This window comes from Candidatus Culexmicrobium sp. (assembly GCF_058356305.1).
On the sequence record NZ_JBTVBB010000021.1, the window covers coordinates 1 to 43076 of the forward strand.

The window sequence follows — 43076 nt, forward strand, 5'->3', positions numbered from 1 at the left end:
ATCAATTAAACTACCATTGACCCTAACTGGCCCATTATTCGTTCAGACAAAGCTTCAATTAAAAGATAAACTTGAAGTTCTCCCAAAATTATATTCAGCTCATGGAAATGGAAAAAACATAAATGTTAAACAACAAGCTCCTCCATGGGCGTGGCTAGTTTGGAGCGAAGAACACACAATGCGAGTAACCACTTTAAAAGTGGTTACAGATGCACATAGTAAAGCACAAGTTGGATATAAGGTAAAAATAGATGAGCAAGTAGCCTTTAAATGTACATATTCTGTTACAAGGAAAATTGATGATGAAATAATTGTTAAATGGAGTATAGGAGCAGAAATAAGTTGGGAAACAGCAAAAATTGGAAAGTCTTTAATAATGGATGTCAATCCTAATAGTATCGGTTACATATCCTTTAAGGCAATAGTACATTATGAATGTTGGGAATACGATGAACCAGCTGATGGAGATGAATACTTTAGAGAACACAGAGTATATATAACTTACTACTGGCCAGAGACACTAGACACAATTAAAGGAACAGATGAAATAACTGGAAGCCAAGAATTTCTTGAATCAGCTCCTGGACAAGGATGGGATCAAGTTGCAACAATAATATACCTTCACTCTGACATAAGCTATAGTTTTGCAATTCCTGTGGGAACATTTGTTAAAGTGTTATTGGCTTGGGCTGGTTTCCCCGCGGCACTGAAAGTACCAATAGACGTAGACCTCGTGTTAAAGCATACAACTGCTATTAATGCTCATGCTGAAATCTATGTTGAACAGGGATATGCTGTTGATGTATATCGTATTGAGGTTTGGCGTACCTTAAACGCCTATTATCATATTCCAGCGTGGGCATTAATACTAAAAACCAGTTAAGTTCCATTTTTATTTTTCTGTTTGGTAATTTGCTATAATGAAGGATATTATTGGAGTGAATAGGAAGATTATTGATATATATAACAGTGCTTTAGATCTTGTTTCATTACCTTTACTAGTAGTTTGGCTTGAGTTAGAATTGTCGTTGTGTCATATCTTGTTGCGTTTTGGAAGGTTATATAGTAAATATCACTTGAAGAGGGTTCAAAATAGAAATCTCAACTTGATATGGGATTAAGTTTATTCCGGACCAGTGGTGAACAGAGTAGTATTATTCCTAGCGATGAGCGAATTAAATTTTCCCTATGTTTATTTCATGGAAAATATTAGGTGAGATTTCCTTTCTACTTAAAAGTCTATTCTTCATTTTCATGTTGAAGGTAACCCCATTTGTTGTTAAGTGAAAAAGGTTAATGCTTTTATTTCTTTATGTTTTAACTTGCCTTTTATTTCATTTTTTGTTATGTTCTTAAATCTTTCTAGGATGTTGATTGCTTCATTGCATATTTTTATTTTGTTTTTCCATGAATTGTTTCTTATCTTCTTTGGATTGAACATGATTTTCATTTCTTCTTTTAGATTTTCTCTAACTTTCTTTAGATAGTTTATTGCATCGTCTATATTGCCACTTGAGAAGTTTAATGCGTTTATAGCCTTGTCGTAGGCTTCTATTATTTCTCTGGTTTTTCGCTCTCTTTCCTTGCGGGTTTGGTAGTACTTTTCTAAGTTGATTAGGCTTAAATCTCTCATTACCTTGAGTTTGAAGATTAAGTGTTTTCTCAGATCTTCTTTTATTGTATGTCTGATTAGCATGATTAATCTATTTTCTTTATTTCTTGCTTTTTAGATTAATGTTTCTCTGTTGCTAGTCTTAGGGCGTTTAGTATTACCATGAAGGATAATCCCATGTCTCCTATTGCTACTGCAACCCATAATCCTACTAGGCCAAGTATGGCTAGTAGCGCTATTGTTGCCCTTACTCCTATTGAGCTCAGAGTTTATAATCTCTACAATATTGAGAAGATCATGAATGGTCTTAAATACAGATATGTAAAGTTCAAGGCTTTAACTCCTGAGATTGGTGAACATATAATTAAAATTGGTGTTAAGGACAGCCTTGAATTTATACCAGTCATTATGAAGAGGCTTATATCAAATAATGTTAAAATTAAGAGTCTTAAGGTTAGGCAAGCTAATCTGGAGGATGCATACTTATATTATATAAGTTCTGGTGATATTCATGTTGATTAATTTAAAGCGTCTTAAAATTATTCTAAAGTGTATAAGAGTCATCTATTCATCTGAAATTTCAGCAATGAGTGTTTGGTGGGCTTGGAATCTACCCTTTCACATATTTCAAATTTTGTTTAGCCTTGCATTATTTTATTATTTTGGTCAAGCAATGGGTGGTTCAAATTTACTCTATGGTAGAGATTTCATGGCATTTATAATTTCAGGGTTAATGGTTAATACCTATCTAGATACAGCATTAGATAATTGGTATAGTAATCTTTCCTCACTACATTATGGTAAATTTGCTACTGGTGGAGTCAGTTTATCCATGAGAGATTACTTATATTTAGCTGGTATATCCCCATTCATTTACTTGTTTGCAAAGGTTAGTTGGAGCTTCATAATGGCAACTACAATTTTTATGTCATACTTGTTTTTGGGGGTTATGATTTTCGATCTGAAATTTTCATCATCAGTTAATCTCGGATTAATTGTGCTTCTATTAGTGTTGGGGATTTTAGCATGTAGTGGATTGGGATTAATTTCTGCTTCCATGTATTGGATTGCAAGCGCATATAGGGGAGTTGAGCCAATAAGGTTTTTTATAAGATTGCTTGTACCTCTAGCTGCTGGAATCTATATACCAAGAGCTATACTTCCAAGCTGGATTGTTAAGATTAGTGATCTTTTGCCTCAAACCTATGTTATAGATGGCATTAGGAAAATTTTGTTTGGTGAGTATGTATCTTATCAAATTGTATGGTATGCTTTAATCTTGGTTGTTCAATCAATAGTATTAGTACCAGTTGGGATTGTTGCTTTAAAGTTTGCTCTTGAATTAGAGAGGAAGAGGGGAACTATATATTAAATTTCAAGGTTTCTAAATATCTCGCTTATACTTTCCTCCTTAACAATTTCTCCTTTATCTATTAGCACATATTTAGAGGCAAGTTTGGTTATGGTTAATACGTCATGTGTTGCAATTATTATGCATTTATCATTTAACCTCTCATTAATATATTCTATAAGTTTCCTCCGCATTTTTAAGTCTAGATTTGCTGTTGGTTCGTCTAGTAATAGTATTTCTGGTTCTAAGATTAATGCTCTGGCTAGGGATATTAACTGTTTTTCTCCTGCTGAGAATCCTCTCTTCTTATTTGCTATTTTCTCTATTCCAAGTTTTCTCATAATCTCCAAACTTTTATTATAAGCTTCTTTTTTGGAATATCCGTGTAGGGTTAAGGCATAGGCTATGTTGTCTATGGCGGTTCTCCTAAGGATTATTGGTTTTTCGTGCACATACACTATTTTTCTATGCAACTGCTTTCTTATTTGTTCATTTGCCCTCCAGTAGTCTATATTGCCTATTAAGACTTCTCCTTTAACTGGCTTATATATGCAGGCAATTAATTTTAGGAGTGTTGTTTTACCTGATCCATTGGGCCCTATTATACCTACGGCTTCATTTAAGTTTGCTTTTAATGAAATCCCCTTTATGACATAGTTTTTTCCGTTATAGGTAAACCATACGTCTCTTAATTCAATCAAAATATATCCACCTCAGAAATCTTAGTGTTAATGAAAGGGCAGTTGAAATTAATAGTAAAATTAAGCCCAATTGAATGGCTAACTCAAATTCACCCTTACTTATCTCAAGTGCAATTGATGTTGTAAGTACTCTTGTATATCCTCTAATGTTGCCTCCAATCATTAGTGCGACACCTAACTCTCCTATTGCCCTGGAGAAACAGATGATTAAGCTTGAAATTATTCCTGGAATTGATTCATTTATAACTAGTTTGAATACTTCTCCTTCTGTTCCACCTAGTGCTATGGTTAGTTCCCAGCAGTCTTTAAATGTTGACTCAAATGTCTTTTTCAGTATTGATATGGCTAGTGGTGATATGAGAATTGATTGTCCCAAGATTATAGCTTGAGGGGAGTATAGTAGTTTGAGGAATCCAAGTGGACCTTGATTGTTAAAAATCAAGTATAATGCTAGGCCAATTAGAACAGTTGGGAAGCCTACGATGGAGTCTATAATTGAGGAGGCAGTTTCACTTATCTTCGATTTATAGGCGGTTAAAATGAGGGCTATTGGAATTGACCATGATAGGGAGAGAATTGTTGCTGAGAGTGATATTATAAGTGATCTAATGGAAATTTCTAATACTTCTTGAAGCAAGATTTATCCTCCTGCAAGCTTCCTCCATAATGTTTTTAATTCTTCTATTCTACCTTTAGATGGACAGAATAGGGGCTTTCCAAACTCCTCAATTCCAAAGGTTGATATTATTTCTTGCCCATCATTCGATGTTAGAAAGATGCCAAATTTTTCTGCAATATTATATGAAATTTGTGGATATTTCTCCTTGCTTACTATGTAGAAGCTATAAATGTTTATTAATTCTTCTGATTCTGATACTAATACTTCTAGATTTGGAAGTCTACCTTTCATTTTTAATTTCATGTATGTAGAGATATCGGTTAGACAATATGCCCTTCTTTCATTTGCTATTAATAGTGTTTGTGACATTCCTGCTCCCGCTTCAAGATACCAGTTCTTTCCCTTAGGATTTAATTTGGCTTTGCTCCATAAGCTAAGTTCCTTTATGTGGGTTCCTGAATTGTCTCCTCTACTGACAAATAAGGCTTCACCCCCCTCTCCACTTTCGAATATTTTCTTAAATGCTTCTGTTGCATTTAGTTTGCTTATTCTGGCTGGATCTTCCTTTGGTCCAACTATTATGAAGTAGTTGTATGCTATAATTCTCCATTCAACTAGTATGCCTTCATTTACATATTTAATTTCAAGTGATGGTGCATGGACAGCTACTGCATCAACATCTCCATTAGCTGCCAACTTTAATGCCTGTCCACTTCCCACAGCTATAAATTGAACGTCAATGTTTGGATTCATCTTTTCAAATTTATCTGCTAAGGCGTCAAGTAAACCTGTCTCATAGAGACTTGTTGTGGTTGCTATTCTTAAAATCTGTTTTTCTGCTGATTGGAAATAATAATGGTATGTTATAATGGTGATGGTAACTGCTAATGCAATTATTATGGCTGCATAATGCTTTGTATTCAATTCATTCACCGTTATCAGATAATGGATAACGAATATTAAGAATTTATCGCTTAAAGGCAAATAAAAGGAAGAATGGATGGGGATTAAAGTCTTAATATACGCTTTATATTCTCGTATAAGATGAGTTTTTCAATTTCCTCATTAAGTCCTGTTAACTCAATTGTCTTTAGCTCTAATTCTGGATAGCCAAAGGGTACTTCTGTGGTGAAGACCACCCGCTTTGGATCGAAGATTTCAGGTAAGATTTTTAGGAATCTATCAACTCCCTTATGAGCTCCCATAAGTGGATGAGTTCCAAATACAAGATTTCTTAATTTCTCAGCCATAGGTGATTTTGAAGCTAAACTTACACCTAGTGGAGTATGCTTAGTTATAATGGTGACGTTTGGAAATGTTAATGCTAGAAATACAATTGCTTCTGGTGGGCAAAATTGTGAATTTGCTGTTCGAATGTATACTGGGATTTCAAGTTTCTCCGCTAATTCCATGAATGGCTTGACTACTGGAGAAATTGCACTATAAGAATCGTTTTGTGGGTCTAGCTTAACTGCTTTAAATCCCCAGTTTTCAACCGCAATCTTCATTCTTTCTAACTCTTTCTCTTTAAACCATGGATTAGCTTTGTACATTCCAATTAATCTGTCTGGATACTTCCTAACCGCCTCATAGACCTTTTCGTTTGCTGCTTGATAGCATGGTCCAGGTGGAGGAGCAGTCACAACTGCCATGTCAATTCCATTCTTATCCATTCTTTCAATTAAATCTTCAGCATCAAACCTCTTTTTCCAATAAATACTTTCACCAACATATGCATGGGCATCGATAATCATCGTTTTTCACCTCATTTTCCTAACTTCATCCAGAATTCTCTTAATATTCCTCCCTAAAATTAACTCTTTATCTCTCTTTGAAATGTCTGCTAACTCTACTTTCATCGTATCTAATTCAATTGATCCCTGTGGATAATCTGAGGCGTAGACTACTTTTTCTGCTCCAGCTATTTCTACTGCCTTCTCAATTACATGTACACCTTGGCAGAAGGACGTATCAACAAATACGTTTTCAAACCACTTTGCAACTAGAATCGCATCCATATAGTAGATTTTCCCTAGATGCCCTATTATTATTGGAACTTCTGGAAAGTGGTCAGCTACGTCTCCAATTAATGTTGGATGCGAAAAGTCTGCTTCACCTGAATGAAATAGAACTATTCCCCCTAGCTCCTTCACTTTCTCCATTATTGGAAATACTAGTTTTTTACTATTGGCTGGGAAAGCTTCATTTCTAGGGTGAAACTTTATCCCCCAAAATCCTTTCTTAAGCCATTTTTCAGCTCTTTCAACAGCCCTTCTTCTGAAGTGAGGGTTTATTCTAGCCAACCCATAGAAGCGGTCTGGATATTTACGCATTACTTCTAGAATGAAGGCGTTTGCTTCGTCATATGTTCTATCATAAGATATGGATGCGTATGGTGGTGTTGTAACCATGGCATCCATGCCAATTTCATCCATTATCATAATACGCTCTTCAGGTGTGTTTGGTGGAAGACCCTTACCCTTCATTCCAAAATGTGTGTGAGCGTCAATATAGACCATCATATCACCTAAAAGATTTATTATAACTTACCTATTAGGTCAAGTTAATAAATATCATGCATGAATGTTTTGTTAAAACTGTTTTATTTGACCGAGTTAAATGTTTTTATATTTTTAAGGATAGTTGTTATTGGTGTTTCTTATGAAGCTATTCACTGTAGGTCCAGTTGCATGCTATCCAGAGGTTCTTGAGGAAATGAAGCATCAAATGTTTAGTCATAGGAGTGAAGAGTACAAGAGATTGCATAGAGAAACTGTTGAGCTTTTAAAGAATTTTTTGGAAACTGAAAATGAAGTCTTTCTATTTCCAAGTTCAGGTACAGGTGTTATGGAGGCGTCAGTTAGAAATTGTGTAGAAAGAAAAATGCTATGTTGTGTTAACGGTAGTTTTGGTGAACGATTCGTTCAAGTAGCAGTTGCTAATGGGAAGAAAGTTGAAGTGCTTAGAGCTCCACTGGGAGAACCGATTATGCCTGACATGTTAGATGAAATGCTTTCAAGGTATCCTGAGGTAGAGGCAGTAGCTATAACACATAATGAAACAAGTGTTGGATTAATAAATCCTCTAGAGAAACTTGCTGAAGTTGTTAAAAGTCATGGTAAACTCTTGTTTGTTGATGCAGTGAGCTCAATGGGTGGAGTGGAAATAAAAGTTGATAAATGGGGGATAGATGTATGTTTTTCTAGTTCACAAAAATGTTTTGGTGTTCCTCCTGGACTTGCAGTAGGTAGTGTGAGTCGAGAAGCTTTAAAGAAATCTGAAACTGTAAGAAATAAGGGATGGTATTTCGACTTCAAATTATATGAAAAATACCAGAAAAATGATGGTACACCAACTACTCCACCAATACCTCAAATATTTGGATTAAATAAAATTTTAAAGTTGATCGACGAGTGGGGTGGAAAGTATAAGTACTTTGAATTATATCGTGAAAGGAATAGAAGAATTAGACTTGGGGTCGAAAGGCTTGGATTAACTTTATTCCCCAAGAAAGGCTATGAAAGCCCTACAGTTTCCTGTATAAATGCTCCAGCAGGTGTTAGTGGTATTGAAATTTATGAAAGAATGAGAGAGAAGGGATTTGAATTAGCAAAAGGTTACGGAAAAGTGAAAGAGACTACTTTCAGGATAGGTAATATGGGTTACATTGAATTTAGAGATATAGACTCGATGTTGAAGGCCCTGGAGGAAGTGTTAGACGAAATAAAAGAGAGGTATTAATGAATAGTGAAAATTGTTCATCTCCCCTTGAATTTTGGTTCTCTTTTTTCAAAGAATGCTTGAATACCTTCGTTTTTATCCTCAGTTGTGAAGCAACTGCTAAATGCTTCAACTTCTAAGAATATTCCTGCTTCTAAACTTACCTCAAAGCTTTTGTTGATTAATTGTTTTACTGATGACACTGCTAAAGGGGCATTTTTTGCAATTTTTAATGCTATTTCTTCAGCTGTCTTATCTAACTCTTCTGGCGGAACAACCTTATTTATCATTCCTAGCTTTAATGCTTCATCAGCAGTGATTACGTTGCCTGTCAATAATAGCTCTTTAGCTTTCTTTTCTCCAATTATTCTTGGTAATCGCTGTGTTGCTCCCCATCCAGGTATTATGCCCAATGTTACTTCAGGATTTCCAAACCTAGCATTTTCAGAGGCTATAATGATGTCACATGCTAATGCAAGTTCGCATCCTCCTCCAAGTGCATATCCGTTTACAACTGCAATGAACGGTTTAGATGATGAAGTTATCGCATTCATTACCTTGTGTCCAAACATAGATATCTCCTTGGATTCATGGAGTCCATACTTGGCAAATTCTTTTAAATTTGCTCCTGCGCTAAATGCTCTATCACCTGATCCTCTTATAATTGCAACTCTTATTAAGTTATTTTTGCTAATGTGGTCTACTATGATGAAAAGCTCTTTTAATGCTTCAGAATCAAGTATATTTAGTGGAGGATTATTTATGATAATCTTTGCAATTCCTTTTTCTACATCTTCTTCATAAATTATTTTCTTAAACTCCATAGTCTCACTTTCCATATTCATAAAATCCCTTCTTCGTTTTTCTTCCAAGTAGTCCTGCTCTAACCATTTTTCTCAGTAATGGGCACGGCCTATATTTGGGGTCGCCAAGTTCTTTGTAGAGAGTTTCCATTATCGCTAATACTACATCTAATCCAATAAAGTCTGCCAACTCTAATGGTCCCATAGGGTGATTTAGCCCTAATTTACAGGCAGTATCGATATCCCTTGGGGATGCGACTCCTTCCATTACAAGATAAATTGCCTCATTAATGAACGGTATTATTAATCTGTTAACAATGAAACCTGGTGCCTCTTTGACTTCAACTGGTGTTTTATTTAATTTTCTAGCTAATTCATAAGTTAATTGAAATGTCTCATCTGATGTTCTTACTCCTCTTACAATTTCAACTAGTTTCATTACAGGTGCAGGATTAAAGAAGTGCATACCAATAACTTTTTCCGGCCTATTAGTTGCCATTGAAATTTCAGTTATACTTAGCGAGGAAGTATTGGATGCTAGAATTGTGTGAGGAGGAGCATAGATGTCCAAATCCTTAAATACACTCTTTTTCACATTTAAATTCTCAAATACTGCTTCAACAATAAAATCTACATCCTCAACTGCTTCTTTGATGTTGGTAGTAGCTTTTATTCTACTCAATATGTTTTGAGCTTCATTCTCTGAAATTTTACCTTTCTCAACAGCTCTCAAAATATATTTTCTGATAGTTGCTATTGCATCGTCTAAAATTTCCTTTTTTATGTCACATAAATTTACTTGATATTTTGCTTGAGCGAAGACTTGTGCTATTCCTCTACCCATAACTCCTGCACCAATAACTGCAACTTTCTTTATATCTTCAACTTTCATTTTTTCACCAAAAGAATTTTGATACAATAATGCTTTAAACTTTATGAGAAACAAATACTTAGAGACTTAATTTTTAATAATGTTTTATTAAAGCCTTCAAGCCACTTCCTTTTATCTTATTCGTCATTTATCGAATAAACAAATTTTATTTATAACAATTGATTATATAGTTTAAAAGACTTTTGACTTATTTTTAAACGAGTATTTAAAAATGATTTTTAGACGCTTAAAGACTAGCTCTAACAATGGATTATTTAATTAAGATTTCAAAGATTAAAGACACCTTATTACATGAATTTTATTATTTCGTTGTTTAACGATTTAAATAGATGTCTCAATTGTTTTGTGCTCCTGTATACATTTCAAAGTACTCCTTTTTCCTTAAAGTTTCTGGTGTCATGTAGAGTAAAGGAAGTCTAATTAAAAGATCTATTATTAATGCTGCAATAAACGGTGTTTGTGGTCCAAGATAAGTCCACATATATCCTCCTATAATTGAGCTGGGAATTCTAGCTAAGCCCGATAAGAATCCCTTAATTCCTGACCATCTTCCTCTCTCTTCTTCAGGTACTAGTTCCATTGCAATTGTCTGCCATAATGATATGCCTGAAAAGAATATTCCTCTTAATGCCCATGCTACTATTAAGAAGTAGGGGTTTGGAGCGAATATGAATAGCAATAATGAAAGATAGAGGGTTGGCCTTATCATTATGAGTGTTTTTATTCTTCCGATTTTGTCACCTAGTCTTCCTATAGGTATTGATGAGAAAAATGAAATTGCATTTAGTACTGTACCCATTATGCCTAATATCCATGGTGAAGCACCTTTATATTCAACTGCATAAATCATGACGTATGGCATGGTAATTCCCCAGACATATCCGCCGAGAGCTTCTATAATAACCCATCTTTGAAGCCATTGTCTATTGCGAAGTATGTTGATCATGGCTTTGAAGTCTTCTCTAAGATTAAATCTCCTACCACTGCCACGAATATCTTTTAAGAATATTAGGGTGATAGGGGCTAGCGTCGCTAAACCTAGAAATTGAATCATAAATAATGGTCGTATTCCCTCAGAGGATATTCCTCCAAACTTTTCGACAATAAATGCAGCTATCATCGGTGCAATTAACGATGATATTATCGAAACTGTGTTAATTACTCCAAATCCAGTCGCTCTAGTTGTTCTTCTAAGCGAATTTGCAATATAAACTACCTCTACTATGCTGCCAATATTCCAGGTAAGCGTTGTAAATATAACAGCTAAAGCTAGTATCTGCCAATCCCACGCAAAGAAATAGAATAATGGCGCGATAATTTCAATAACCATAGCTATCATTAAAGCCTTTTTAAGGCTTTTAATATCTGCAATGAAACCGAGAAGGGGTGAAATTATTGTTGAAGCAATATTTCCAAGACTTCTAAGATAACCTATACCAATCTCCCTTACTCCTAGCGTCTTCATGTAGAGTGAAGTGTATTGCATTGGAACGCTGTTGAATAGTGCTGAATATCCCCTTCTAAATAGAAGTACTATAAAGTTTCTGCTCTGCTTATTAAAGAATTCTTTGACACCCTTTAACATTTACATTTGCACCTTTTATAGACTCTTAGTTAAGGATTAGACTAGATATTGAAAACTTTAATTTAAAATTTATGATTCATCTTACTCTAGTTCCTGGAGGTACTTCTTCATCAACTCTCAGCCAGAAGGGTTTTCCTTGATAATCAGCTGCTAAAAGCATACCTTCAGATTTTATACCTGCAATTATTTTTGGCTCAAGATTAACTATCGCTATGAATAATTTGTTTTCAAAATATTCAGGTGAATATATATCCCCTCCACCGACAATCATAGTTCTAGTTTCATTTCCACCAATATCAACAATAGCCTTCAAAATTCTACTTCTACCCGGTATCCTTTCACATTTTAAAACCTTAACGACTCGAATATCCATTTTCATAAATTCACTGAAACTAATATACCTCATTATAACAACTCCATCAGATTAAGGTCTAATCTTTTTCAACTTAAATTTTGTCCAGTGAAATAAATAAATAGTTTATTTTAGTAATGCTCCTTAAGAAAATATCCTTATTGAAGGATGAACAAATTGATACTGTTCAAAACTCCAGTAATATCTATATTTTTGATTAAGCTTACTCTAATGGCTGATTGCTGTCAACTTTAGCTACTTGAAGATAATATTCTTACTAATTTTCGGGGAGTAATTATGTCAGTGTCCATAATGTCTTCTTCAATTTCAGTTAATGTAAAAATTGCTGTTTTTTTGGCTCCTATTTTTTCTCCTCTCTCTTTTATACTTAAGATGTCATTTTTATTTGGCGGACTGGATTTCACCTCAATTGCCATGATTGCTCTCTTCTTTCTATCTAAAAGTACGACGTCTATATCTCCTTCTTCTTTTGGAAGAATTGTATAAGCTCTAATCAGATTCTTAGCTTCAGCTAAGGCTTCACCGATGAAGAATTGTAGTTCAATGCCATATGCTGATCTGATGGTCTCTAATAGGCTTATAGGTTTTTTCGACGTATGCTCAGTCATCCCTGTTTTTTCTCCAATCTTTATTGCAATATTCATTATATGAGATCTTAATTTTAAGTAGATTCTAGTTCTGCTCTTGTAGAGTGGTATTTTCTCTATTAACCCCATTTTACTTAATCTATCAATGTATGCTGAAGCATATTCTAAGCGTGGTTGATCAATTATTCCTTTTTGATAAAGATCTCTTGCAATTTCTTCTAATTTCCAGCTTCCACTTGCTATTGAGTATAGAGTTGCCTCGTATGTTTTTGTTAGAAGTCTTTCTTCATCATGAAATATTTCTCCAATTAGGCTGGCTGACGCCTCAATTATTAATGGTAGTAATCTCACTATTTCACTTTCTAATGTCTTCTCCAAGTTGATGTGAGGTATTATCCATGGATCTCTAACTATTACACTCCATTCAACAGCTCTTCTCGCATTTAATCCTATGGATACAAGTGATCTAATTACATCACTAGGCTTGATTAAATCTATTTTTATTGGCATTAACAATCCTAGTAGAGGACTTCTCTTTGAGAAAACTTTATTGGCTATGCTTAGACTACTTCCCGCTAATATTAACTTACCATTTGGATGATATCCTGATAGAATATCCCAGAAGTATTCTGGAAGTCTTTGAAACTCATCTATTATGGTAATGTTACCGCTTCTTAAGGAGCTTTCAATTATGGATGGTAACTTTCTCAGGCTAATAATTTTGATTCCCTTCTTCCTCTTGTTAATTACGGCATTTAATCCTCTCGAAATAGTGATATAAAGGTCCCAGGAGATAAAGTTTCTGAGCATAAATGTTTTTCCAGTTTTTCTTCTACCATAAACTAAAATCCATCCTGGATGTTGTTCAATTACTTTAGCTTCACTTCTCCTTATGACTATGTTTTTTATACTCATGGGTATATACCCGTGAGTATATACCCATGAGTATATTTATCTTTTGTGCAAAATTATACAAAGGATGATGTATCAAGTACGCTGAAGGTTAACTTTCACATTTTTTTCCTTTCTTTAATCAAAATTTTTCTTTCAATTATTTTTTGTTCTTTCATATATCTTTGAAGTCTCCTTAGAAAATGATCATATGAAATTTTAATACCTTTATCAGTAACTAGCCATCGCCAAATAGACTTCTTCGTCCATCCTCGCTCCAATCTTCTGATAATTTCTCTGAACGGGAGCTTTATTGGTGGTCTACCTTTAGTCTTACCCATTTTCCATGCAGCTAACTGTCTCTCTCTTATTCTTCTCCTCTCAAACTCAGCAACCCAAGAAAGAATGCTTAGAATAAGCTTTCTAATATTTGAGTCTAATGTTTGAAGCCACTCCTCCTTTACGCTTATAACTTTTATCCCGTTCTTCTCTAATTCTAGTATCGTGTTAACTGTATCAAGCATAGTTCTCCCAACCCTATCAATCGCAAATACAAGTATTGTTTCAGGCTTAACTGAATTCAATTCCTTTAAGAGAAGGCTGGCTTGGGGTCTGAGCCTAAATGGTTTAGCTCCACTCTCACCTTTATCAACATACCACTTAATTATCTGTAAGCCTTTCCTTTCAGCAAATCTCAATATTTCTTCTTTCTGAACGTCTTCATCTTGTTCTCGAGTTGAAACTCTTATGTAAGCTACAGCAGACAAAATTAGTCACCACTAATGTCTATGAAATATTGACATTTAAGCATTTTTATCTGTTAATTGATTAAAGACCACTTCTAAGACTAACTAAATTATACTAAAATAAACCTATATATACTAGACTGAAGAAACATTAAGGTATGGGTGGACATGTTATTGAGGATCGCGATGAAGAAGTCTTAAAAGCATGCGAAATTTACAAGCAAGGTATAGGGTGGCTAATTGTCTACCTTGAACAAAATATCTTGTTTGTAAAAAAGAGAACTGATGCATTTCTAGTAAATCCAGATAAACTGTTGGAGGTAGCCTACTATTGAGCGAAGGCATTAGTTTTGGAATAAAAATTGCAGAAGAAATCATTAATGAATTCAATGGGGTCTTCATATCTAGAAGAGATGGCTTTGTAATAATTAAAATCCCAATACAGGACGAAACCGTTATTATGTGGATACGTCATTCCCCAATCACATATAATGCTCTAAAATTTTTCGACAAAATAATTAGCAAACATGCATACGATAAAACAATATTACTGAGTCTAGCCATAACAGCTGATTACGTAAAATTCAGTGATTTAAAAAAGAGATTCAATAAAATATACAGATCTATCGAGGAGTTCAGAAGGGATGTGCGATAGAGCTTCCTAAAAGAAAATTTCAAATAACATTGAAATCAACTATTTAACCAGCCTCCAATACAACTTTCCTCTCCTCATTATTCTAACAACTTTTTTTCTGTTTTCTAAATATCTTAATCCTGCCACTACTTGGGGTATCTTTAAGTTTGTCTCTTCAACAATTGCAGTGATGGTTAGACCTTTCCTACTCTTTTTTAAGGCCTTTTGAATTAATATAACATTTAACTTGTTTCTCCATTTCTTACTTACATCATAGTACTTTAAGGCTTCAATTAATTGCTCTTCTCTAACTCCTAAAATATATTTCTTAATACCTGCTAGAGTTGCCAGTTTTTTAATTTTACCTTGACGTTTGAGGGTCAGTAAACACCACTTAATTGTTTTTAATGGAAATTCATATTTTAGGGAGTCTAATATTTCATCTTCAGTTAATGGACGGACATTTAATACTTCTATAATTTTGCTTTTACATGCCTTGACTAAGTTTTTTGAGGCTTTTTTCTCTTTTATAGGTATTTCTTCATTTAATTTCTCTATATCAATTTCACCTAGGATTACGTGATTTAACTGGTTAATGTTATTATATCTTAATATTACAACCCCGTATCTCGATGCTAATTGTATATATTTGAAGGGTAATTCGTTTATTGGAGTTGCTATTATTACCGTTATTGGATGAGTCCTCATAATGTCCTGTCCGATAAACATTACCCTGAAGAAGTCATTTAGATTTTTTAGGATTATTATGGCTGCAGCATAGTCGGGAATATAGAAGTCTATTGTCCATTTAGCTGATGCATTAATTTCGAAGTTTTCCCTGAAATTATATTTTCGTCGTTTAAGAATTGTTCTAATCTTTGAGGTTATAGATTTCAAGCTGATCTCCATAACGTATTACATAATTTTGAGTTAATATAATTTATGATTTATTCTCATTTTTTCATGATACGTATTTAGTAGAAAAAGACTAATATTTCCTAGTAGGAAATGTCAAATACCATCAGAAGTGAAGACAAACAATTTTATAGAGTGTTTAGCCGCCTCCGGCTGGAGGAAAGATACATATTTCATCTCCATTTTTAACCTTTGCTTCCAATCCACCTAAAAATTCTACATTCAAACCGTTAAGAAGAATTTTAAATGTTTTCTTAATATCACCATCTTCAGATATTTCCTCCAATAAACCATCAATCTTAGAAAGTACATTTCTCAGAGTACTGAGATTACAGTCAAGTATGACTTCAGTTTTTTTACCAAATTTTTCTCTTAAAGTCGCAAAAAATTCAATTGCGACTTTCATGGTCATACGTTTATATCACCTCAACTATAATAAAAAAGAGTTTAGCTTGGAAGTAGGCCTTCACTTTCAAGTTTATCTGCAAACTCTTTTAAGCCTAGTTCTTCTAGTTTGCTTCTAGTTGGTCTACCGTCAATCCATCCCCTAATACGGTAATATTCATCTAGCATTTCATCTAGCTTTACCACGTAACCCTTCGCTGGGCCCTCAGGCATAGGTTCTTTTAGAAGTCTTGTAGGTAGAGTATCATACTTTCTTCCATCTCCGAAGGCTAATATATTGAAGACCCTCTCTGCATTCCATATTCTTTCACCAATTTTAATTAGTTCTTCTAGTGTTAGATTCCATCCAGTTGCTCCGTTGATTAGATCGACCCAGTCCTCAATCCACGTTGCAAATGTATTAAATTTGCATAGGACTAAACTGTCTATAATGGCAAATCCATCCTGGAATGTTTTTAGCAATTGTGCTTTACCTTTAGTTGTGAAACGATCTACTAATTCTGGTACACCAAGAACTTCAGGTGCAATCATGTATGCCCTTAAGTGGCATCCTCCTCTATTTGAAGTTGCATAGCCTAACCCATGTCCTTGAACTCCTCTAGGGTCATATGCTGGAAGCTCTTGTCCTCGCACTACCATTGCTAATTCAGGTGCACCATATTTTTCAGCTAAAATCTTTGAACCTTCAGCTAAATCATCACCAATTCCTGAACGATAAGCAGTCCTCCAGGTTAATTCAACTATAGCTTCCCCATTTCCCCACTTTGGCTCCAATCCTCTAAGCTTCTCTGCAGGTATCTTCCCTTTTTCATAGAGCTCCATTAGTGTGCCTATTACATGGCCCATTGATATAGTGTCTAAGCCAAGCTCATTGCATAGATAGTTGGCTTTACAAATTGCAGCTAGATCATCTGTTCCAGTTTGTGCTCCAAAAGCCCATACAGTTTCATACTCTGGTCCATCGCCCTCACCAATATAGGGTCCTTTAACTGGGACACGTGTATATCTTCCACATGCAATAATACAGCCCCAACATGCCACTCTCTTAGTTAGTACTGTTTCAGCTATTGTTTCTCCACTGTACTTATCTGCAGTTGGATGAACACCAGTTTGAAAGTTTCGTGTAGGGAAAATTCCATGCTTGTTAATGACATTTACTAAAACTGCAGTTCCATACTTAGTTAGTGCTTCACCTGTAACTGGACTCTTTTTAATTTTATCTGTATTTACTCGGACAGCTTCTCTAAATTTAGCTTCATCAGCTATTGTTGGCCTCATAGTACCCCGAACAGCCACAGCCTTGAGCTTTTTACTTCCCATGACTGCACCATGGCCGCCTCTTCCAGCAGCTCTACCTTTATCATTTATTAGACAGGCTATCTTTACTAAGTTTTCTCCAGCTGGGCCAATGCACATTACCTTAATGTTTTTGTCACCTAGCTCCTCAATTATTGTATCGGTCGTTGTATGCGTATCTTTACCCCATAGATGCTTTGCATCTCTTAATTCAGCCTTTCCATCATGAATCCACAAGTAAACTGGTTTTTCCGATGCACCTTCAATTATTATAGCGTCATAACCAGCAAATTTCAGTTCAGGACCCCACCTACCACCTGAATGGGAGTCATGAATAGTATTAGTAAGAGGAGCCTTAGTAACTGAGCACCATCTACCACTTTCGGGAACAGCAGTACCAGTTAGAGGGCCTGTTAAAAATATCAACTTGTTCTCTGGACTTAATGGATTAACCTTTGGATCAACTTCCTTCAACATTAAGTACACGCCTAGACCTCTACCACCAAGCCATTTTCTAAGCACTTCTTCAGGAATTGTTTCATCTCTTAATTTCTGGTCAGACAGATTTACTCTTAGAATCCTCCCCATATATCCTCCTAGAGGCATAAAAATCAACCTCTCACTTATAATTATAATAGAATGATAAACTAAACTTTTTCGATTAAATAGAAACAATAATTTAACACATTGCTGAAATACATATATTACAATTACTCGGAGACAAAGTTATGCTCAGCAATGAACAATATAGCAGTCCTGAAAAAATATATATTGAAGTTACCAACAAATGCAATCTCCATTGTGAAACATGTTTCAGGCAAGGACAATTTAAAAATTCTTTTAACAGTAAAATGAGCATAAAGCTGTTTAACAAAATTATAAGTGAAGCTTATAAATGCGATGTAAAAAGTATTTTAATTGGTGGATGGGGAGAACCATTAACTTATAAGAAAATAGTTAGCTTAATAAAAACAACCAAAGAACATGGCTTCACACTTGAAATAAATACCAATGGAACATTAATCCACAAATTTATTGGTGATATCATCAAATACGATTTAGACAAAATCATAATTTCAATTGACGCTGCATCAGAAGAAATTTATAGAAAAGTAAGAGGAAAACACTTTCACTTAGTAATTAAGAATTTAGAAAAAATAAAAGAATTAAAAAAGAGAGAGGAACTAAAAAGCCGGAAATTTGGTTTTCATATACTTTAAGTACGATTAACATTTTAGATGCAAGAAACGTAATTAAATTAGCTTCAAAATTAGATGTCAGGGGAGTTATATTTTCAAACATAATTCCAATATTAAAGAAACATCAAACTAGATGCATATACTCAAACGAAAAAGAAGCCAAGAGAAGTAAAAATTTAAAAGCAGAATTGGCAAGATTAAGCCTACTTAATCAAGTGGCAATTATGCTTCCTTTCTTTGATTCAAAAACTGAGAGAAGTTGCCCCTTCATAGAAAGAAAAGCATTATGTATCACTTATAATGGAGAGGTAACACCATACTATAACTTTCTACATAACTATCAATGTTACATATATGGAAGAAAAAAGAATATTAAACAAATATCCTACGGAAACATTATAAGACAGAGCCTACTTGAAATATGGAATAACCCAAAATATGTGAAATTTAAACAAACAGTAAAAATCTTTCAATACCCATCATGTACAGATTGTGATTACCACCATGAATGCACCTACAGTGAAACAGATGAATATGACTGTGGGGGAACAGTCCAACCTGTGCAGACTGTCTTTATTCAAGAAAAATAGTTTTATGTCCTTAAAATCTAATACGTTAATTGACGACCATAAATAAATTGAGACATATTATAAATCAAACATTAATGTTAATGCCTTAGTAAACTGTTACTCATTTATTCAAATTTTAAATCGAATATTTTAATTCTAATTTAGTTGTATGATTAAAATTTTTCTACAACTAAAATATAAGTGTTTACATCAAGATTTCAATCATAAAAATATTTCAAATTGATTTAGACAGATAAAATTCGAAAAGAGCTAAGCGAATCTAACGATATTTTTATCACTTTATTAAATCTTTTTCTAAATATTTGTTAAAAATATTTGATGAAAAATTATGGAAATGATTTTCACGTTGATTGACGATATTTATATAGCGTAGAATTGAATTAGTATAACTGTCAATGCTATGATATAAGTGAGGATAGTAGGTAGGGCTCCAATTTTCATCCACTGCTTTAACGTTATTCTTACCTTCCTTTTTTCTAAGAAGCCTAACGCTATTATGTTTGCAGCAGAGGCTAAGGGTGTTAGATTTCCAGCATAACAACCTGATATGAGCACTATCCACCAAAGAGGATATATTTCTACTCCTTTATCCGCTAAGCTCAAAATTATCGGTATGAAGGTTGCGACTGTTGGTACATTATCTAAAAAAGCAGATAGCATGAAAACTGAACTTGAAATTATAGCTAAAAGGAGTGTTATTTCACCACCAGTGAAGCTGATTATCAGCTCAGCAATTTTTTCAGTGACTCCCGTATATTTTAAGGCGCCTGTTTGTCCAAATAGGAAGGCAATAAACAATAGAGACCACCAGTCAACTTCAGTGCTAATTATTTCCTTTCCTTCCTCTCGATATAGGTATAGGCTTGCAGCTGCTCCTAAAAATGCTATTCCGACAAGCATTGTCTCGCCTTTTAAGTGAAGGAATTTTTCAATAACCGTATGGAATGCTATTGTAAGTACAGTTGCCGAAAATGTAATTGTTGCTGCAAAAAAATTCTTGATATTTTCAACTGTAGCCCAAATATCGACTGGTTTTATCTCCCTCTCCTTTATTATTTTATTCATCTTACTATTCATTTCTTCAATCTCATGACGATAAATTTTAGAAAAGAAAATTAATATGAAAATGGTGCTCAAAATTGCAGATGGCATAGACCATCTAATAAATTCTTCAAATCCCAAGTTAGCAGCTAAAGCTAAAATTAAGCCTACTGGATTACCTAGTGCTGTGGCACTACTTCCAATGTTAGTTGCTAAAATTGCAGAAATTAAAGGTAAAGTTGGATCTAATTTGAAATAGTCGCAAAACTCCATTATCATTGTTGCTATAAGAACAATAGAAGTTACTGATCCCATTAATGAGGCCAGAATCGTTGAGGTTAAAATAAAAAATACAATTAATCTTTGAAAACTAAAATTAGACCACTTTAACAGCAAGATTGTCAGCCATCTAAAGAAGCCTGCTCTTTTTAATGGTACAACAACAATTGTCATAGCAAATAAGAATAAAATTATGTCAAATTCTGAAGATTCAATCAAGGTGTCTATATCTATAACACCTAATATTAAGAGAGCTGTAACACTTATAAGTGCAATAAGAAGCTTATACCGCCAGTAAAGAAATGTACCTAAAACAGAAATTGTAAATGCTGAAATGGCTATCAATTGTATTTGACTAAATCCTAAATTGTAGGATATAATTATTGAAAACATAGGTGTAAGGAGAAGAGTTACCAATCGACTTTCATCGATTATTACTTCTTTTATAGTCGCTAGTACTTTCTTTGTACTGTTACCTTGCATCTTAAAACCTCCTTAAATAATCGTCAAAGAAAATAATTTATAGGGACTTTTAAATTCTTCTTCTTTGAAAACACTGATCTTATAGGAGTGTTAGTAAAATTGGACATTACAAAAATAAAAGAAATTGGAAAAATATTAGTACAAGAAGTTATGAGACCAGTACATGGAGGAATTATAGATAGCGGGACACCTATCGTAAAGGTATTGGAGTTAATGGCTAGTGAGCCAAAAAGAAGAACCTTTTACGTGGTTGAGGAAGGAAAATTAGTTGGCATTATAACTCCGAGAATGATACTCGAATTTATAGCTCTAAAGCTTGGAAAAATGGATGTATTAAGAAAGGACCATGAAAGTATTGGACTTAGATTTATAATTGGAACTACAGCTCATGATTATGTCGGGAAAATTGTTGCTTGTCATCCTGATGACACATTAGCTGAAGTAACAAAGAAAATGGTTGAAAATTTAATGGATGAAATTCCAGTTATAAGCGAGGATGGAAAATTACTGGGCGAGCTGAGTTTTATTGACATCTTAATACTTGCACTGTATAAATTGAAAACATAGTTTTACGATAACTGTCGAATAAGATCATTTTATCATAAATCATAATTATTTATTTTTCAAATAAAATGATGGTAGAAACGAATTTTCTAAAATAAAAAATTAGACAACTCATTTAAGCATTTAAAGCACAGTAAAGGCTTTACAGTCCATCATCGTAAGGTTTATATTCATTAAACATCATGATGATATCATTGAATATAATTAATGATGTATTCATGAGGTGTTGAGAATGGCTAAATGTCCGAAGTGTGGTACTGAAGTTGAATCCCCAATGAAAACTTGGACTCTTGCTCCCAAAGGCAGAAAAGGCGTTACGATTGGATTGTTTAAGTGTCCTAATTGCGGAGCATTCTTCAGATCAGGGATAAAATAGACAAGTAAAAACATTAAAATAAAAATCCCTCTACCTTTTTTCAGAGTAAATCTTACCTTTAACGTCCGTTACAAAGATTGTATCGAGAGGGGTAAAATTGGCTAGTGATGAAGAGATATCCAGAATGTATCAAGCATTAGGTAGCGCATTAAGAAGAAAGATAATTGAGTTACTAGGCACCCGCGGCAAAGCAGGAGTAATGGAAATTAAGAGAGCTTTAAATATAAGCACAGGCTCACTATATTATAATCTAGAATTTCTAAGGGATTTAATAGGTCGAGATGAAAACAAAAAGTACTATTTAACTGAAAAAGGGTGGATAGCATATAATCTCATAAGAAACGGCCAAGAATCATTTCTGGATATGCGAGTTTATAAACCTTTAATTCCATCTAGATTGAGATTTAAACTTAGTTTAATATTTCATCCAAGATGGATTTTTATGACTATTTTTGAAGCACAGAAAATAACTTTTCCAATTTCATTGGCTATTTTAGTTTTTGCAGCTTGGCTTTGTGCTCAAACTAGAGTCGAATTAACTCTATTTACTTTTTCTATAAATGTTTTTCAACCACCATGGATCATAGCTGTTAAATTTGTTATTAGTTGGCTTATAATATATGGACTAACAAACTTGTTTCCATTAATATTTCATGGACGTATGAGTGGATTTAAGCAAATGTTTATTGGGTTAGCTTTTTCAACTGTCCCTCTGCTGGTAACTCCATTAATTAAATTAATTTTAATCTCAATTGATAATCTTACACTAGGAATAGTGACATTAATATTTCAGATAATATCATGTCTCCTATTATCTACAGCTATTGGAGTAGCTAAAAATTTAAGAATTGAAAGAGCCCTCCTTATAGGCTTCCTAATTGTATATCTAAACATTACGTTAGCAGTCTTCTTAAGAAGCTGAGTTAATAAATTTATTGGGTTTTACTTGGTAATTTTATACAGCCTGAGTTTCTTACCCTCATAAATTAATCTCCAAAACGGCGGTGGAGAAGGTGAATCTTTCGGTACAATTAAATAGATTGGCTTAGAATCAAAACCCTTACCGAACAAGTATTCTGGCCAATATCTACTCCAACCCCTAGGATAAGCCACTCTATATGATACATTGTCACCCATAATATCCTTAATTTTAATTAGATCAGTATACATATCTATTGAAATCGTAGGTCTAACCATCACAACCGCATTTGCAGTTTGGACAAGGATAAAAGAGGCCAAGATGGTTATGAGAGCTATTAAATTAGTTTTATCCCTGTCAAGTGAAATAGAACTTAGAATAAAGGATATTGGAATAAAATTCATCAACATAAATCTCCAACCCCAATCTCTCAACCCTAACAAGGATGGGAGAATACAGAGTACAATGAGGGAAACAGCTGAAAATAGCATTATAAACTTCTTCTTCAACTTCCTTTTATAAGTTTCAATTAACAGCATAGTGCCTGCCATTAAGAATGGTAAAACATAGGCTAATTCAAAAAATGTAACTGCAGGCCATGTTCTTGCCGGTTTAGGGCGGAATAAAGTTGAAATTCGATTACCAGTTGTACCTAGAAAGAATACATCCCTAATAAAGGCAATTCCCTTATTAACGTCAGAGAAGTAATAGGGAAAAATAATTGAAGTTATCAATATTAAAAGCGAAATAGAAGAAATTATTCCGGAAAGCCTCATTAAATAGACTCGAGCCTCTCGCTTACAATATACTATGGTACCAACTAAGCATGTGATCATAAAGAAAAGTAATAATGCTGTATCTAAGGAATGAGTTAGAAAAGTAAGAAATGCATTTAAAACGACAAGTATGAAATTCTTAAAATTCCAGTCATCTAAAACAATTAGAGTATAGTATACTGAGAGAATTAGAAAAAAGACTCCTGCAGCATTCTTCATTAAATCTCCAGCCAATCTAACCATTTGAGGAGAAAAAACTAAAAGAATTGAGCCAATAATAGCTGAAAAATAATTTCCGGAGATCTTTTTAAAAAGCCAATAAGATGGAAAACAGGTTAATGAAACCATTAAAGAAACAGCAGTTGCTATACCAAGTCTTACATTACCAAATAATGATGCAAATAGAGATGCCAAATAAAAAATAAAAGGTGGATCACCATAAACCATTCCTAAACCCTTGAGAATAGCTTCAACTTGAATTAGGTAGTATGGTCCATCTATACCTGGAATTAGAAAATCCTTTGTTAATAACCAAAAATAGAATGTGAAAGCTAATATAAAAAGTATAAATGGAATAATCGCTTCATAGGATAATTTATTATAATTAATATTTCTTTTCATCAAATTACAATTAATATCAGTGTTTATATATTGTTTTCATATTGAGAGGTAGTGTAAAATAGCAATCTAAGGAAATTTGCCAAATAAATCTAAAATATTAGTGGCAAGCCTCCTTGTGCATGCCACTATAAATTTTCCTCTTTTATCAGGCCTTAACTCAATATCTAGAGAATTCCCTTTATCATCCATTACTACTCCTCCAGCTTCTTTAACAATAAAGCATGCAGCAGCAAAATCAGTGACTCTAAGAAAACCTCTTAAATCTATAAAGGCATCACAAATTCCAGCACCAACAAAACAAATCTCCAGGGCATCTGTACCTATGAATCTAAAGTGATTAGCTCTCTCAATTATATTTGCCATCTTCATTACATAGTTGGGAAACCTAGATCTAACATTTAAATCAGCAGCTATAAGTGCCCTTTCAATTTCAGTTATATGGGAAGGTCTAATTGGTTCACCATTAAGAAAGGCGCCCTCATCTTTTAATGCAGTAAATAGGTCACCAGTAACTACATTGATTACCCCCCCAGCAACTATTTTAGATAATTTTGGTTCTAATGCCATTGCAATTGAAATTGAGTAACAGGGATAACCCCTAATGGCATTTGTACTTCCATCTAGAGGATCTATAACTATTATTGGCTTAGAAATATCACCTAATCTGATAACTCCACATTCCTCACTAATTATAACACCGGAATCCAATTCACTCCTTAGATTTTGTATAATGTTATCTTCAGCAATCTTATCTATTAACTTAGTAGTATCATGTTCTCCTTCTTTAATTATCTTCTTAGCCTCCGGCTTCTTAACTTCATTTAAAATTACTTTTCTAGTACTCTTCAAGCAGTTGACGATTACCTCTAAAAACTCCCTATACAATTGTTTATCCTCCAATAACTAGAAAAACATAATTTAAAGTTAATAACATTTTCTAACTATCCGCTCTCAACGAGATATCTATAAGCTTCATCAATATTTCCGACTTCAATTACTCTAATTCTATAACCTTGATCATTAAGATAGTCCTCTAAATCCATCTCCTTATATTTGTATACAATAATGGATACTCCAGGTGCAATTTGATATTCCTTTGGAACTCTCACTAAAACCTTAGATTGCCCTCTAGGAACCAAAAATAGCTTTCCACCAGCTTCCGCAGCTGCAATGGCCTTCTCCACAACACCTCCAATAGGGCCGATAGTTCCATCAACATTGATTGTTCCAGTAATATAAACAGAATTATTTAGTTTTTCACCTCTTATAGCAGCAATAATAGCTGAAGTTATAGCGGCCCCAGCACTGGGCCCATCAACTACATCAACTGGTTCATCAGCATAAATCGAAATAATTACATCAACACTAGCTAAGGAAACTTCAGTATATCTTTCAGCTACTAAAACCGCTGTCCTAGCACTAGCCTGAAGATCAATTCCAATCCTGGGAGAAGTGTCAACTAGAATTCTCCCTTCACCTACAATTAATTCAACACTACACTTTAAAGTAACACCCTCATAGACAACCGAAAATAATCCTTTCGGCACAGCTTTAACTGCAACTAGATTTACATCACAAACACCATAAACAGTTAAGTTGCTCTCCCCTCTCTCAATGAGAGAGGAATAATAGTTTACTTGATTCCTATAATACTCTAATTGTTTTTTAGTCAAATTCAACTCTTGAATTAACAGGTTGACATCATCAGAAAGTCTATTAACTTCTTCAGACAAAATTCTAACAGTTTCAGACAATCTCTGATTCCTATGCCAGAACATAAATGTTAAGGGAGCAAGAACCGCATTAACCAGTAAGCTTAATGTTAAAACAGCTATTATCACACTTCTATTATTTGCCATAAAATCACTCCGTCATAAGCGTTATCATATTCTAAAATATAAAGATTTTAATCACATTCAATGGGTCAACAATAAACTTATAACTTATATAAACCTATAAATACAACTTCATTGGTGCAAAATATGAGTCAACCATTGGCATCCATTATCACCGCAGGTCTATCTAAATTTGGCAAAAGAGAAGGGCTATACAGTAGAGAACTATTCGCTGAAGCTCTCACTGAAGCTCTAGATCGATGTCCAAATATTCAATTGAAAGACATTCAAGCTGCCTTTATTGGCCAAATGAGTGGATCCTTCGAACATCAAGAACATACAGCCCCCACTCTGTTAGAATGGAGCAATCTATTAAGTTGCGAGGGATTTAGAATAGAAAGTGCATGTGCATCCTCTGGAGTTGCTTTACATACAGGTGTTATAGCCATAGCTTCTGGATTATATGACATTGTACTTGTGGGTGGAGTAGAGAAAATGACCCATAGAAGTACTCCCGAAGCCACAGATATACTTGCAATGGCTGCAGACTTCCCATTTGAACAGTGGCATGGACTGACATTCCCAGGACTATATGCACTCATGGCAGTGGCACACATGCATAGATATGGAACAACAGAAGAGCAAATGGCCCTAGTCGCAGTTAAAAATCATGGCAATGCACTATTAAATCCAAAAGCCCACATGCAAAGGGAAGTTACAATTGAAAAGGTTTTATCATCGAGAATGATTGCATGGCCATTAAAACTATATGATTGCTCATTAATTTCAGATGGAGCAGCATGCCTAATATTAACTAGACCAGAAATAGCGAGAAAATATACTGATACGCCAGTAAATATAATTGGTGTTGGACATGCCAATGACACCATAGGTTTATATGCAAGGGAAAGTCTAACAAGCCTAAAAGCAACTAAAATCGCAGCGGAAAAAGCCTATAAAATGGCAGGAATTGAACCAAAAGATGTTAATGTAGCTGAGGTCCATGATTGTTTCACCATAGCTGAAATAATAGCATATGAAGATCTAGGATTCTGCAAACCAGGGGAGGGAGGAAAACTAATTGAAGAAGGGGAAACCCTCATTGGAGGAAGAATCCCAGTAAATACAAGCGGTGGATTAAAAGCTAAGGGACATCCAGTAGGAGCAACGGGGGCTGCCCAAGCCTATGAAATATATCTGCAATTAACTGGAGAAGCTGGTAAAAGGCAAATCAATAACGCTGAAATTGGATTAACACATAATGTTGGAGGTTCAGGAGCATCAGCAGTAATCCACATATTTAGGAGAGGTGATTAAATGGAGGAAAAACCTTTCACAATTGAAAGCTTCTATGAATTCTGCAATCAAGAAAGATTAATGGGTGCAAAATGCCTGAAATGTGGAGAAATCCATGTTCCCCCAAAACCTTCATGTATAAAATGTGGATCAAATAATTTTAAATGGATTGAGTTAAAAGGAATAGGTGAAATAGTCTCCTACACTATAATACATGTTGCTCCACCAAGATTTATGGATCTAACACCCTATGCAGTAGGAATTATTAAACTTGAGGAAGGAGTAAAAATTCCAAGTATGATAAGAAATGTTAAATTTGAAGAATTAAAAATTGGACTAAAAGTCAAAGTAAAATTTGAAAAAACCAACTATGAGAAATGGCCAAAATGGACTAGATATTACTTCGCACCAATCTAGATTGGACATCTTCAAAGATAAATTACTAGAAGTAAGTCTAACATTAAACAAACACTTTTTATTATTGTTAAAACTATTGTCACTTAAAGTTAATTTCAATAGAAAGTAAACTTTTATTTCTCGATTTAACGTATATTTTTCGATAACTTTAACTTTTAGCATGACAAATTTTAATTGTGAATATTAATTGGAGAAATTGGATTGAACTACTCATTGCAATTACTTCATCAGCCCTAATATTTGTATACCCAGACTACGATCTAGAAACTATAATAGTACTCGGCTTTATACCAAGCATATTCATAATACTCCATGAATATACACATAAAATTATAGCTGAAAAATATGGTAAGATGAATGTAGAGATAAGAGCCTATATTCCAGGAATACTTATGGGAGTGATAATTGCTATTAAAACTAAAGGTTCATTCACCCTAATATTACCAACCTATACTAAATGGGAAGAACCAGCATCACCGTTAGAAACACTTTTTCATCACTTTCCAGAGAAAATTGCTAAAGAGAAGTATTTAGAGAGGCTAAGAAATGAAGCTAATATAGCAATTAGTGGACCAGCAATTAATGGATTAATTTCTGTTTTAGCTATAATAATGCTGTTAACAATAAAGTCTATTTACAGAAGTTATCAGAAATACTTAATTAGCAATATAAACAATGACTTTTTCTTTCTACTACCAATAATATTATTAAATTTAGCACTGTTTAACGGACTATTATCATTCATTAATCTAATTCCAATACCAATACCCATAATGACAGTGATGCCATACAAAATTCAATTTACAGATGGATTAATATTCATGTTAAATTCAGTAGAACTACTCAAAGCAAAGAAATATGGTGAAGTTCCCTGGATCAAACTTATACTATCAGTAATTGGAGCACTTATATATCTATTAATGGAGTTTACTGGGCTAATAATAAATGAAATATTCAATGCATATGATGTGATAATTGGTTAATTACTCATCAAGCACCCAACATGACTATTATAACACAAATACTTAAGTAAAAACCTAAATTGATGGATTATGATCTTCCAGCAGATGCTGGACTCCTCTTACTAGACAAATGTATATGTATATCAAGCATACCGGTAACACTTGAAGAAATACCTACATCAACATTAATAATAGGTTCAGCTTTGGGAATATCCAATATTCCAGCCCTAATTAATAGCTGAGACTTAAGAATTAAACCCAAATATACTCTTAATCAAGTTTAAAATTAAAATTTAAAATTTAAAATTAAACTTATATTATATTATATCAAGTTTAATTGATATAATATAATTTCTAGTAGAGAGAGAAGCTGAAACTCGAGAAAGAGCAAATTGAGAGGTCTGTATTGTTTTCTAAATAACTTTATGTTTGGATTGTTTGTTAGCTTTTTTATATGTCAAATTTAGAGTGTTGAGCTGTGTTTTATTTTACCAGTATTGTGGTTTTTCGCTTTCTCTGATAATTGTTGGTGGGTCATTTTTATGTCTCCAGAGGCCTTTTCTAAAACTTATGGCGATAATGCCTAGTTCATCTATTACATAATCACTTAATAGGACTTCCTCTATGTAAGGATTGACAATTAGTGTGCATGGGATTTCTACTCTTACTTCATTATTAATGATTAGTTGTAGTTTAGCTTCTATATTGAATGTGTAAACGTTTATTTCTCCTCCAGCAGTTATTACTTCTTCGCTTTGTATTTCTTTTGATGGAGGCCAAAGATTTAATTCTTTGGCTAGAGCTATGGGTATGCATATGTCTGGCTTATCGCTTTCAAATCCAGAATTCATTAGTGCTGAGGTTTCAATAACTTTATTACCTACAATTATTTTAATTTTAAGTCTAATGCCCACTTATTCAACCCTCACATATTTAACTACTTTACCAGTTTTCCTCATGTATCCTATAAATTTAATTCTTCGCTTCATTCTTCTCAACATCTTTAACCTTTGAATCACATTAGCATATTTTTTCATATTCTATCACTATAACCATGTAAGTTAAGAGTAATTATTAAATCTAACCTAAGACTTCCTAAATAATCATAAAATTATGTTTTAAGGATATCTATCTAAATTTAACCCCCAGTGACCAGTCAAACCTCAAAAGTCACTTCAGATATTCAGCAAATAAATTATAAAAGACTGTGGACCTACAAAGATTAAATTGTAAAATCTAGAAGTTTACATCTAGATATCCTCTACTAAAGTTAAAAGTCTTATAAGTTTACTTTCTTAGAAAGAATTGTGATGACTATGTGTGAGGCTATGATAAGGGTTTAATTATTACTTCCTGATCATTAATTTAGGTTCATGCAATTGAATTACTTTAAATTTAATGTTGTTAATGTTACTTTATTAGTGTGAATTTAGGTTTGTCAGCTGGTTTAATGAATATGGAGAAGTCAGGACAATAGAGCTCACACATTCTACAACCAATACATTTCTCGGGAAACTTTGCCTCAGCATAGTTATAACCTCTACTATTAAAGTTAGAGCTACTAATTAAAACTTGTACTGGACAAAGTCCAATACAGATTCCGCAACCTTTACATCTTTCAGCAATGACTACTATTTCGAAGCTTTTGGCTTTCTTTGATTGTAAACTGCTTGACTGCACGTTTTACACCTTTAATAACTATTCGTCTCCACTATCGTAAAAACTTTATGAATTTACATTCGATAAGTAGATTATTAAATTACGTAAAAATCAACTATAAAGTTAATTGCAATTCAGAATAATTTCGAGTTTCAAGATAAATATATACTCTACGCTTAATGTTTACGATATTTCATCAATATAATTTCATGTTAAGTTAAATTAAGTTCATAATTATAATGTATAAGTCAAAATAATTGAGACAGACTAAACAGCTGAAATACTTATTGTTTTCTAGATGGATGTAAAATAGACAGGATACTCCATTAAAATACCCAAATCATATGAAGTATGTGACATCAATTAGAGCTTTAAGCAATCCAGATACATTAAAGGAAAATAGATGAAAATAGAAATGAGTATCATAATACCAGAATAATGTGAATTTATGTAAAAGGCTAGCGGGGTTAAACTATTAAGGTCATGAGATACACTTTTAATTGATAACTATGCCAATGATGAATCGTGATTATAGAGAGTTAATTGATTTTACTAGGAAGCTGATTCAGACTAGAAGTTTACCTGGTGAAGAAGGTGAAGTTGCTGAGCTTATTGCAAGCAAAATGGAGGAATTAAAGTATGATAGCGTTGAAATGGATGGTATTGGAAATGTTATTGGCAAAATTGAGGGCTATCATGATAAACCAGTAGTTATGTTTAATGGACATATGGATCATGTTGCTGCTGGTCCTAGAGAAAAGTGGCGAGTTGACCCATATTCTGCTGAAATTATTAATGACGCTATTTGGGGTAGAGCTGCAGCTGATATGAAAGGTGCATTGGCATCTATGATTTTCGCTGGAGGAAAATTAGCGGAAAAATTCAAAGACAAACTTAGTGGAACAGTTTATGTAACTTGTGTTGTAATGGAGGAACCGTCATTAGAATGTATTGGAATGAAATATTTGTTTGAGAAGGATAAATTAAAAGCCGACTATGTAGTTATAGGTGAGGCGACAAATTTTGACATTGCTATTGGTGGCCGTGGAAGAATAGAGGTTGAAATTAAAACTTATGGTAAAGCATGCCATAGCTCAGCTCCTTGGCGAGGAATAAATGCACTTTATAAAATGGCTAAAGTTTTATTAAAACTAGAAAAACTTAATGAAGAATTGCCGTCACATCCAATTTTAGGTAAAAGTTCATTAGCAGTTACAGCTATCAGTTGCCGTCCAGGTATCCCAGACTATGACACAATCCCAGATGAAGCAACAATAATTCTAGAAAGAAGACTAGTTCCACCTGAAAATGAAGAAACAGCTTTACATCAATTTCAAGAATTACTAAATGAATTGGCAAGAGAAGACCCAAAATTTAAGGCATCAGTAAAAATACGTGAAGTCAAAGTTAATGATTACCGCGGCAATACCCATATCTTGAAAAAAGTTATGGGTAGACCATGGATTATAGATGAAAATCATCCATTTGTTCAAGAAGCAGTCAAAATAGTAGAGAAAGTTATCGGCCGTAAACCTAAAACCAAACCATACACCTTCGGTACAGATGCCAATTATACTGCAGGAGTACTAGGAATACCAACAATTGGAATTGGACCAGGAGAGGAAAAGTACACCCACACATACGAAGACCACATTAAAATTAGAGACCTAATTAATGCTTATCGAATATATTCTAAATTAATGCTGAGATTGGCTGGAAGAGTAATTAGATGAAAACTACTTAATTTTATTAGAGGTAAAGCGCAATATTACCTAGGTGCTAAAATTTTGCGAAGAGAAGCTAGAGATTGGCTTGACGGATCAATTATAGATTTTGAAGAAGCTTGGTCTGCATTTAGGAATAGAAGATATAACTGGGCTTTATTTGCTGCTCATCAAGCAGTCGAGAAAGCTTTGAACGCAGCCTTCATTGTCCTAAAGAGAATTAGTCCACACAAAACTCATGATCTCTCCAGACTTCTAAGTGAACTCTCAATAAGTATGCCTGAAAACTTAAAAATTGAAATTACAGAATTATCACCCTACTACACTATAGCTAGATATCCCAACTCTGGGCTAGAAAGACCATGGGAAAGTATTAGCAAGGAAACAGCTGAAAGATTATTAAAAGTTGCCGAGGAAGCTGTCAAACATATTAGAAAACTACTCAAAGCTAAATAAACTAAAATTACCGTTAAAGATTAAAAATATTGCGTAAATTTCTACTTCAAATTAGAGAAGAAATCGGTGAAGAAACCATAGTCTATCTAATAGGAAGCTATGCCAGAGGTGACTGGTTATTAAATAGTGACTTAGACTTAATAGTAATATCAGAAAAATTTAGAAACCTAAGCGTAGGTAAAAGATATGCCCTAATCAGGAAACTTCTCCCCCAAGATATCTCGGTAGAACTCCTACTATACACACCTGAAGAATTCAGAAAAATAAAGAAGAAGAGCATATTATTGCAGGATATTGAGAAGTATTGGGTAAAGTTGCAAATAAATTAAAACTACTACCCTAGTTTTAATTTTTGATGAAGCAGATAGGGTTGATCAATGTTTAATTATTGACATGTTTAAGATGAAAGAAGAAATTTACTCTCCTATAATTAATCATTAACAGTTGGAATCTTAAATTTAGAGGTTATTGAACCAGTTAATAACTCAATTGTCTCTGTAGATTATTCAACTCAAATTATAGATGAAGATTTAAGATGTCTCAGAGTGAGATATTATACTTCTTTTATTGCTGATTTGAGTAAAGCCAGAAAAAGTTTAGTTAGAATAACGTACAGAGTTCATGCCATATTAGACCTAATAGGATACATCCCATTAAAGCAGGAAACTAATCAAATTTAATTAACTTCCATTTCTCTATTGCTCTTCCATCAGGCAGAAATACTGGGTCACCAATCATTTTAGCCTTCATATTATACTGTTTAAGGATAGCAAACATTAGAGCTGTTGAAATATGTGCAGGTACCCGTCCTTGCTGAATTAATTTTTTAGCTCCCGGAGTTATTATCGGGTCTTTCATCACATATTCTATTTCATCTTCACCTATACGATTAACCTCAATATACTCAACATAGCCCATCTCTTTAAGCCAACTAGCCATTCTTCTCAATGCTTCAAATGGTTCAGTTTCACTTGTAATTCCAAGTTTATCCTTAACTTCATGGAAAACTACTTCTCCAGCTCTCCAGACAACCTCCCAAGTCTTCTCCCCAAGTAAATCATATACCGCATAATAAACTCCATACATGATTAAATCAACAAACTCAGGCTTCACTGCTTTCTCCATATACATCACCCAGTAAAAATACTATGCAATATTATTCATTTAAACACTTGCTATTAATGATCCGCTTAAACTATATGTTTTAGGTAAGAATGTTCAATATTAATAAACTATAGCAGAGATGGCGCTGATGCTCATTTAATTGAAGAAGACTTAAAAGTATATAATGGAACCTATAAAATTAGATTAGTTAATTCAAACAAAACAACTTATATTGATAGAATAATACTATTAGCAATAGATTTGATACACCAATCACTAAGGCAGTAAGTAGAAATAGTGGAGAAGTAATAAAATCCTAAAACAAAAGATAAGTCCTATGTGAAGCTAAAACTAGGAGAATCAATAGTAATAGGCTTTAAAGTTGAAAAGATACTTTGCAAGAAGTTCAAGCATATCTTAATAGTTGTAGGAAGGCAAATATTAGCGGGAAATAAATCTGTTCTTGAGGTGGGATTTATTTGTCTTCTAAAACTTCTAGTATTCCTGGTTTTGTGATGTTTATGTTCATTTGGGTGATAGTTTGTATATTTCTTAATCTTGGAACTTTAGGACCCTTTGCAATCGTAATACTTATTCCTAGCCTAATTCCGTTATTCTTAGCTTTTCGTATTTTAATGGGAGATTTGAGATGTCTTCGGATTGCATATATTTTGAATGTTATGGCTTCTATTTCAACAATAATTTATATTGCAACTTATCTTAAACATGATTATTATGAAGCTTGGTTCCTTATACCATTATCACTGGGGACATTTATGCCAACACAACTTATAGCTGTATTGGGAGGACACTACGCTTATGAATATGGCTTAACACTACCGGTAACCATTGCAATAATAATCACAAACATAGTCATATATATTATAATTAAAGCAATATTGAGAAATAAGGAAGTTAGAAAACATTTTAGGATAAACTTAGAAGTATAGAATTCACTTATGCTAAAATTGATATAATTTACACGATTCTTTTTACTCTGAAATTAAAATGTTATGCTACAAGAAGTAAACGAAATAGTCTTAGAAGAACTTTTTACATTAGGGGATAAAAATTTTATCTTTTTTAATCTTTAGCTTAATCCTAACTCTCTTTTACTATTTGATTGTTGTTTGTGAAAATCTAAACACCCCTGCATGATCATAATAGACTCCAAAAGCCCCCCATCATAGACCTCGGCTTACAAATCATTTCTCGTATCTCCAATCCATATTTAGGATGGAAAACTTGGTCTGAATAGGAAGGCTTAATGACAGCCGCCGTGTCTAATCCCTGCCCTATCCCACCAAAGGCCACCACTTCTCTGTCGATGGGGACTTCGCCACTATCCGCTGCTGTCAATGTTGTGAATAATGCCTCCTTCATGACAGTCCTAGGAGTACTTACACATAGATGCTTGGCTAGGGATCTATTAATATCATAGCCTATATCCGTTGTCTGAATAACCGGTACACCTAGTTCTTGTAATTTCTTACGAATGGTTAAATCAAAGGTAACGGTCTTAAGATCTTGACCTTTCCTCTCCTCTCAACGGGCTTTAAGTTCAGGTATCTCACGCCAATGCGGTATGTCTGGGAGTTCTTCAGAGACGTTCCAAGCTCCACCTGCGCGGAAGGTTACACAAACAAGACGCAGCCTTCCCAGCACACCTATAATCCGCATCCTCTCTACAGCCAGCCAAACACTCTTTTCAGTAAGTGAGGATATAACAATGTGTTCAATGCCAAGTTCAAGGGCCTGTGCAATCCATAACTCTAAGGTTTTTTCAGTGTTAACTGGCCCTGGTCTATCAAAGTAGAAGATCTCCTTACTAGTCACTTTTCACATATTTCCAATAAGTGAATACCATCTACTTTTCTTAACCTAACATATTTAAATAAATTGAAGCTAAACTTGAAGCAACCTCTAGTTATTAGTTAAAGGTTACTTATTTTATGGTTTGTGCAAATATTATTGTGAATCCGAAGGGGTCTTGAATGGCAAATTCCCGAATCCCGTAGGGTTGGTCTATTGGTTCCATTATGATCTTCACCTTGTCTTTGATTTGATTATATAGAGTATTGGCATCTTCAACATAAATGTAGGCTATGAAATTTGCGGGTAATTTTGAAATCATAACTTTGCTAGAATACCATCTTTGAGTTGCTTTCTTTTCTGAAAACATTATTTCAATATTTCCAAGCCGGAGAGAAGCCCATTCAAGGGGAGGTTTTTGAGGAAAAGTATCTTGGAGTTTCGCTTTAAAAACACTAATATACCATGTTATTGCTTCATCTACATTCTCCACAAGAAGCATTGGAGCTATTCCCAAATACATAATGACTCCACCTACTTGATTGAGACACTCTAATTGCCTATAATTCTAAGATGAACTTATAAGTTAGGTTTGTATAGGGATTATATTTAGAGGTGTATGTGATTGCCAAAATTAACTCCAGGTCCAAACCCTCCTAATGAATTATATGTAATAGTGGAGATACCGAAGGGTTCAAATGTTAAGTATGAATTGAAAATTGATTCTGGATTAATAATGGTTGATAGGATACTTTATACTGCAATGGCTTATCCATATAATTATGGGATTATTCCGAGTACGTTGATGCCTGATGGTGAGGCCCTTGATACTCTCATAATTATTAATGAAGTTTTGTTTCCTGGAACGATAGTTAAAGTTAGACCTGTGGGTATTTTGGAGATGGAAGATGAACGTGGTATAGATCATAAGCTTATTGTTGTTCCCACAAGTGATGTTGACCCAACATTTGATAAGGTTAGAGATTTAGATGATTTACCTGAATTTATATTAAGTCAAATTAAACATTTCTTTGAACATTATAAGGATTTAGAGCCGCATAAATGGTCTAGAGTTAGAAGATTTTTAAAAGCTGAAGAAGCCAAGAAGATAATTTTGGAGGCTATAGAACGATTTAAAAGGAAGACTTCTTAAATTATTCTAGATATGACAGGTGAAATTGAGGTTAAAGTTAAATTCCTTTCAACTCTAAGAGATATTGTCGGTTTAAAAGAAGCTCTTGTCAATGTGCCCAAAAGTTCAACTTTAGGAGACGTATTAAATATTCTAAAGAAGAAGTGGCCTAGACTCCACATAATCGATGTTGAAAGTGAGGGGCCAATAATCACTTTACTTAATGGAGTAGCAGTGAAACTGGACACTAAAATCAATGAAAATGATGAAATAGTGTTAATGCCTCCTGCATCGGGAGGATTATGAATAATTAATTTAATGTAGTTTTTCAATTATGAAATTTGTAATCTTCCTTATAGTCTTGCTAGCTGGAGAGTTTGGAATAATTCTTACGTAGGGAATGCCCTCTAGTGTAGATTTAATAATTCTTGGGTCATATGGTATTTCAAAAATGTTTTTAATATTGTTTTTTAATGCTGTTTTTTTAACTTCATTTTTTAATGCATTAGGAATGTTAGATCTATTGATTATTACACATCCTTGAAGATTTAATTTTTTTAGAGCGTTAACCATTAATTTCAGAGTGAATATTCCTAGGGGGGTTGGTTCAGATACTATGAAGGCTATGTCTGCGTGTCGTAACGCTTGTATGACAGTGTTTTGTATTCCTGGAGCTGTATCAATTATTATAACTTCATATTTGTTTGCTTCATTCCATTTTCTGAATATTTTATTCATTAATGATCTAACTACAATTGGAGATCTTGCTTCGCCTACTATTAACTCTGCTCCTATGAGAGAAAGATTTTTTCTTGAACCCTTAAAAATTGTTCCAAGAACTTTGCCTTTATCTATAATTGCATTTGTTGGACAAATAATTTTGCAACCTTTACATCCAGAGCATCGATCTATTAGAAGTATAGGTTTTTCTCCAGGCTTCATTATTAATGCATGTTCTGGACAAAACTTTACACATTTTCCACATTTAATACACTTCTCATCTATTATTTCTGGTGCAAAAGCTTTAATTTCATCAATTTTACTTGTCTTTAATCCTAATAGTAGAGAGTCGTTAGGATTGTCGACATCTGCATCGATGAGGAGTGTCTTAAAGTTGTTGCTGATTACTTCAGCTAAATTAATAGAGATGGTTGATTTGCCAGCTCCACCTTTCCCTCCTGTTATCGCAACTGTAATATTCTTCTTCATATCTCAATCCTCTCTAACAGGTTTTCAAATGCATTTATAAGGGCGATGGATGCACTAGCCTTCGAGTTAAATTCAATTATTGGTTTTCTCTGTGCAACAGCTTTTACAACCTCAAAGTCTAATGGTATCTTGCCTAGAATATCTATATCTGGATATTCATTAACTATTAATTCTTCAATTCTACCTGTGAAATCACTTATATCATGTTTGTTTACAATTATTCCAATGGGAACTTTAAAGTGTTTGGCTACCTCAATTACTCTTAATGCACCTTTCAATGAGGGTGGTGTAGGTTCAACAACTATTATAGCATAACTTACACCTATAAGAGTCGCAATTACTGGGCATCCTATTCCCGGAGCACCGTCAGTTACAATAACTTCAACATTTTTATCTTCAGCAATTTTTGAAGCTTCATTTCTTACTACTCCAACCAGTAGACCTGAATTATGTTCTCCAACTTCTAACTGTGCAGTTACTAATGGAAAACCATAAGTAGTATCCCCGACAATTAGCTCTCCAGTCTTACTTTTCAAAATTTCTATAGCATCAACTGGACACACTAACTTACATACTCCACATCCTTCACACATATAGGGTAAAACTTTAATTTCATCTAGCTTTGTGCGAAGTATTGCATCATAGACACACTTCTCAATACATCTTCCACACCTTATACATTTATCTGGATCTATAACTGCCTTCTTTGACACAACAACCTCTTCTCTTCTATACGTGTTTTTAAGTGGAACTAAGAGTTTCAGACTAGGTGTGTCAACATCAGCATCTGAAGCAATAATCCCAATACCCTTATAGAAAAGATAATATGTTAAACTGGCTGATACTGTAGTTTTACCTACTCCCCCCTTACCACTTACAATGGCAATTTCAAAAATTTTCTTCAAAATATCTGCCTCAATGCATCTCTAACTTTGATGTTAGGAGGAACTGTAACCAATTTAATTCCCAAGCTCTGAAGTACTTGCATTGCATTAGGTCCAAATCTACCAGCCACAGCGACATTGACTCCCATATTAGTTATAAATTGTGCAACTGCTACTCCAACTCCATGTGGCTGATATAGAAATCTATTAGGCTCAATTCTAACATTTTTTATTTCAGACCCTTCAATATCAATAATGGTAAAGGTAGGAGCTCTACCAAATCGCATTGAAACAAAGTCGTCAAGCCCACCTCTACCTTGACATGCAATTGCAACTCTAATTACTCCCGACTTTTTCTCAATCTTCTTAGGGAAAGTGACTTGAGATTGAGGAATGTAAGGATATGGGGGAGGTATGAAAGGAGGATATGGATATGCGGGTCTACGCCGTCTCATAAACATTCTATCTACATGTTCACATTCAGATAATTCAAGTGAATATGGCATCAATTTGTTGTTCTTGATTTCATCAATTAATTCATTGAGATTATTAGCCTTAGTTATGAAAATGTTAATCCCCTTAGATTGAAATACACTAGCAGCTCTAGGACCAATACCCTTCACAACAACTGCGTCAATGTCATACATATCCACTAAGTCATGTGCTCCACATCTCTCTCCATGTTCGAGCATTAAACTTTTCACTTTTAAATCAACTTGACCATTAGTTGTAATGGTTACTATCGCATAGTATGGTGCTCTTCCAAAGTGTGAAGATATAACAGAATTTAATTCGTTATTATTTTCTAAAGGAACTAGAAAACGCATATATACATCACCATTACTTCAATGCAAGGTGATATAAAGTGATATTTATAAATTTTGTGCCATAACACGAAATTAAAACATCTACTAAGCTGTTAAAAATATTGGCCTACCTTCAATAAGAGCTTGAGTTACCTTTCTACGAGCACTCTCTAGACATCTCCATAAAGATCCTCTTGACAATCCCATTTTTTTAGCAGCAGATTCTTGATTCATCTTTTCAAGGTAAACTAGTCTTAAAGCCTCAACTTCGTCTGGAGTTAAATAAACTGGTTCACCTTCAATTGGAACCCTAAATTCATCTAGAGGAATGAACATTACTGCTCTAGGTTGCATTCCAATAATTCTAGGCTTCGGGGGGCGACCAGGTCCTCTATGTCTCCTACGCCATCTCCAAGGTGGGCCTCTCATATAAACACCAGTCCAGTAATGAATAATCATACATCACATAATTAATTTACTCTTAAACAGGAAAATGCTTAAAGGAAGAGTAAAGCGAGTATTAATGGTGATATTATGGTAAAAATAATGCATTTTAGTGAAATCCCACTAGAAGAAGTGAAGGAAAGTGGTGTAAAAAATGTTTATGTTAGATGGTTTACATAGACTTGTAAGTTTAGGTTAAATTTATAAAGGGTTACAGGTAAAGTTTAATGTGAAATGATGGAAGATTTAACCCCTAAAATTAGAAGGCTGATTGAAGAAGATGAAACAATAAGGAGAATGGCATATCAAATTTACAGTAGAAGTGAAAGCATCACAACAGTAACAAATTATGTTAAACATTTAATGGAGTTTGCAAGGTTTATGCAGGTTGAAATTCCAATGCAAATTCCAGTTGAAAAGGTGGATTGGGAGAAAACCATTAATGATTATATTAACTACCTCCTACATGAAAGGCGACTGGCTAGAAGTTCAGTTCAAACCTATGTGGCTGCTCTTCGAAAATGGTTGGAAGCAAATTTAAGCAAAGAGAAGTGGCTGAACATTGACTGGAGGCTAATTAAACTTCCAAGTGGAAGGCGGGTTGAAAGAGATCAAACTCCAAGCAGGGAGGACTTAAAGCTTATTTTGAAGGCAGCAAACCTAAAAATGAAAGCCATTATATTAACTTTAATTTCATCTGGCTTACGTGTGGGCACACTGGTTTTCATTAGACTTAAAGACATCTACATTTACCGTCAAGGACAACTTAAACCTTTAATTGAAGCCTTAAACAACAATGTTGAAATAAGTGGAGATGACATTGGAGTTATTAGAGTCAGCCCTGAAATAAGCAAAATGGCAGATAAACCATACATAGCCTTCCTAACAGCTGAAGCATTAAAACATATAATGTTATATTTAAAGAAAAGGGAGAAGAAGGGAGAAGAGTTAAAACCTGAAAGCCTATTATTCCCAAGTAAAATGGGAGGCGCAATGAACCCCCTAAGTATATCCATGGCTTGGACACGCCATCTAAAAACAGTTGGAAAAGCAGTAAAAACAACACGTATAAAGAGGACTAGGAAAAAAATAATAGAAGAAAAGGGCAGATGGCACACATACCATATACACACCCTTAGAAAATACTATTCCACATGGAGCAAAATAGCTGGAATGAACCCCACACTAGTTGAATTCACCATGGGACATAAACGAGGAGTTGAAAGTGTATATGAAGATTACGGGAACATTGAAAACCCACAACTACTAAAACAAATAGTAAATGAATATAGGAAAACCATACCCTACCTAACCATCATGGAGGTAAGCAGGGAAAAATTAAGAGAATTAGAGCGAAGACTTGAAGAAGAAAGAGTTAGAAGAAAAGAGTTAGAAGAGAAATATATGGATTTAATAAGGAAAATTGAGTATTTAACTAGGAAGCTAAAGGAATTTGAAAAGAAAACAGTTAACAGTAGCTACTTCATGTAATTAACAATATATATCAATTAACTAATAATATTGCGTTGATGAACGTATTTTATTTTTGTGTGTGAGAGATATTTCTAGCTAGATGATCTATATGAAATGAAGCCTATTATTAATGCTGAAACTATGATTATTGGTAGTATTGCCATTAAACTTGTTGAACTCCAAAAATTACTTACAAAGTCATTAAAGGCTTGAAGACCACTAGTGTTATTTAATATTTGTTGACCGGTTGTTTCAAGTTGGCCTACAATCATATACATGCACATTAATGTGACGATTAATGTAATCATTCCAGTAAGAGCAATCTGAACTGTAGTGAAACCCTTTCTTCCCATTAACTTTAACTTCTCAATTACCCTCACATAAATCACCTATGAAAATCAATTGAGGAGAGGATTATTAAAGATAAATTACTTCGACTTTTCTTTAGCTCTAGTTCTAAGGTTTTGATGGCAAATGGGACATATAGGGCGCTTAACTTTCCCCTTACTAAACTTTGCTTCATGCTTAGGGATCCATCTTCTACAAATACTACAATAATAGTATATGTCATATATTTTGGGGAGTGAATTCCTATATTTAGAGATGAGCTTGACAATTACATCATCAATACTTTTAGCTGATCTAAAACGCTTCTTAAGTTTAAGCAACTCCATGTAAGTGGAGGCTTTAACTTTAATTGTTTTAAGATTGCTCATTTTCGCTATTTCCCCCTAGGCTCTTTATTGCAAATACTACCACTCTTAATGATCTTAGAGCGGGGTTGATAATATTCGCAACTTTCAGCTAATGTTGAAGGTGTAATGAAAGTTCCTTTTACTTCACATGTTTGCTTAATGCAATGAATACAATATATACATAGTTTAGTGACATTAGTGACGTTAGTGACATTAATATAGGTTTGAGAGGCGTTTTTTCTGTTTTCTTCTTTTAATAATTCATATTTTGAGATTGAATTTGAGTTAATTTCTTTTTCTTTTTTTAATTCAAAAGTTAAATTATTTGAAGTTATATGTTGATTTTCACGTTTTTTAACCTCTTTTCCTCCTATATTAACGTCACTAATGTCACTAATGTCACTACCATAGAGATTGATTAATTCATCTAGTTTTTCCTTTGTTATTGTCCATAATCTTTTGTTTGATGTTCTTTTTTGTTTTAATCCTAGACTGCTTAGTTTTCTCCCGATTTTCCTTGGAGACCATGTTTTTTCAAATTCTTTATCACTATATTCCCCTTTATCGGATACATATATTTCTTTTAATTTTCCGTATAGTGTCGAGGCTGTAAATTCTATTTCATTTTCATTTATGTTGAAAAGACCATATATTGCTGTTAATATTTCCTTTTCTTTTCTATATAGTTCTCTTTCTCTATTTTTTATGTCTTCAACCATATATTCATAAACATTCTCATAGATGTCTTCTCCAAGTAATTTAGCTATTGTTAGTAGTGGAAGCCATATTTCTAGATCTCTTCCAATAAATTTTTCGGTTAATTTGCTGAATATTTCATTCATTGTTTGATGGACTTTCCATGAAAGTGTTAGTCTTGAAAGATAGAGTTCGTCTCTTATTTCAGTTAATTCTTGTGGTGTTGGTTCTACTCCTTTTAGTTTTGGGTTTCTGCTTTTCTTCATTATGATGGTTATTGTTCTCTGCTTCATAAACTCTCTTATGTCTTCGGTTGAATTGAATATGCATGGATAATAGCTTTCCAGCATTTCAAGAATATTTTTATCAATGTTTACTCTTGGAATTTTGAAGCCTTTTTTATATCCTGCTCCAACTAGTTTCATCATTTTTCCAGTTGATTTAAAGACATGGTCATCTAGTCCATAGGTGAAGCCGAAGGCTGAAGCCCCTCT

56 protein-coding genes are annotated in these 43076 nt (G+C 33.9%); 22 read left to right on the forward strand and 34 right to left on the reverse strand.

Going from position 1 to position 43076, the window contains the following annotated elements; genetic code table 11:
- On the forward strand, positions 1–883 hold an 883-nt coding region (locus ACW8TM_RS06605), incomplete at its 5' end, for a hypothetical protein (RefSeq protein WP_491532492.1).
- A 396-nt stretch (positions 884–1279) separates the two neighbouring features.
- Here ACW8TM_RS06605 and ACW8TM_RS06610 read toward each other — a convergent pair.
- Positions 1280–1696 carry a hypothetical protein gene (locus ACW8TM_RS06610; protein ID WP_491532493.1) on the reverse strand — a complete coding sequence of 139 codons (417 nt, stop codon included), beginning with the start codon at positions 1694–1696 and terminating at the stop codon, positions 1280–1282.
- A 93-nt stretch (positions 1697–1789) separates the two neighbouring features.
- Between ACW8TM_RS06610 and ACW8TM_RS06615 the strand changes: the two genes are divergently transcribed.
- Entirely contained in the window at positions 1790–2134 is a 345-nt protein-coding gene (locus tag ACW8TM_RS06615) for a hypothetical protein (RefSeq protein ID WP_491532494.1), read from the forward strand.
- Entirely contained in the window at positions 2124–2984 is an 861-nt protein-coding gene (locus tag ACW8TM_RS06620; RefSeq protein ID WP_491532495.1) for an ABC transporter permease, read from the forward strand. The genes ACW8TM_RS06615 and ACW8TM_RS06620 overlap by 11 nt, the downstream gene beginning before the upstream one ends.
- Here the strand turns inward: ACW8TM_RS06620 and ACW8TM_RS06625 are convergent.
- The 5 genes from ACW8TM_RS06625 to ACW8TM_RS06645 all read right to left on the reverse strand — a co-directional run bounded on the left by ACW8TM_RS06625 (position 2981) and on the right by ACW8TM_RS06645 (position 6802).
- The gene (locus ACW8TM_RS06625) at positions 2981–3664 is read right to left on the reverse strand and encodes an energy-coupling factor ABC transporter ATP-binding protein (protein ID WP_491532496.1); all 684 of its coding nucleotides are present in this window, start codon (positions 3662–3664) and stop codon (positions 2981–2983) included. The genes ACW8TM_RS06620 and ACW8TM_RS06625 overlap by 4 nt on opposite strands.
- Positions 3657–4301 carry an ABC transporter permease gene (locus ACW8TM_RS06630; RefSeq protein ID WP_491532497.1) on the reverse strand — a complete coding sequence of 215 codons (645 nt, stop codon included), beginning with the start codon at positions 4299–4301 and terminating at the stop codon, positions 3657–3659. The genes ACW8TM_RS06625 and ACW8TM_RS06630 overlap by 8 nt, the downstream gene beginning before the upstream one ends.
- A 3-nt stretch (positions 4302–4304) precedes the next feature.
- Positions 4305–5207 (reverse strand): ABC transporter substrate-binding protein, encoded by a 903-nt coding sequence (locus ACW8TM_RS06635; protein ID WP_491532498.1) that lies wholly within the window; start codon positions 5205–5207, stop codon positions 4305–4307.
- An 83-nt stretch (positions 5208–5290) separates the two neighbouring features.
- Positions 5291–6037 carry an amidohydrolase family protein gene (locus ACW8TM_RS06640; protein WP_491532499.1) on the reverse strand — a complete coding sequence of 249 codons (747 nt, stop codon included), beginning with the start codon at positions 6035–6037 and terminating at the stop codon, positions 5291–5293.
- 6 nt (positions 6038–6043) lie between these two features.
- On the reverse strand, positions 6044–6802 hold the full coding sequence (locus ACW8TM_RS06645; protein ID WP_491532500.1) for an amidohydrolase family protein: 759 nt from the start codon (positions 6800–6802) through the stop codon (positions 6044–6046).
- A gap of 142 nt (positions 6803–6944) precedes the next feature.
- On the opposite strand from ACW8TM_RS06645, the gene ACW8TM_RS06650 reads away from it, so the two are divergent.
- Positions 6945–8024, forward strand: coding sequence for a pyridoxal-phosphate-dependent aminotransferase family protein (locus tag ACW8TM_RS06650; protein WP_491532501.1), 1080 nt, complete (start codon positions 6945–6947; stop codon positions 8022–8024).
- Between the two features lie 17 nt (positions 8025–8041).
- Here ACW8TM_RS06650 and ACW8TM_RS06655 read toward each other — a convergent pair whose 3' ends face one another.
- The 6 genes from ACW8TM_RS06655 to ACW8TM_RS06680 form a co-directional block, all read right to left on the reverse strand.
- Positions 8042–8848 carry an enoyl-CoA hydratase/isomerase family protein gene (locus tag ACW8TM_RS06655; protein WP_491532502.1) on the reverse strand — a complete coding sequence of 269 codons (807 nt, stop codon included), beginning with the start codon at positions 8846–8848 and terminating at the stop codon, positions 8042–8044.
- Complete coding sequence (locus ACW8TM_RS06660; RefSeq protein WP_491532547.1) at positions 8832–9683, reverse strand: 3-hydroxyacyl-CoA dehydrogenase family protein; 852 nt, start codon at positions 9681–9683, stop codon at positions 8832–8834. The genes ACW8TM_RS06655 and ACW8TM_RS06660 overlap by 17 nt, the downstream gene beginning before the upstream one ends.
- A 349-nt stretch (positions 9684–10032) precedes the next feature.
- The gene (locus tag ACW8TM_RS06665; protein WP_491532503.1) at positions 10033–11283 is read right to left on the reverse strand and encodes an MFS transporter; all 1251 of its coding nucleotides are present in this window, start codon (positions 11281–11283) and stop codon (positions 10033–10035) included.
- A 76-nt stretch (positions 11284–11359) separates the two neighbouring features.
- Complete coding sequence (locus tag ACW8TM_RS06670; protein WP_491532504.1) at positions 11360–11689, reverse strand: tRNA-binding protein; 330 nt, start codon at positions 11687–11689, stop codon at positions 11360–11362.
- Between the two features lie 197 nt (positions 11690–11886).
- Complete coding sequence (locus ACW8TM_RS06675; RefSeq protein ID WP_491532505.1) at positions 11887–13158, reverse strand: AAA family ATPase; 1272 nt, start codon at positions 13156–13158, stop codon at positions 11887–11889.
- 95 nt (positions 13159–13253) lie between these two features.
- Positions 13254–13901, reverse strand: coding sequence for a recombinase family protein (locus tag ACW8TM_RS06680; RefSeq protein ID WP_491532506.1), 648 nt, complete (start codon positions 13899–13901; stop codon positions 13254–13256).
- Between the two features lie 137 nt (positions 13902–14038).
- On the opposite strand from ACW8TM_RS06680, the gene ACW8TM_RS06685 reads away from it, so the two are divergent.
- The gene (locus ACW8TM_RS06685) at positions 14039–14215 is read left to right on the forward strand and encodes a hypothetical protein (protein ID WP_491532507.1); all 177 of its coding nucleotides are present in this window, start codon (positions 14039–14041) and stop codon (positions 14213–14215) included.
- Positions 14212–14535 (forward strand): hypothetical protein, encoded by a 324-nt coding sequence (locus ACW8TM_RS06690; protein WP_491532508.1) that lies wholly within the window; start codon positions 14212–14214, stop codon positions 14533–14535. Before ACW8TM_RS06685 ends, ACW8TM_RS06690 begins: the two co-directional genes overlap by 4 nt.
- Before the next feature lie 39 nt (positions 14536–14574).
- Here the strand turns inward: ACW8TM_RS06690 and ACW8TM_RS06695 are convergent, their stop codons facing one another.
- The 3 genes from ACW8TM_RS06695 to ACW8TM_RS06705 all read right to left on the reverse strand — a co-directional run bounded on the left by ACW8TM_RS06695 (position 14575) and on the right by ACW8TM_RS06705 (position 17718).
- Positions 14575–15411 (reverse strand): hypothetical protein, encoded by an 837-nt coding sequence (locus ACW8TM_RS06695; RefSeq protein ID WP_491532509.1) that lies wholly within the window; start codon positions 15409–15411, stop codon positions 14575–14577.
- A 157-nt stretch (positions 15412–15568) separates the two neighbouring features.
- The gene (locus tag ACW8TM_RS06700) at positions 15569–15841 is read right to left on the reverse strand and encodes a MoaD family protein (RefSeq protein ID WP_491532510.1); all 273 of its coding nucleotides are present in this window, start codon (positions 15839–15841) and stop codon (positions 15569–15571) included.
- Between the two features lie 35 nt (positions 15842–15876).
- Positions 15877–17718, reverse strand: a complete 1842-nt coding sequence (locus tag ACW8TM_RS06705) for an aldehyde ferredoxin oxidoreductase family protein (protein ID WP_491532511.1) — start codon at positions 17716–17718, stop codon at positions 15877–15879.
- Positions 17719–17858: 140 nt separating this feature from the next.
- On the opposite strand from ACW8TM_RS06705, the gene ACW8TM_RS06710 reads away from it, so the two are divergent.
- Both ACW8TM_RS06710 and ACW8TM_RS06715 read left to right on the forward strand, forming a co-directional pair.
- Positions 17859–18350, forward strand: coding sequence for a radical SAM protein (locus ACW8TM_RS06710; RefSeq protein ID WP_491532512.1), 492 nt, complete (start codon positions 17859–17861; stop codon positions 18348–18350).
- Positions 18351–18553: 203 nt separating this feature from the next.
- A complete protein-coding gene (locus tag ACW8TM_RS06715; RefSeq protein WP_491532513.1) occupies positions 18554–18919 on the forward strand; it encodes an SPASM domain-containing protein in 366 nt (121 codons plus the stop codon).
- A 360-nt stretch (positions 18920–19279) separates the two neighbouring features.
- Here ACW8TM_RS06715 and ACW8TM_RS06720 read toward each other — a convergent pair whose 3' ends face one another.
- Positions 19280–20722, reverse strand: coding sequence for an ArsB/NhaD family transporter (locus ACW8TM_RS06720; RefSeq protein WP_491532514.1), 1443 nt, complete (start codon positions 20720–20722; stop codon positions 19280–19282).
- A gap of 99 nt (positions 20723–20821) precedes the next feature.
- Here ACW8TM_RS06720 and ACW8TM_RS06725 point away from each other — a divergent pair, with 99 nt between their 5' ends.
- The 3 genes from ACW8TM_RS06725 to ACW8TM_RS06735 all read left to right on the forward strand — a co-directional run bounded on the left by ACW8TM_RS06725 (position 20822) and on the right by ACW8TM_RS06735 (position 22584).
- Positions 20822–21289 carry a CBS domain-containing protein gene (locus tag ACW8TM_RS06725; protein ID WP_491532515.1) on the forward strand — a complete coding sequence of 156 codons (468 nt, stop codon included), beginning with the start codon at positions 20822–20824 and terminating at the stop codon, positions 21287–21289.
- A gap of 229 nt (positions 21290–21518) precedes the next feature.
- Positions 21519–21662 (forward strand): chromatin protein Cren7, encoded by a 144-nt coding sequence (locus ACW8TM_RS06730; RefSeq protein WP_491532516.1) that lies wholly within the window; start codon positions 21519–21521, stop codon positions 21660–21662.
- 97 nt (positions 21663–21759) lie between these two features.
- A complete protein-coding gene (locus tag ACW8TM_RS06735; protein WP_491532517.1) occupies positions 21760–22584 on the forward strand; it encodes a hypothetical protein in 825 nt (274 codons plus the stop codon).
- Between the two features lie 20 nt (positions 22585–22604).
- Here the strand turns inward: ACW8TM_RS06735 and ACW8TM_RS06740 are convergent, their stop codons facing one another.
- The 3 genes from ACW8TM_RS06740 to ACW8TM_RS06750 form a co-directional block, all read right to left on the reverse strand.
- A complete protein-coding gene (locus tag ACW8TM_RS06740; protein ID WP_491532518.1) occupies positions 22605–23978 on the reverse strand; it encodes a glycosyltransferase family 39 protein in 1374 nt (457 codons plus the stop codon).
- A gap of 66 nt (positions 23979–24044) precedes the next feature.
- Positions 24045–24863 carry an inositol monophosphatase family protein gene (locus ACW8TM_RS06745; protein WP_491532519.1) on the reverse strand — a complete coding sequence of 273 codons (819 nt, stop codon included), beginning with the start codon at positions 24861–24863 and terminating at the stop codon, positions 24045–24047.
- A gap of 56 nt (positions 24864–24919) precedes the next feature.
- Positions 24920–25837, reverse strand: a complete 918-nt coding sequence (locus ACW8TM_RS06750; protein WP_491532520.1) for a S16 family serine protease — start codon at positions 25835–25837, stop codon at positions 24920–24922.
- Positions 25838–25960: 123 nt separating this feature from the next.
- Here ACW8TM_RS06750 and ACW8TM_RS06755 point away from each other — a divergent pair, with 123 nt between their 5' ends.
- From ACW8TM_RS06755 to ACW8TM_RS06765, 3 genes are all read left to right on the forward strand, one after another.
- Positions 25961–27130 carry a thiolase family protein gene (locus ACW8TM_RS06755; RefSeq protein WP_491532521.1) on the forward strand — a complete coding sequence of 390 codons (1170 nt, stop codon included), beginning with the start codon at positions 25961–25963 and terminating at the stop codon, positions 27128–27130.
- Positions 27131–27526, forward strand: coding sequence for a Zn-ribbon domain-containing OB-fold protein (locus ACW8TM_RS06760; protein WP_491532522.1), 396 nt, complete (start codon positions 27131–27133; stop codon positions 27524–27526). It abuts the gene before it with no gap.
- Between the two features lie 176 nt (positions 27527–27702).
- Entirely contained in the window at positions 27703–28509 is an 807-nt protein-coding gene (locus ACW8TM_RS06765) for a hypothetical protein (protein WP_491532523.1), read from the forward strand.
- 67 nt (positions 28510–28576) lie between these two features.
- Here ACW8TM_RS06765 and ACW8TM_RS06770 read toward each other — a convergent pair whose 3' ends face one another.
- From ACW8TM_RS06770 to ACW8TM_RS06785, 4 genes are all read right to left on the reverse strand, one after another.
- A complete protein-coding gene (locus ACW8TM_RS06770; protein WP_491532524.1) occupies positions 28577–28750 on the reverse strand; it encodes a hypothetical protein in 174 nt (57 codons plus the stop codon).
- A 226-nt stretch (positions 28751–28976) separates the two neighbouring features.
- Positions 28977–29402, reverse strand: coding sequence for a hypothetical protein (locus tag ACW8TM_RS06775; protein ID WP_491532525.1), 426 nt, complete (start codon positions 29400–29402; stop codon positions 28977–28979).
- Positions 29403–29525, reverse strand: coding sequence for a hypothetical protein (locus ACW8TM_RS06780; RefSeq protein WP_491532526.1), 123 nt, complete (start codon positions 29523–29525; stop codon positions 29403–29405). It abuts the gene before it with no gap.
- A gap of 373 nt (positions 29526–29898) precedes the next feature.
- Positions 29899–30168 (reverse strand): 4Fe-4S binding protein, encoded by a 270-nt coding sequence (locus ACW8TM_RS06785; RefSeq protein WP_491532527.1) that lies wholly within the window; start codon positions 30166–30168, stop codon positions 29899–29901.
- 488 nt (positions 30169–30656) lie between these two features.
- On the opposite strand from ACW8TM_RS06785, the gene ACW8TM_RS06790 reads away from it, so the two are divergent.
- The 4 genes from ACW8TM_RS06790 (at position 30657) to ACW8TM_RS06805 (ending at position 33007) form a co-directional block, all read left to right on the forward strand.
- Positions 30657–31880: a YgeY family selenium metabolism-linked hydrolase gene (locus tag ACW8TM_RS06790; RefSeq protein ID WP_491532528.1), complete on the forward strand. Its 1224-nt coding sequence runs from the start codon at positions 30657–30659 to the stop codon at positions 31878–31880.
- Positions 31881–31934: 54 nt separating this feature from the next.
- Positions 31935–32327 carry a HEPN domain-containing protein gene (locus ACW8TM_RS06795; protein WP_491532529.1) on the forward strand — a complete coding sequence of 131 codons (393 nt, stop codon included), beginning with the start codon at positions 31935–31937 and terminating at the stop codon, positions 32325–32327.
- A gap of 29 nt (positions 32328–32356) precedes the next feature.
- On the forward strand, positions 32357–32656 hold the full coding sequence (locus ACW8TM_RS06800; protein WP_491532530.1) for a nucleotidyltransferase domain-containing protein: 300 nt from the start codon (positions 32357–32359) through the stop codon (positions 32654–32656).
- Between the two features lie 216 nt (positions 32657–32872).
- The gene (locus ACW8TM_RS06805) at positions 32873–33007 is read left to right on the forward strand and encodes a hypothetical protein (RefSeq protein ID WP_491532531.1); all 135 of its coding nucleotides are present in this window, start codon (positions 32873–32875) and stop codon (positions 33005–33007) included.
- Here ACW8TM_RS06805 and ACW8TM_RS06810 read toward each other — a convergent pair.
- Complete coding sequence (locus tag ACW8TM_RS06810; protein ID WP_491532532.1) at positions 32994–33452, reverse strand: hypothetical protein; 459 nt, start codon at positions 33450–33452, stop codon at positions 32994–32996. The two genes, ACW8TM_RS06805 and ACW8TM_RS06810, sit on opposite strands and share 14 nt — an antisense overlap.
- Before the next feature lie 458 nt (positions 33453–33910).
- Here ACW8TM_RS06810 and ACW8TM_RS06815 point away from each other — a divergent pair, with 458 nt between their 5' ends.
- On the forward strand, positions 33911–34381 hold the full coding sequence (locus ACW8TM_RS06815) for a hypothetical protein (RefSeq protein ID WP_491532533.1): 471 nt from the start codon (positions 33911–33913) through the stop codon (positions 34379–34381).
- Between the two features lie 208 nt (positions 34382–34589).
- Here ACW8TM_RS06815 and ACW8TM_RS06820 read toward each other — a convergent pair whose 3' ends face one another.
- From ACW8TM_RS06820 to ACW8TM_RS06830, 3 genes are all read right to left on the reverse strand, one after another.
- Complete coding sequence (locus ACW8TM_RS06820; protein WP_491532534.1) at positions 34590–34790, reverse strand: hypothetical protein; 201 nt, start codon at positions 34788–34790, stop codon at positions 34590–34592.
- A gap of 186 nt (positions 34791–34976) precedes the next feature.
- On the reverse strand, positions 34977–35267 hold the full coding sequence (locus ACW8TM_RS06825) for a hypothetical protein (RefSeq protein WP_491532535.1): 291 nt from the start codon (positions 35265–35267) through the stop codon (positions 34977–34979).
- Between the two features lie 109 nt (positions 35268–35376).
- Positions 35377–35766 carry a VOC family protein gene (locus ACW8TM_RS06830; RefSeq protein ID WP_491532536.1) on the reverse strand — a complete coding sequence of 130 codons (390 nt, stop codon included), beginning with the start codon at positions 35764–35766 and terminating at the stop codon, positions 35377–35379.
- Positions 35767–35868: 102 nt separating this feature from the next.
- Between ACW8TM_RS06830 and ppa the strand changes: the two genes are divergently transcribed.
- Together ppa and ACW8TM_RS06840 are read left to right on the forward strand one after the other, a co-directional pair.
- Positions 35869–36396: an inorganic diphosphatase gene (ppa, locus tag ACW8TM_RS06835; protein WP_491532537.1), complete on the forward strand. Its 528-nt coding sequence runs from the start codon at positions 35869–35871 to the stop codon at positions 36394–36396.
- Positions 36397–36408: 12 nt separating this feature from the next.
- A complete protein-coding gene (locus ACW8TM_RS06840) occupies positions 36409–36681 on the forward strand; it encodes a MoaD/ThiS family protein (protein WP_491532538.1) in 273 nt (90 codons plus the stop codon).
- Positions 36682–36690: 9 nt separating this feature from the next.
- Here ACW8TM_RS06840 and ACW8TM_RS06845 read toward each other — a convergent pair whose 3' ends face one another.
- The 4 genes from ACW8TM_RS06845 to ACW8TM_RS06860 form a co-directional block, all read right to left on the reverse strand.
- A complete protein-coding gene (locus ACW8TM_RS06845; protein ID WP_491532539.1) occupies positions 36691–37584 on the reverse strand; it encodes a P-loop NTPase in 894 nt (297 codons plus the stop codon).
- Positions 37581–38489: a nucleotide-binding protein gene (locus tag ACW8TM_RS06850; protein ID WP_491532540.1), complete on the reverse strand. Its 909-nt coding sequence runs from the start codon at positions 38487–38489 to the stop codon at positions 37581–37583. The genes ACW8TM_RS06845 and ACW8TM_RS06850 overlap by 4 nt, the downstream gene beginning before the upstream one ends.
- On the reverse strand, positions 38486–39295 hold the full coding sequence (locus tag ACW8TM_RS06855; protein WP_491532541.1) for a NifB/NifX family molybdenum-iron cluster-binding protein: 810 nt from the start codon (positions 39293–39295) through the stop codon (positions 38486–38488). Before ACW8TM_RS06855 ends, ACW8TM_RS06850 begins: the two co-directional genes overlap by 4 nt.
- Positions 39296–39379: 84 nt before the next feature.
- Positions 39380–39703: a DUF134 domain-containing protein gene (locus ACW8TM_RS06860; RefSeq protein ID WP_491532542.1), complete on the reverse strand. Its 324-nt coding sequence runs from the start codon at positions 39701–39703 to the stop codon at positions 39380–39382.
- 252 nt (positions 39704–39955) lie between these two features.
- On the opposite strand from ACW8TM_RS06860, the gene ACW8TM_RS06865 reads away from it, so the two are divergent.
- Positions 39956–41209 carry a tyrosine-type recombinase/integrase gene (locus ACW8TM_RS06865; protein WP_491532543.1) on the forward strand — a complete coding sequence of 418 codons (1254 nt, stop codon included), beginning with the start codon at positions 39956–39958 and terminating at the stop codon, positions 41207–41209.
- A 74-nt stretch (positions 41210–41283) separates the two neighbouring features.
- Here the strand turns inward: ACW8TM_RS06865 and ACW8TM_RS06870 are convergent, their stop codons facing one another.
- The 3 genes from ACW8TM_RS06870 to ACW8TM_RS06880 all read right to left on the reverse strand — a co-directional run.
- Positions 41284–41571, reverse strand: a complete 288-nt coding sequence (locus ACW8TM_RS06870) for a hypothetical protein (RefSeq protein WP_491532544.1) — start codon at positions 41569–41571, stop codon at positions 41284–41286.
- Positions 41572–41619: 48 nt separating this feature from the next.
- Positions 41620–41907 (reverse strand): hypothetical protein, encoded by a 288-nt coding sequence (locus ACW8TM_RS06875; protein WP_491532545.1) that lies wholly within the window; start codon positions 41905–41907, stop codon positions 41620–41622.
- A 5-nt stretch (positions 41908–41912) separates the two neighbouring features.
- Positions 41913–43076: hypothetical protein (locus ACW8TM_RS06880; RefSeq protein ID WP_491532546.1), on the reverse strand; the 1164-nt coding region annotated here is incomplete at its 5' end.

Coding starts and splice junctions, on each gene's coding strand:
- ACW8TM_RS06860 (WP_491532542.1), bottom strand. CDS start 39,703: ATGAGAGGCCCACCTTGGAGATGGCGTAGGAGACATAGAGGACCTGGT.
- ACW8TM_RS06720 (WP_491532514.1), bottom strand. CDS start 20,722: ATGCAAGGTAACAGTACAAAGAAAGTACTAGCGACTATAAAAGAAGTA.
- ACW8TM_RS06655 (WP_491532502.1), bottom strand. CDS start 8,848: ATGAATATGGAAAGTGAGACTATGGAGTTTAAGAAAATAATTTATGAA.
- ACW8TM_RS06855 (WP_491532541.1), bottom strand. CDS start 39,295: ATGCGTTTTCTAGTTCCTTTAGAAAATAATAACGAATTAAATTCTGTT.
- ACW8TM_RS06840 (WP_491532538.1), top strand. CDS start 36,409: ATGACAGGTGAAATTGAGGTTAAAGTTAAATTCCTTTCAACTCTAAGA.
- ACW8TM_RS06675 (WP_491532505.1), bottom strand. CDS start 13,158: ATGAGTATAAAAAACATAGTCATAAGGAGAAGTGAAGCTAAAGTAATT.
- ACW8TM_RS06615 (WP_491532494.1), top strand. CDS start 1,790: ATGTCTCCTATTGCTACTGCAACCCATAATCCTACTAGGCCAAGTATG.
- ACW8TM_RS06740 (WP_491532518.1), bottom strand. CDS start 23,978: ATGAAAAGAAATATTAATTATAATAAATTATCCTATGAAGCGATTATT.
- ACW8TM_RS06750 (WP_491532520.1), bottom strand. CDS start 25,837: ATGGCAAATAATAGAAGTGTGATAATAGCTGTTTTAACATTAAGCTTA.
- ACW8TM_RS06650 (WP_491532501.1), top strand. CDS start 6,945: ATGAAGCTATTCACTGTAGGTCCAGTTGCATGCTATCCAGAGGTTCTT.
- ACW8TM_RS06755 (WP_491532521.1), top strand. CDS start 25,961: ATGAGTCAACCATTGGCATCCATTATCACCGCAGGTCTATCTAAATTT.
- ACW8TM_RS06780 (WP_491532526.1), bottom strand. CDS start 29,525: ATGAAAAAATATGCTAATGTGATTCAAAGGTTAAAGATGTTGAGAAGA.
- ACW8TM_RS06865 (WP_491532543.1), top strand. CDS start 39,956: ATGGAAGATTTAACCCCTAAAATTAGAAGGCTGATTGAAGAAGATGAA.
- ACW8TM_RS06790 (WP_491532528.1), top strand. CDS start 30,657: ATGCCAATGATGAATCGTGATTATAGAGAGTTAATTGATTTTACTAGG.
- ACW8TM_RS06705 (WP_491532511.1), bottom strand. CDS start 17,718: ATGGGGAGGATTCTAAGAGTAAATCTGTCTGACCAGAAATTAAGAGAT.
- ACW8TM_RS06715 (WP_491532513.1), top strand. CDS start 18,554: ATGCTTCCTTTCTTTGATTCAAAAACTGAGAGAAGTTGCCCCTTCATA.
- ACW8TM_RS06760 (WP_491532522.1), top strand. CDS start 27,131: ATGGAGGAAAAACCTTTCACAATTGAAAGCTTCTATGAATTCTGCAAT.
- ACW8TM_RS06640 (WP_491532499.1), bottom strand. CDS start 6,037: ATGATTATCGATGCCCATGCATATGTTGGTGAAAGTATTTATTGGAAA.
- ACW8TM_RS06810 (WP_491532532.1), bottom strand. CDS start 33,452: ATGGAGAAAGCAGTGAAGCCTGAGTTTGTTGATTTAATCATGTATGGA.
- ACW8TM_RS06620 (WP_491532495.1), top strand. CDS start 2,124: ATGTTGATTAATTTAAAGCGTCTTAAAATTATTCTAAAGTGTATAAGA.
- ACW8TM_RS06685 (WP_491532507.1), top strand. CDS start 14,039: ATGGGTGGACATGTTATTGAGGATCGCGATGAAGAAGTCTTAAAAGCA.
- ACW8TM_RS06710 (WP_491532512.1), top strand. CDS start 17,859: ATGCTCAGCAATGAACAATATAGCAGTCCTGAAAAAATATATATTGAA.
- ACW8TM_RS06610 (WP_491532493.1), bottom strand. CDS start 1,696: ATGCTAATCAGACATACAATAAAAGAAGATCTGAGAAAACACTTAATC.
- ACW8TM_RS06730 (WP_491532516.1), top strand. CDS start 21,519: ATGGCTAAATGTCCGAAGTGTGGTACTGAAGTTGAATCCCCAATGAAA.
- ACW8TM_RS06875 (WP_491532545.1), bottom strand. CDS start 41,907: ATGAGCAATCTTAAAACAATTAAAGTTAAAGCCTCCACTTACATGGAG.
- ACW8TM_RS06670 (WP_491532504.1), bottom strand. CDS start 11,689: ATGAGGTATATTAGTTTCAGTGAATTTATGAAAATGGATATTCGAGTC.
- ACW8TM_RS06830 (WP_491532536.1), bottom strand. CDS start 35,766: ATGTATTTGGGAATAGCTCCAATGCTTCTTGTGGAGAATGTAGATGAA.
- ACW8TM_RS06700 (WP_491532510.1), bottom strand. CDS start 15,841: ATGACCATGAAAGTCGCAATTGAATTTTTTGCGACTTTAAGAGAAAAA.
- ACW8TM_RS06845 (WP_491532539.1), bottom strand. CDS start 37,584: ATGAAGAAGAATATTACAGTTGCGATAACAGGAGGGAAAGGTGGAGCT.
- ACW8TM_RS06645 (WP_491532500.1), bottom strand. CDS start 6,802: ATGGTCTATATTGACGCTCACACACATTTTGGAATGAAGGGTAAGGGT.
- ACW8TM_RS06665 (WP_491532503.1), bottom strand. CDS start 11,283: ATGTTAAAGGGTGTCAAAGAATTCTTTAATAAGCAGAGCAGAAACTTT.